The organism is Mesorhizobium sp. M0227 (assembly GCF_040321855.1).
Lineage (GTDB): Bacteria > Pseudomonadota > Alphaproteobacteria > Rhizobiales > Rhizobiaceae > Mesorhizobium.
The window spans coordinates 165,032-220,776 of the sequence record NZ_JAMYSJ010000010.1; the positions used below are offsets into that span (position 1 = coordinate 165,032).

The window sequence follows — 55,745 nt, forward strand, 5'->3', positions numbered from 1 at the left end:
CGCCGAGCTGGCGCGCCGCCGGTTCAACGGCCGGATCGCGCAGGCGGAAGACGAGGTGGCCGCGAACGCGCCGGCCGACGGCAGCGGCCTGCATGAAACCATGTACGGCCAGGTCGACCCGCGCACCGGCGAGGTGGTCAAAACAGGCCTGTTCGACACGCTGTTCGATGATGCCTTGCCCAACATGCCCGAGAGTCAGCGCGCTGGTTTCGCCAGGCAGAAGGAGACGATGCGCGCGATTGGCGCGCGGCGCATGGCGCAGCGGCAGCTCCAGCAGCGCGACGACTATGAGTTGGCCGAGTGGACCAAGATCGACAACATGTCCACGGGTTCCATCGCACAGGGCGACCCGAACGACGCCGAGACATTCGAGGCGATCCGGCAGAGCGGCTTCGACCTGATCGCCAAGATCGGCAACTCGATCATTCGGCAAACAGCCGAGGCCACCTGGCGCACCAACACGGCCAAGGCGCTGGTCCAGGCAATGATTGCCCAGGATCCGAAGCGGGCGGCTGAGATGCTGGGTGCGGGGCGGGCTGGCAGCCGGATCAAAGATGATACGGCCGAGGCGGTTGGTGGCCCGCAGGCAAATACCACAAGTTCTGTGGCGCCAAGGGACGATCGCCTTGGCGAGCCGACGCCATATGAGCGAGCGGTGCAGGTTGTCCGGGACGACATCCCGCCTGAAGACAGGCCAGCGTTGGCCCAGAAAGCGCGGACCGCTGAGATCGCACGGCAGGTCGAAACACGAACCAGCATCGGCCTCGCCGAACAGAATGCGCCAAGCTCCATCAGGGAAACTGGAACCTATTCCGGCCCCGTGCAGACTCCGGAGCAGTTCATCGCTCTCTACGGCGCCACCGAAGGCGTCAGGCGCTTCCAAGCCTTCAGCCAAGCAATGGATGTCAGTCGGCAATTCTACAGCATGCGTGGCATGTCGAATGAGGCCGTTTTGGCCAGAGTCAAAGAGTCCTCGCCCAAGGCCGATAGTGCTACGCCGGAAGAGGACAGCGCGCGTCATGAAGTAATAGCCACGGCCGCCGACCTCACGCTCAAAGAGAGGCAGGGCGATCCGGGTGGCTATGTACGTAAGACGTTCGCGAATCTCGATGCGGCTTGGAACAATCTTTCGACGCCGGAAGACTATCAGGCAGCCATCATCGGCTCGATCGCCGCTCAGCAGCAACTGGGCTTCGAGAAGATTCAACCGCTGCCCAATTCCGTGGCGGGAGGCGTCGTCGACGGACTCAAAAACGGAACAAACCCGCAAGATCCCGCCCTAAACAACCTCTTTGCTGCACTGCCTACCGAAGCTGCCCAAAAGGCAATGCTAGACCACCTAATTCGGACAAGTGCAGCGCAGACAGAGAGAAGCCTAGCTGATCGAACACGTCGCGATTGGATAGTCGACCCCGAAATGCTGCTCGATCTGCGCCAAGCAGCCGAGTTGGGTCTGCGGGACTCGCATGTAGAAGTCACGAATTACATTCCTACGCCCCAAGATAAGCTTGGCTACCTTATCGCCGGCGATAGTAAGCCAAGCAGCGTGCGGCGTAATCTGGCGCGGATGCTGGTTGGCTCCGAGGGAGCCGGCGAGCAGGGCATCTCGCTGCTCGGCATTGCGCCCATGGTCGCGGCCGATAAGGCTGTTGCGTCCGCGATGTCTGGCAACGTCGGCGACACCATTCTCAATGTCTTAGGAACGCTCCCCACCGAGAAATTGGTATCCGTCGGCCTGCAACAAGCCGGCAAGATTGCGGGGCCTTTGGTTAAGGAACTCTCGCAGGTCTTGAGGCGGTCCGACGACCTAGCGGAGGGGGCCGAGGCGCTTGTTCGCAGAAGCAGCGGCAAGCTCGCTGACTCGACGGAGGACGCTCTTTCTGAAGGAGCGGATCTTTACAAAGGCGTAGACGACTTACCTATACCCGGGTCCGAACCGCTGACAGAAGAAGCAGGCGACGGCGCTAGTCGAGGGCCGACCGGTCAATTCTATAGTGTGGTGTTCGAGACAGAGATAGATTCTGCATTATATCCGAACGTTTCGCGCCCACGCCATTTCCAGGCGGCCAACGAAGCCCTGCTGGTGCTAATGGAAAGAGAGCCGGATTTCGCGAAAGCTCTGCAAGATGCGGGAATTAACCTCCAGCGGACAAAGAGGGGGCTCGTTCCCCGAAGAGCGCCCCCCGGCTACACTTGGCACCACGACACAAAAGCCGGTGTGATGCAACTTGTCCCTAGATCGCAGCATGATCCTGGGACTATCTTTCAGAAAGCATTGCACCCGAATCGTCGAGGAGGATTTTCTTTATGGGGAAAATAATCAAGTTGTTGGATATTGTTGGACGGTTGTCGGACTTTGACGAGGATGACACGATTTATGTGGCGGAGCCTTGGACTGAAGATTCCAATGCAATGGTTGCGACCGCACCCGACGATAGCACGGTGCCTCCGAAGGCGGCAGCCAAAGCGGGGCTTACATATTTCATCGAGATATTCATTGCGATTGAATTTACCGAGGCCTGGGTAGCTTCACTGAAGGAAAAGCCCAGCCTGTCGGCTATCTGCCAAAGACTCATCGAATACGCCACCAATGATGCGTGAGGGGAAACATGGCGACTAACCCACGTTACGATGGACAGCCGCTGCTTAGGCTGCTGGAGCTTTATGTGCTCTGGGCCATTGGAGAACTTTCTCAAGAGTCGGAGGATGGCTTGAAAAAGATGGCCCCCAAACTGCAATCTATCTATGGCGGCGACGGACAATGGCATGATGCAATTGCCCAAGCCATGCACATGCCCGAGGGAATGCCGGCAGCAATCCGGGATATGTGGGCAAAGAATCTCAAAATCGCCCGCGACAACAATGTAACGCTTAACCCTCAGCAATTTGCCGAGATGTTCGTGGACAATAACTTCGCAGGTTGAACGCTGTTTTCTGATTGGAATTGCGGTGCGGCTGGCGTTCTACGGCGCCCCCTCGTCCTGCCCGACATCTCCCCGGAGGGGGATTACGGTGACGATGCACTTTTATGAATTCTATCGATACGGATCGGAGTGAAATCTAGACAAAGAAAATAGTGCAAGAGCACGACTCGCCAAATGTAGGCAGCCCCGAAGCAAGAGCCTGGGCGCGAAATTATCTAAAAGATCGATAGTGCGTGCGAAAAGCGCGGCAACTGGGTTGCTGACCGAGGCGAAAAGGCTGATGCCGACCTTGTACTGCAGTTACGGTGACAGCGCACTTTTATCGGTCCCACCCATGTGACGGGGGTTAACCTCCCGACGCGCCCACGCCCCAAAATCAGACCCTTTTCACAGCCTCGCTTGCGCGGGGCTTTTTTCATGGAGCAAGCCTTATGGCCCGACCTGCAACCGCCGCCGTTCGCCTGTTGACCGGCGAGCGCGAACCCGTGCGCCTGGCAACGACGGCGAACCTGGAGACGATCGTCATCGACGGCGTCGCCTGGATCCAGGGCCTCAAAATGATTGACGGCGTCCAGACCGCGACCGGCGACCGGGTGCTGGTCAAGGGCCAGGCAGACGCCAGGCTGAACGGCATCTATACGGCGTCGGAAGGCTACTGGTACCGCGCCGCCGATGCGCGCACAGGGCGCACCATGCAGAAGGGGACGACGGTGCATGTCCAGGAGGGCATGGCTTCGGCCGCTTTCGTCTATGCCTTCCAGACAGTGAGCCCCGTGATCGGTGCCGACGACATTGTGCTGTCGTTTTACCAGTCCGACGACACCGTCGGCGATATCCAGGCAGCCGCGCAAGGCATCATCGACCAGGCCCAGGCCGCGGCGGACGTGGCGACGGGCGCCATGACGACGGTGCTCGATCCGCAATTCGCAACCAAGGCGACGGCAGAGGCATACTCACCGGCGATCGCGCCGGATTATATCAGGACTGCCGGCTATTCGCAGGTCGGCGACGGCCAAGCCCTCTACAGGAAGAATGGCACCATTTCGGCTGGCGGGGGCGGCCTGGCGATCACGCTGCAAGATGGGGCGAAAGCCGGCTTCGACATCATCAACGCACCGAGGGCAAAGGAGATCAACATTCGCGCTGCGGGCGCCGACACGGCAGCCGGCAACAACAGGACCGCGATCGTCAACGCCATTGCTGCCGCCGAGCAGGGCAGGGTGATCATCCCGGCTGGCACATTTTCGCTGGCCGGCAATATCGACATTCCGCAGGGGCTGATGGTCGAGTTTGACGACAAGGCGCTTTTACAGCGCACCGAGGAGGCCACGCACCTATTCAACCTGAAGGGCGACAACCGCATCATCGCTCCAAAGGTCAACGGCGCCTGGAATCATGTCGCGGCTCCGAACGGCTTTGGCGTTTTCAACATCAGCGGCATTTCAGGCGTCACGATCGAGCATGGCACGCTCACCGGTACGCAAGGCGATCACTACCGCATTGCCGATTCCAACTGGGTCTACATTGACGACGCCAGAGGCGACACGGCGCGCAACATCGTCACCATCAACGACGATGTTTCCGGCACAAGTCACGTGTTTGTCCGCCGCGCTCGCGTGAGTGCCTATTTGAACGGTTTCGATGCAGAGAGCGACGACGACTGGCCGGTGAGCGATATCGAGGTGGATATCGACTGGACGCAGCTTGGCGGCGTTCAGCTTGGCGCGGCCGTCGCCTTCACCCGCAGCGCTGTGCCCGTCGGATCGGTGTTGAAGTACAAACGCCTTCGCATCAGTGCCAAATCCAGGGATGGCCTTTATGGTCTGGTGCTGCGAGGGGCCAAGGATATCGAGGTGCGCAGCCTGGTGACGGAAGGCGTGCAGCAAGGCATTCGCGCCGGCACCGGCCATCATATCGAAGATCTTCGCCTGCTGTCCTTCGACATCCAGGCGACACATCAGGGCATCTATATCGAAACCCCGGCTGGGCAACAGATCTCGCGCGGCGTCAGGATTGGCGCCGGCCGCATCTTTGGGTTCACCCAGGCCAATGCCTATGGCGTCTTCAGCGCGGCGGATGAGACCATTGTGTCGGCTGACACGCTTGTCGACATGGGCGGCGCAGCCGCTTCCATCGGCGTTCGATTGAACGGCGACATGTCGCAAACCCATGCAGGCATCGCGGATGCGCGATCGTCCTATGTCGCCCTGTCGACACTATCGAGCGAACGGCAGAGGGCGACGGGTGGCCTTTTCAAGGCGACGACCGGCAGTGTCGTCAACGACGTGAAAGTCAGCGGATCCTCGCCGAACATCGAGGTGCGGGGCAACATCTACTCCGGCACGGCGACGGGCAAGCCAACCGATGACGGATCGCACATAGCGCTGATTGAAGGAAACCGGGGCGGCGATCTTTTCAAGGGCTATAAATCGACGCCGGACGCAACGCCCGTTCTTATGGTCTTCGAAGCCGGAAACAGCTTTGTTCCGATCAGGCCAGGGCAAGGCGCAAAGTTCACCGTCGATGTCGCTGCCCGCCGCACGGATGGTTCATCGTCGACCAGCGCCGGCTATGTGTTCGCCGGGGTGATCCGCAACACGGGCGGAACCCTGGCGATCGAAGGTGCGATCACCAAAACGGTGATCGGCGAATATGCAACCGACGCCGCATCGCTCGACGCGTCGGTCACCGCTGGGGCTTCCGGAATTGAGGTGACCGTTACCGGCGTCGCGGCAAAGACCTATGGCTGGAACGCCGTTGTGCGGCTTCAGGAGGTTTGATTCTGCTGAGAAGTTCGACGCCGCTGCGCCATCACAATCGCCACTGATGTCATCAGCCGGCTGATCGGCAGGCCCGAGGGATGGGCTCGCTGCATTGCAAGACCAAAATCTTTTTTCAGCCTCGCTTTTGCGGGCTTTTTTCATGGAGCAAGCCAGCATGGCCCGATCTTCAGCCGCCGCCGTTCGCGTTCTGACCGGCGAGCGCGAACCCGTTCGTCTGGCAACGACCGCCAGCATTGCGTTTTTCGGCCTTCAGACCATCGACGGGGTGGCGACGGAGGTGGGCGACCGCGTGCTGGTCAAGGACCAGGCCGACCAGACGCAAAACGGTATCTATACGGTAAGCGAAGGCCGATGGTTCCGCGCCGCCGATGCCCGCACCGGGCGCACCATGCAGAAGGGAACGACGGTGCATGTCCAGCAGGGCAACGCCTCGGCCGATTTCGTCTTTGCCTTCCAGACGCTGAACCCTGTGATCGGTGCCGACGACATTGTGCTGTCGTTCTACCAGTCCGACGACACCGTCGGCGATATCCAGGCAGCCGCCCAAGGCATCATCGACCGGGCCCAGGCCGCGGCGGACGTGGCGACGGGCGCCATGACGACGGTGCTCGATCCGCAATTCGCAACCAAGGCGACGGCGGAGGCCTATTCCCCGCCGATAGCACCCACATACATCCGCACCGCCTTCTACGACAGCTCTCAGGTGGCAGGCAGCGGCGCTGTGTACCGCAAGAATGGAACGAATGCCGGGGATTTGGTGATCACGCTGAGCGATGGCATGATGAAGACGGGCTATACTCTCGCCTCAACCCCGGTGACGGCATCAATGCTCGGGGCGCGTGGTGGCGGTGCGAATGCCACGGCTGCAATAGGTGCACTGCTCGCGGGCAGCTATCCGCATGTGCTGATTGACGGCTCCTACCAGACAGACGGCAACCACACGATCTCGACAGCGAAGAAGCGCGTCGAATGCCTGGGCGGCTCTGCCCTGATCCTGCGCACGCCAGTCGGTACCGTTACCGCCCACCATCCCGTCATCGATATCGCCGCCGATGACGTCCTGATAGACGGGGACCTCACGATCGATGGTGGATCACATGCCGGCTACCAGGCTTCTATCGGTATTCGCGTCGGCCTTTCCACTGGTGCACGCCGGAAGCGGCCGACAATTCGCGGCGTGAAAGTCCGCAATCTTGGCCTTGCCGGCGTGATGGCGCTCTGTGTCGACAGCCCGACGATTGAGGACATTGACGGCTATAACATCGTCACGCCAACCGGCGGCGAGTTTGGCGATACGGTTTACGTGGCCGGCGTCCGCAAGCCGATCGTGCGCAACATCCGGTCGGCGAAGTGCAAACGCGACGGCGTCGTGTTGACCTATACGGGGAATCTAAACACCACCGACGTGTTGGTCGACGGGGTTTTCGCGGATGCACATCTCGACAGCCCCTCCGCCGGTGTCTGGGTGGAGATGACCGGTGCGCGAGATCCACGAGGGATCATAACCAACGTGGTGGCGAATGACTGTCTGGTTGGCGTAGCTGCGACTGACGCCAACAGCGAGATCGTCATTTCGAATGTCAAGGCAATCGGCAACCGGCTCTCCGGTAGTTCTGCCGGTAACGTCTTCGGCGTTCAGATTCAGTCGGGCCGGCTCGATAACTGGTACATCGATCGCTACAACACAGCCCTGCAATTGGAGCCAAACGGCGAATATCAGTTCGCCCTCAGCTCGCAAGTTGGATCGTTTGCGACTGGCGAAACGGTCAGCGGCGGCACCTCTGGCTCGACCGGAACCCTGCGGTTCCAACATTTTGAAATCGTCATCACCGGTTCAACCGTCGACTATGAACTCGGTGAGACGGTGACTGGCGGTTCATCCGGCGCGACGGGCATCTTGGTCGACTTCTTTGCCAGCGTGCTGAGGGTCTTGCCGATAAGCGGGACGTTTCAGGCCGCTGAAACAATCACTGGGGGCACCTCTGCGGTTGCCAAAACGGCAAACAGCGCGACCCGGCGCATCTATGTGCGCGGTTCGGCCGGCATCTTTCCGGCTGGCGAGACGATCACGGGCGGAACGTCAGGTGCCACAGCCGTAATCGCCGCGCCCTACCAGACGCCTCTTGCGATCGGCCCGGGCACGTTGATGAACTGCTCGACCGACGCCATTGTCGTTGCGAACGTCGTGACACCGGCGAGCCTTAGCCTTTCTGGCATCAGGGGAAACACCCAGTCGCATGGCATCCGGTTCAACCTTTCCGTGGGCCAGCGGCTGCGCAAAGCCAGTCTCAGGGACATCGCCCTGAAGAACTCGACCTCCATTGGCATTGCCTTTCGGGTAACCACCGGCGGCGCGATAGACGAAATGCTGGTCGATGGTTTCGACATGTCGGAATGGGTTGGCGATGGCACCGGCAGTTCCATCACGGCCGGCATCGTGACCAGGTTTATTGGCGGCAACAATCCCGGCCTGCAGGGGACGTCGAGTGTGCCGATCAATCTGACCGTCAACACAACGCTGTCCGGACTTCATAACCGGGCACTCTGCCACAACAACGGCGCCGGCGCGACGTGGACACATACGCTGCCGCCTGCCGTGCCTGGCCTTCGGATCGGTTTTGCCGGAGTGCACGCAACCCATGTCATGAACATCGAGCCCAACGGGACGGACACGATCAAGGGCGGCGGTGCAGGGAAATATCTCATTCTCGATCCCGGCGAGCGTGTAACCCTGGAGGCATACGCAACGGGCTCATGGGTGGTCAGCGCGACAGTCGGCTGGGCGGGCGATTTCGAGTTGTAGACTTTGTCGTTGTGAATGACCGAATCGCCTAGGTTGCTTTTTTGATCCAAATGGACGAACGAAAGATATGGTCCTCGCTCTGTGGTCAATGGTGGCCGTGACCACCGTTATACTTGTAGCCCGCCACAATCGGGTTTCTGTTGTAGCGATTGGCTATGTCGGCCTTCTTGCTTATTCGGTGCCCGCGCTGATTGGCTTCACGCGGCCTGTGAGCGCGAAAGGATTGGTGCCATATCTCGAGCCGGCATCGTCGGAAGCAATTCTGGTGATGGTCGCTGCTTGGCTAGGGTTCGGGCTGGCGCTGCTGCTGATGCCTTCGTCTGTGGACGGGGGGCGTCCCCCTTGTTACCAGCTGCACCCGATGCGGGTCACCTGGTTCATTCGGTGCACGCTGATCATTTCTTTAGCCTGCTATGCATGGATGGCAAACAGGGCTGGACTTGAGTGGTACGCGATGGAGCGTGCCGACATCTATGACGCTGTTGGTGGGCTCATTTCCATCGTGTGGCGTTGGGTCAGCGGCATCGGCCTTCTGGCATCGATCTATTTCGATAGGTTGTGGGGTCGCGGCGCTCGTATTAATCAAGCCATCTTTGCGTTAATGGTCGCACTTAATGCGATCGCGGGCGATCGGACTGTCCCGGTGATCTTGGCAATGGCGTTTGCCATCGTGTTATTGTGGGAGTGGCCGATAACGAAGGCGGCCCTGCATTGGAAGGCATGGGCGATCGGGCTGGCGACGCTTGCGATCATCTTCTTTATGAAGCCCTTCTATCTGGCCTACAAACGCGACCTGCCGTTTGGCAGGATGCTGACAGGCGGTTCTGATCCGATGGCTATGGTGGCCTCCTGGGAAGCCTTCGGCACTCATGAAAACATCGAAGGGCTGATTAGGAGTAGCACGACCTATCCATGGTGGAACACGGTTCGCGATACCTTGGCGCAACTGCTAATTCAGCCGTCGGCCTTCGGCTTCGACAGCACTGGGTTCAACACGGTGCTCCAGACCCAGATATTTTCGCAGGCGTTGTACGGCTTGGCTGGTACATTCTGGGGGCAGGCGTGGGCGATTGGTGGTATTCCCGTTGTGATCGTATTTGGGTTGATCTATGGCGGAGCGTTGGTGGCGTTGCACCATGCTTCGCTCAAAAGTAAGGGTATGTGGTTCTTCTTCTGGATCATCCTCGGCAGCGTGATTGGGGTCTATGCGCACCGGAATGCCTTGGAGAACGTTCTTGCGCAGGCACGGCAGCCATTCGTCGGTTTCGTGACGATTCAGGTCTTGGTGTGGGTACTGCTCTTCGGGCGCTTCCATACCAGCGTTCCGGCTGTTCCGATTGTGGGTCGAGACTACGGCAAATGAACTGATGTTGAGCAGCGCCTTGGGGAGGCAAATGAATGGTGGAGCAGGTATATCTCGATCGGCAGCATGATCGTCTTGTATTCATCGACCGACCAGCCGACGAAGGATTCTGGGACGATCGTTGGGCGCAATCCCTAACAGCAGCGGACATTCGGAAAAAGAGCGTCTTTGTCCAGCATGTTACCCGAAAGTATTTAAGCCCGTCTGATCGAGTGATTGATGCAGGCTGCGGTGTGGCCAACACAGTCTTTGGGCTCCATCACGCAGGGTTCGAGGCATACGGATTAGACTTTGCCCCCGTAACCATCGCTAGGATCAAAAAGCACGCCCCCGAACTTAATATCGTTCTCGGTGACGTGCGAGAAATGCCATTCGAGGATGCCTTTTTCGAAGGGGTGTGGTCCTTGGGGGTGATCGAACACTTCAAGGATGGTTACGCATCGATCATCGAGGAGGCACGCCGAGTGCTGAAACCCGGCGGACTCCTTTTCCTAACTGTCCCCAGCGTGTCGCCATTGAGGCGTCTAAAGATGCGGCTCGGTCGATACGAAGATGTGAGTGCCGCGGACATGGCCCGATTTTACCAATTTGCCTTCACCCCGAACGACACAATTAGAACGATCAGCGGGATGGGGTTCCGGCTTTTGGAAAGTCGGTCCAGGGGCGGATATCTGGGGTTGATGCGGGAAAGCAACTTGTTAAAGCGCCTGCTTGAACCATTGTATGAGAGCCGGTCGCGACCGATGGTGACCTTACGACGTGCGATCGACCTAGTGATCAGCCCAGTATCCTTTCACACAAAGCTGTTCGTCTTCAAAAAGCACTAGCTGAACTCGCTGAATTTTCGAACTCCGACCTCAGTTACTTGTATCCAGCGAGTTGTCGCGGGATCGTCTTCGTACGGCATGAACGTGGTTCGGCGCTTCGACTGAAGTCCTATTGATCTTTATCCTGACGGAGCTTCTCATCGATGTCTCTCAGGCTTTTGTTGTACGCGCGCGTCTCTCGCCGCACCCCTATCGTGGCAATAACTACCCACGCGATAGAAAAGGCGCCGATGAGTATTCCTAAAACTAAATGTTTTATGTCAGGCATATGTGCTTTTATACGTCCTAGGTGTCAATCACTTACCGAGCGCACGAGTCTCTTGCCGACACTCAGAATTTTAAAGTCTGTATCTGCCAACTTGGCGAATGATATCCAGAATCATAATCGCCCGCGCCAAACCTAACCTCCACCCGGCGAACATACCAAAAATCAAAAACTGAACAACTGCCCGGAAGGGCGGAAAGGAACCACCATGGACCGCAACTTCGCGCGGGCGCTTGCGCTTGTTCTCAAATCGGAAGGCGGGTGGTCGGACAATCCGGCTGACCCCGGCGGCGCCACCATGAAGGGCGTGACGCTTGCCAGCTTCCGCCGCTATGTGAAGGCCGACGCGAGGAAGGCGGATCTGCGTGCGATCAGCGACGCGCAGGTCGCCACCGTTTATCGCCGCTTCTACTGGGACGCTGTGCTCGGCGCCGAATTGCCCGATGGCGTCGACCATGCGGTGTTCGATTTCGCCGTCAACAGCGGGCCTGGCCGGGCGGCCAAATATTTGCAGGCGGCCGTCGGCGTTGCGCAGGACGGGCGGATCGGACCGGTCACCGTCGCGGCGGCCAAGGCAAAGCCGGCCGGCGTCACCATCGATGCGCTTTGCGATGCGCGGCTGGCGTTCCTCAAGCGGTTGCCGACATGGGCAACATTCGGGCGCGGCTGGTCCGATCGTGTCAGGTCGGTGCGGGTTCAGGCCCTGCTGATGTCGGCGCAGGGCCCCGCGGCACCGGTGGCCGCGCCGGCGTCGCCCAGGGTCGAGACATCGGCTGATGTGATGCCGGCGACCCAGCCCGTGCAGCCGGCATCCGGCGGCAAGACGGCTGCCGCGGCCGGCATCCTCGTTCTCATGGCCGGAGCGCTCGCGGCCTTCCGGCATCGGGTCGCCGATTTTTTCGGGGGCCTGTTTCAATGACATGGTTCAACACCAATGCGCTGCACAATCTCCTCAACACGCTGGTCGCCATCATCTGCGGCGGCGCGCTCGCCGGCTTCGACTGGACGCTGCTCGGGGTGAGCGACCGCACCGCGCTTCAGATCAGCGGCGCCATTGCCCTTGCCAAGATCATCATCAACGCGGTGCGTGACGGGCCGCGCGGCATGGTCGCGCCGCCGGCCAAGGAGACATGAGATGGGAACACTCGCCCTCGCGCTGCTTGGCCAGGCCTGGCCGTATCTTCTGGCAATGGGCGCCGCGCTTGCCGGTGTCTGGACCGCCTATGCCAAGGGCAAGGCCAGCCAGAAGGCCAAGCAGGATGCCGCCGACGCAGCGGCGCGCACCGAAGCCCAGAAGATCGACGATGCCGTCGCCGGCCGGGCGCCGGACGACAACAGGGGGAGGCTGGCCAGATGGTCAAAATCATAGCGCTCTCGCTCCTGCTGGCCGGCTGCACCAAATCAGGCGGGTCGTTCTGCGCGGCCGGGCATCCCCTCCGGCCGACAAGGGCAGAGGCGGCGACCCTTTCCGATGCGTCGGTGGCGGCGATCCTGGCTCACAACGAAAAGGGCCAGAAACTTTGCGGCTGGAGGCCATGATGAACGATCTTTTCGACCTGCTCGGCATCAAGGGACCGGTCGTGGCGGCGGGTCTCGCCGGCGGCGTTCTGCGCGCGCTGTCGCGGCATCGCTACAAGCTGCGCGAAATGGTGGCCTCGCCGATCTGCGGCGCACTTGCGGCGGCCTACCTGACGCTGCCGGCGGTTTCCTACGCCAGGATCGCCGGCCTGCCGATGCCCGATCCCGCCGACGACACCACCACGCTGGCGGCTGCCTTCCTGATCGGCGTCTGCGCCATGTGGATTTCGGACGTGCTGTTCGAGTTTGTGGTGCGGAGATTCAAGCCGGGGTTGGAGGAGTAGCTATTGGCACCGCGTCGTCTGTTGGCTACTGCCTCGGAATTACCGAGGCAGGCAACCTGGCGCGGCGCTGCTCTCATTTCCAGAAACGACCGCTGCCCGCTTCGGCTCACGCCGGGGCGGCTTTTTTGTATTTCCGATCGGCCATTGCTGAGCGGCATTCGATCTGAAACTAGATAAAGACTTGAGCGGATGAAGTGTTCATATATTGTTAAACAAGAGGTAGACCACAGAAGACGGAAGCCATCTCCATCATCAAACGGGAGTAGCTTTCATGAACAAGTTCACTGTTATTTTAGCCGCTGTTGCAGTTGCATCGTCCGTTGGAGCCGCCGAGGCAGGTTGTGGGTGCGGAGGTTCGGGCGGCTGGGGAGGCAATTCGGGCAGCCTGATCAATGTTTCGCCATCCATCGACCTTGGCAAGATCACCGCGCTGAACGACGTGCTCAGCGGCAACAACATCCTGAGCGGCAATGTCGTCTCAGGCATTCTGAACGGCAACAAGACCAACATCGTCGGTGGCGTTCTGAGCGGGCTCGGCGTCAACCTGCTGGGCGGCAACAGCTACAGGCTGGGCAAGCGCCACTAGTTCGGCGCTGCATTCCAATCATCGAAGGCAACCCAAAATAGCCCGTTCCGGTTCGCCGGGCGGGCTATTTTCGCGTGTCGGGCCGATCAAGCGAGGATGTTGACCGCGCGTGCCGCGACCAGCGCGATGGTCAGCAGCGAGATCATGGCCTCGGCCATCATCAGCAGCTTGGCGCGCTGGGAGAGTGGCAAGGTATCGGTGGGCGAAAATGCGGTCGCATTGGTGAAGGCGAGGAAGAAATAATCGACGAAGCCGGGCAGCCAGTCTCGAAGCTCACGGTCGTTCAACGTCATCTGCGCGAACAGGAAATCGGCCTGTGCGAGCTTGACGAGGCCGCAGGTCGGCGGACCGCCGCGGTCGGTGCTCCAGAACCACAAGGCAAACACGATGACGTTGGTAACCCAGATGTTGAGTGCGTCGATCAGCAGCGTCGTACCGCTGTTGCCGGCATGGCCCTCCAGCAAGGCACGCACCAGCAGGACCAGCGAACCGCAATTCATGATGCTGATGATGGCGGTCATGGTCAGGGCTGTTCTGCGGATCATGACCCGAAACTGGCCGATCGCATGCCACTCGTGGTCCTCGACCGCCTTTCGGGTAGCGGCCTGTGTCCAGGCGGTGGCCACCGACAAGGGCAGCAGCAGGGCCGCCTCCAGCGCGGGCGCCACCCAGCGCGGCCCGAATGAGAGATTGTTGATGACCAGAAGCTGCAGGCAGATGATGACGAGAACGGCCGCACGGGCCATCCAGAAATCGAGCGCACGGTAATGAATGACGGCATGGTGGTGGCGCATTTTTCAAATCCTGGATGCTTTTTTGGGGACGGGAGCCGGTCAGGCGTAGGCGACACCTGCCGCGATCACGCCCAAGGCGCCATGCCCGGCATGTTCAGGGTGCTGCGGGATGGCGTGTTCCATTGTTGTCTTGCTGGCATGTGATGACGGGAGAGGCGGCATGGTGGCGCGAAACTCTGCCTCAATCTTGGTTTTGCCATGGTCGGCCAAGTATACATTTTCGTAAGCTTCAAGTCTGGGCTGTTCGTAAAACCGTCCGGTGTGATTTATCCACCGCATGACGCGAATCGACGAACCCATGAACGGTTGGCTGCCGGTCGGCAGTTCTGTTCCAGGCGACTGGCGGCAGTCGTCGATCTGGCCGGGTCTGATGCGCTATCCAGAAGCCGGCCTGGCGCTTTTATGCCTGACGCAGATCCTGTGCTGGACCGTGGTTCCGGCGCTTGTCGATGCCGCCCCGCCCGGCGATGTCGTCGAGAGCTTCATGTGGGGCCGCGAATGGGTGCTTTTGACCTACAAGCATCCGCAGCTCCCCGGCTGGCTGCTCGAGATCAGCCATCTTCTGACCGGATCGTTCCGCTGGCCGCAATATCTGCTCGCCCAGCTTGTCGTCTCGGCGACCTTCGTCTTCGTCTACCTGCTGGCCCGCGACATGCTCGGGAGAACCCGCGCGCTGGCCGCCGTGCTTTTGATGCCGTCATTGTATTTCTTCGGCTGGCCGACACCGCAGTTCAATCATGATTACGCGCAGATGCCCTTCTGGGCCGCAATCTGCTGGCTGCTGTGGCGTGCGGGCCGTGGCGGTGGGCCGGGCTGGTGGCTGCCGCTCGGACTGGTGTCGGGCGTCGGGCTCTATGCCAAGTTTTCCACCGGGTTGCTGTTGCTCTTCGGGGCGATCTGGCTGTTGTCGGACACACGGGCACGCAACCGGCTCGCCACGCCCTGGCCCTGGCTTGGGCTCGCGGTTTTCCTCGCCGTCGCCGCGCCGCTGGCCGTCCAGCTCTACCGCATCGATTTCCTGCCGCTGACCTATGTCGCCGGCCGCGATGAATGGGTGTTGGTCCACCGCGCCCGCCTTTACTATATCGGTGTCCAAATGGCGGGGCTCTGCGGCTTATTGCTGGTGCTGTCGATATCGGGGCTGTTGCGGCGTTCGCCCGCGCCGGAACAGCCCATCGAGAGCGGCGCGCTGGCCTATCTCGTGTGGATGGGGCTTGGTCCGGCGGTGCTTGTCATGGTGGCTTCGCTGTTCACCGGCGCCGGCGAGGCGTGGGGCGCGCCGATGTACAATCTGGTCGGCGTTGTGGCGCTCGCCTTGCTGGGTCATCGGCTCGGCGCCGTCGAACTGCGACGGCTGGCGATCTGCGCGTTCGCCTGCATCCTCGGCATGTCCGGTGCCTATGCGGGCATCCGCTGGACGAGTTGCAATTTGCGCGGGCGCATGGATGCCGTCTGCTGGCCAGCGCGGCAGATTTCGGACGAAGCCGAGGCGGTCTGGCACGCGGCGGTGCCCGGTCGGCTCGACATCGTCGGCGGCGATACCCGCATCGCGTTGCTGGCGGGCCTCAACGCCTATGACAAGCCGTCGATCTTCACCGACCTCGACATGCGGCTCGCCCCCTGGATCACCAGCCAGCGGCTGCGCGATCACGGCATGCTCCTGGTCTGGCCCGGGAGCGGCGTGCCACCTCGGCTGCTGGCGTGGCTGGGCAACATCCCCGTCAAGACCGTTCTTTTCGACTGGTCGCTCAGGGCACCACCGGTGGCGATCAGCTTTGCCGCCATTCCGCCTGGCATGAAGCTACCGGGTTTGATCGACAGGCTCGCCCAAACGAGCAACTGAAGTAGATCCACCGCGTCCGCTGGACGAAGCAGGTGACAATGCCCATTTATGGCGAGACCACTTGCTTTTACGCAATTCCAGACGGAAAACCGCTACACACTTTTCCTGGAATTGCTTTTGAGGAGACGTGACATGGCGACTTCGACCGAACGTGCAGTCCTTGCCGGCGGCTGTTTCTGGGGCATGCAGGATTTGATACGGCGCTATCCCGGCGTCATCTCCACCCGTGTCGGCTACAGCGGCGGCGACGTGCTCAACGCCACCTACCGCAACCACGGCACCCACGCAGAAGCCATCGAGATCAATTTCGATCCGGCCATCATAAGCTTTCGCACGCTGCTGGAACGCTTTTTCCAGATCCACGATCCGACGACCCGCAACCGCCAGGGCAACGATGTCGGGACGAGTTATCGCTCGGCGATCTATTACACCAGCGACGAACAGAAGCGCGTCGCCGAGGACACCATCGCCGATGTCGATGCCTCGGGCCTGTGGCCGGGCAAGGTCGTCACCGAAGTCGCACCCGTTGGTCCATTCTGGGAAGCCGAGCCCGAGCATCAGGACTATCTGGAGAAATATCCCGACGGATACACCTGCCACTTCGTCAGGCCAGGCTGGAAGCTGCCGGTTCGCGAGACGGCGGTTTCGTAGATTTGCAACTGCGATTTGCCCTGCATTGCTGCTCGACGGTGTCGTCGAGCAGATCATCGCATCCAAACCCCTTTCGGTCAGCGCGGCTTGTCGCGTCGGTGAAGCCATCGAGCTTTCACCAATGTGCGAAAGCGCCCTTCGAACACCTTCGTCAACGGCGAATGCGGATGCGGTAGGCAAACACGGTCAGGCGGTTGACAGCCTGCCGTATCGCGGTCCAACTGCGCAGGAAGAGTTGATTTCGGGAGACGGGCCGTGAAAAAAGTTTACGAAAAGCCAGTGTTTGTAAAACGCGAGCGTCTTTCGGTTGTCACTGCCTTGGCATCGCCTTCCACTCAGCCGACCTGACAAGCTCGCCCTGACCTGTCGGCCCGTTTGAGCCGCCGAAGATGAGGCCGATCGAATCGACCGATCACTCGGAGCCGATCACAGCCGTTTTTGTCCTCGATATCTCTAACTATACGGGGCCTCTGCTCGCCGGCTGGCTAGAGGCTGGAAATGCAATTGGCGCGATCATCGTGCCCGGGTTCCGGCGTCGTCCCACCGGTTTCAGCATTGGCAATTTCCGGCGAAGGCTTCAACGCAAGCTGCTGCTCAGGCGGTTTATCGGTAACACGCCTGTCAAGTTGATCGAATTTGGCCGCCCTTACGATTGGAATGCGCTTGGTCGGCAATTGTCTGACGTCCGCGCCGATGTGCTGGTCTGCTACACTTTGCCTGTCTTGATCCCTCAAGAGGTTCTTGGCCATTTTTCCAAAGGCGGGGTCAACCTCCACCCGGCGCTGCTCCCCGACTATCGAGGGCCCCACCCGATCCAGCGCTTGGCCGTGGACGGCCGGCATGCGGCTCATGGCGGCGTCACGCTCCACAAGATGTCCGCCGGTTTTGACGAGGGTGACATTCTCGGGCAGGTGCCGTTTTCCGAAGCTGACTGGACATCGAGAGAAGCCCTGGTCGACAGCACGGCAACCGCTATGCGGATTCTGGTGAGCGAGGCGGTGCCGACCTACTGCCGGGGGCTGTTGTCAGGAATGCCGCAACCGAAAGGCGATTTCGTCTGGGCGCGGCTTCAGCCCAGCCACCTGATAATCTCGCCGGCCATGTCGGTCGAGCATGTTGTACGGCTATGGCATGTGCTTGGCCTTCTGCCAGGCATCTATCTTGAAATCGGAACGCGCAAAGTCAGGCTGGGATTCCAGATCAGAAGGCTGGGGCCCTGCACAGGAAAGGCCCCGGTCAGGCGGTGGGGAACAGTGGAATTTGATCTCGCCAACGGTCGGGTCCTGTATTTTACCTACGGTAGAGTGCTCAAACGGCTGCTCAATTCGAAACACCTATTTTCGCGCCCGCCCGCCGGGAGACCCGCTCCAGAAATCCGGCTGTTCGGCAAAGCGAGTGCTGCGGACCAGAAAAACGGATGAAGTCGCTGGGCGATGCCCAGCGGCTTCATCCGTTTGCGACGTGGTTACTTGCCACAATGATTATCGTTTACCGTTGGCGCCGTCGCGTTACCATCGGCGTCCGGCTGCGCGCCTTGCGGGTTGGTCGGGCAATTCTGATCCGCGTTCGAATTCATGTCCCCTACCGTGCCAGTCGTGCTGTTGGTCGTGCCCGGGTCGACAGTGTCCGGCTCGATCGTATTCGGGGAAGCCGGCGTGTTCGGCTCAACCGTCACCGACTTGCCGCTGCCGCTTCCATTTGCGTTGTTGCTGCCGGCGCTTTGCGCCATGGCTGACGTGGCCAGACCAATGGTGAGAACCGAAGCTGCGAGGATTTTCATGAACATGGTTTGTCTCCATTTCTGTGAAGTCGTCGCTTATTTTCTACGAAAGTGATCGCGTTGCGACTGTGGGGACAACCGGTCGCGGCGGCGAAGGTTCCCGACAAAATTCCGCTCAGGCGCACCGTGACTGGCGCAATGCTTTTGGCGCAGTGCTCTGAAAAAACGGCTTTCCCTTGAACTCGAATGATGCTTTAAGGCGCACATCCACAGGGGTGCTCCGTACGGTCGGGGCTGAGACGGGGGCGGCAAGCCCACAGACCCTAGAAGCTGATCTGGGTAATACCAGCGGAGCGAGGCGGGCGATGTTTTCAGGCGCACAGATTTCCCTATACCCCATGACCGACGATTTCGTCGGTGTCATTCTTGGCGCGCTCGGTGCGCTCGATCCCTGGCGCGACAAGCTCAGGATCGAGACCGACGACATCTCGACCTTGCTGGTCGGGTCGCCCGAAGTGCTGTTTCCCGCCATGCGCGACCTCTTCGTGGCGGCGGCACGTAGCGGCAAACATTGCGTGTTGTCGGCCACCATCTCGCGCGGGTGCCCTGGCGAGCCGGATGATCCGATCTGCCGCTCCGATGCACTTGGCGGGCCTGTCGGGCCACTCGGCCCGCGCAAGGATGCGGCCATCGCGGCGGTGCGCAATGCTGCTGCCACCGGCCAGCCGGCGGCGGCGCAGTTCTCGCTCTATGTGATGGGCACCGACGACCACATGGACGAGATCTACGGCTGCATCGATTTTCTCAAGCAGTCCGGCGTCTATGAGCGTTCCAAGCATTTCTGCACGAAACTGCGCGGTGATGCCGGTGCGATCTTTTCGGCGCTGGACGAGGCCTTCTGCCGCTTCGGACCAGGCGCCGGCCACGTAACCCTCGACGTCACGGTCTCGGCCAACAGCCCGTCGGCTGTCTGAAGCTGCCGCCGCCTCCGCGCGGCCGTCAAAGGTTATCTCCCGTGGTCTCATCATCATTCGCTTCGCGCCCGATCGCGGGCCTTCTTGTCAAGGCAATGCCGGCCATGATCTCGGTCGGTTTGCTCCTAGTGGCGTGGGAGCTTTATGCCACCTATTCCGGCATCAGGCCGACGATACTGCCGGCGCCGTCGCGCGTGTTCGAGCAAGCGCTGCTCAATCGCCAGGCGCTGGCCGACAACGCCATTCCGACCATCGGCGCCACGCTGCTCGGCTTTGCCTGTTCGCTCAGCGCCGCCTTCGTGCTGTCGATGCTGGTCGACTTCTTCCAGCCGCTGCGGCGTGCGCTGTTTCCCGTCTTAATCGTCAGCCAGACCTTGCCGCTGGTGGCCATCGCGCCGCTGGTGGTGCTGTGGTTCGGCTTCGGGCTGGCGCCCAAGATCATGCTGGTGGCGCTGGTTACCTTCTTTCCGATGCTGGTTGCATTGGTCGAGGGTTATGAGTCGACCGAGGCCGAGATCGGGCAAATGCTGCGCGCCATGGGGGCAGGGCGCTGGCGCATCTTCGTGCTGGCACGGCTGCCTTCGGCGCTGCCCTATTTCTTCGCTGGCTTGAGGATCTCCATCACCTACGCCGTGGTCGGCGCGATCTTCGCCGAATATGCGGGGGCCGCGAAGGGGCTGGGCATCTACATGCTCAACGTCAAGAACAATTTCCGTCCTGACCTGGTTCTTGCCGCCGTCGGAGTGAGCGCTGCCCTGACCCTTGTCCTGTTCGGGTTGACTGTACTGCTGCAGCGCCTTGCGATGCCCTGGGAGCGGGCCGGCAAGGAAACCGCCGGGAAGGGAGCCTGGCGATGAGCCGGCTGGAACTGCGGTATGTGCGCAAGGCGTTCGGTGGGCTCGACGTGCTGGCCGATATTTCGCTTAGCGTCGGCGCTGGTGAATTCGTCTCGATCCTTGGACCCTCGGGCGCCGGCAAATCGACGCTCTTCCAGCTTCTGACCGGCGCCGAGCATGGCGAGGGCGAGATGTTGTTCGACGGCGCGCCGCTCGACGACCACGGCAGGCATTTCGCCTTCATGCCGCAGCGTGACGCGCTGATGCCGTGGCGGCGCATCCTCGACAACGCGACGCTCGGGCTCGAAGTCCAAGGCATGAGGAGACAGGCGGCGCGGGTGCGCGTTGCGCCGTTGTTTGCCGAATTCGGGCTTGCCGGCTTCGAGCGGCATTTTCCAGCGCAACTGTCCGGCGGTATGCGCCAGCGCGCGGCCTTGCTGCGCACGGTGGTGCAGCAACGCGACATGCTTTTGCTCGACGAGCCGTTCGGCGCGCTCGACGCGCTGACCCGCACGGCCATGCAGCGCTGGCTGGAACAGATGTGGCGGCATCATCGCTGGACGGCGCTCCTGATCACCCATGACGTGCGCGAAGCCGTGTTCCTGTCCGACCGCATCTATGTGCTGTCGGCGCGCCCGGCCCGCATCGTGCGTGAAATCAAGGTGCCGCTGCCGCGCCCGCGCAGCCTTGGCGGCGATGCCGCGCGCCAGGCAAGTGCGCTCGAGGCCGAGATTCTCGACATCATCCTCAACGCCACCCCATCCAAAGGACACGATCATGATTGACTTGACGCGCCGGCAGGCCTTGTTGCTGACCCTTGCCACAGGCCTTCCGCTCATTGCCGGATCGGGGCGAGCCCAAGCACAATCGGCACAAAAGGTCACCGTTGCCCTCGACTGGACGGTCAACACCAACCACATCGGACTGTTCGTCGCCCGCGACAAGGGCTTCTATCGCGAGGCCGGGCTCGAGGTCGACATCCTGCCTTACAGCGATACCGGTGCGGGCACGCTGGTTGCAAATCGCGTCGCCGATTTCGGCATCAACGGCACCATCAGCCTGTTCACCCAGAGAACCGCCGGAGCGGACCTGAAGGGCGTCTATGCGGTGGTGCAATCGGAAACCGGCCGCGTGGTCTTCAATGCGGCCCGCAGCGAGATAGTAAGCCCGAGAAACCTCGACGGCCTGACCTATGGCGGCTTCGGCAGCGCCTGGGAAAACGCCCTGATATCGACCATCATCCGCCATGATGGCGGCAAGGGCAATTTCGAGACGGTGACGCTCGGCACCTCAGCCTATGAGGCGCTGGCCAATGGTTCGGTCGATTTCACGCTCGAAGTCTCGACCTGGGAGGGTGTCGACGCCGAGCTCAAGGGCGTCAAACAACGCAGCTTCGTCTATGCCGATTACGGCGTGCCTGACGAGCACACGACACTGATCTCTTCGAGCGAAGCCTATCTCCAGGCAAACTCCAAGCCTGCGGCCGCCTTTGTCCAGGCGACGCGGCGCGGCTACCAGTTCGCGGTCGATCACCCCGAAGATGCGGCAGCCCTGCTGATCGCGGCCAACAAGGATGCGTTGACCAATCCGGCGCTGATCCACGCCTCGCTGAAGGCGCTGATCGACGGCCATTATCTGCGCAGCCAAAGCGGCGCCATCGGGACGATGGATCCAGCCAAGATGGAAGCGATCGGCGGCTATCTCTTCGCGTCCGGCATTTTGCGTGATGCCGACGGCAAGCTGGTTGCTCAACGCCCGGATTTCGGGAGCTATTTCCGCAACGACTATCTGAGCTAGTCTGGCAAAACCAAATGAAATGGGTCGCCAGTCTATTTCTGGACGACCGCGTGGAGCAGGGTCGTCTGGATGTGGCACCCTGGCTCCCCGACAGCCAGTTTAAACACCGATCTGATCTTGTTGATTAACTGCCCGGCAATGGTTGCGTGCAAAGGTCGCCTCGAGGGATCATCGGGGTGTTTGCATTGCTCATATCAAAAAGCGAGGCGCTTTCGCACGTCAGTGACGGCAGGATTTTGTCCGCAGCCCGAAAGCGCGAAATCCTGGTGGATTTGCGCGAAGGTTTCTTTCGGATCTGCGCGCTGGCCTTCGCGGGCATGTTCGTCTACCGCGGCGTATATCACCTGATGCTCGACCCGACCCGCATCAATGTGGCGCTGGTGGCAATTTCCGAGATCCTGACCTTTACCTGGCTGCTTCTGTCGCGGCGACCGCAGGTACGCGACTGGAACCCGCTGACGGTGGTTGTTTCGGTGGTCGCCAGCTTCGGTGTCGGCTTCATCGACCTGCAACCGGGCGTGGCCATCATCCCGGTCTATGCCGCTGCGCCGCTGCAAGTCCTGGCGTTGGGGTTCGTGATCTGGGGGAAGATATCGCTAGGGCGTTCTTTCGCCATTCTGCCAGGCAATCGCGGCGTGATGACCGACGGTGCCTACCGCCTGGTGCGGCACCCGATCTATGCCGGATACCTTGCCGGTCATGTCCTGTTCCTGCTGTCGGCCTTTTCCTTCTACAATCTTGCTGTCTACGCCGCGATGAAGCGCGCCCACTACAGGCTGTTCTACGGGATCGTCTGACAAGCGGGCCGGCGCAGAATCGTTCGGCCTGCAATCACGCTTGCACTCTCTCACTCCCGCATCCGGCCGCCGATAGACTCTGGCCACTTGCAATCATCGCGGCGGTCTTGCTGATCTTGCGAGAGGCCTATCCATGTCCAGCGCGGTGTGCGGCATGGAGCAGAGTAACGTCCGATCGCCAATGCCTTACGAATTGTTCGTGTAAAGAACAATTATTCAAACTTTAATATCATTTTGTTTCAGAAATTTTGTTGATGTACACCACGCCTCAGGTTCAGTATTCTCTCTCTGAAACTGAAATTCACCACCTCGCGTAGTTGATCTTGCAATCGGCCTCTCGCCAATTGCTTTAGCGCAACGACAACAGGATAGTGTTATGGCTCACACCATCAAGACAGTCGCCAATATGTTGGCGGGTAGTGCGGTAATTTTAGCTCTTTCCCTGCCCGCCAATGCTGCGGGAATCGGCCTTGGCGTTGGTGCCTCGGTGGGTGGTAGCGGCGGCGTCAATGCCGGTGTCGGGGCTTCCGTTGGCGGCAGTGGCGGCATCAGTGCCGGAGTGGGCGCCTCGGTCGGCGGCAGCGGTGGTGTAAATGCCGGTGCCGGTGCCAATGTTGGCGGCTCGAGCGGTGTCAATGCTGGTCTCGGCGCTTCGGTCGGCGGCAGCAACGGCATCAATGCCGGCGCGGGCGCCAACATCGGAGGGTCTGGCGGCATTACGGCCGGCCTTGGCGCCAATGTAGGCGGGACGAGCGGCGTCGGCGTGGGTATTGGTGGCGGCATCAATCCAGGCAATCCGTCGAACCCGAGCAATCCGTCCAATCCGTCAAACCCCAGCAGGCCGAGCCTGCCGGGTGTCGTGGCCCAGATGTCGGATAGCAACGTGGCGCGAATGAAGAAGCGCTGCGTCGACGTGCTCAGCAGCGAAGGCGCCTACGACCGCGATCTACGGCAACTCTGCCTCCTGATCGCTCGTCGCTGATACTGAAGGGGCCGGGGATTGGAAGTGCCGAATCAGCCGTGAGGCTCGACCGCACTCTCCTGGCCTCCGGCCGGTAGGAAAGCCCGCCACGCTGGCGGGCTTTCTGCGTCCACAGGCGTGCCGGAATCAAATTCTGGTTGCCATCATCTGGATGGCCGCTTCTGTTGCCGGCAGACCTCTTCCGCACGCGATGCCCGCCACAATCGCGCGGAACGGTAGAGCCTTTGGAGCGCTCGTCTTTGAACATCGCTATGAGTCTTGGAACCATACCGATCATCATTGCGCTGCTTGGCGGCCTCAGCGGCCTCGGTGGCGGTCCGTTCTACGGCACCGGCTACTATGGCGGCGGCGGCCTTGGGCTCGTGCTGCTCATCGCCATCGTGCTTGTCGTGCTCGGGCGTATCTAGCCGGGTTATCGCAACTGATCGCAATCTCGTGAGCGCCCCCAATATCGGCGTGCACCGGATTGTGATGCAGGCAAGCCGGCTTGTGATCCTGCACTCTGCAAAACTTTCGTATGGTCATTGCGGTCCACACCCCCCCGTGGAAACAAGAGGAGAGGGTCCCACCCCTTGTCCTCCTCCAAGGCCCGCTCCGGTTCACCGTAGCGGGCTTTTGCTTGCTGGCGAGGGGAAACCGGCTCGCATCAAACCCTATGGGCAAGGCATCCAGAAGCTGACGCCAGTCGACTATTCCATGTCAGGTACGTCGCCGCTGACGAAGAGCGTGTTCGGCGGGCCGTATTCGCCCAGCGTCGGATCGGCCTCGCGGCTCCAGGCGATGACGCCGGCATGCTTTGCCGCTAGAGCCCTGGCGGTGCGTATGGCGCGGTCTTCGCTCTGCTGGTCGGCGGGTCCAAAGGCTGGGAACAACTCGCCATCCTCACCGCGATCGAACGCGACCACGACGATCAGCCTGGGATTTTTCTGGCCACTGGAATCGGACATCTTGCACCTTTGTCGCGGAACCTATCACATTGCGCGGGGTTGAAGGCCGCGAATCGATGAATGCCGACTTTGGGGAGTGGCATCGTGCAAGATCAGCGTTTCGATGAGCCGGTCAGGATTGCGCTCGGCCGATCGCGAAACTCGATCTTCAACGTGGAGCGGGTCGCTCAGGCTGCCGACATCCTGCTGAACCGCTGGCCGGTTGCAACCGGGCAAAAGCATATGGTTGCCCGTAAGGTCTGTCTGGCCGTGCTAGAGGGAAAGAAAGAAGTCTCGGCGGCAAGGGCGGCGTTCATCAACGCCGCTATCGAGGCGGACATTCTCGTTGAGCCGCGTGAGGTGTCGATCCCGTAGCCTGCCCGGTGAAATTGAATCAAGGATCGGCTCTATCCTCTTGGTTGATCTCGGTCTTTCACCGGCTTTTCCGGGCCATGGCAACCGGCCAGTTCGGCGCGCTCTGCGGACAATCCGAAATTCGGGGTTCATTGGGCCTGTTTCCGGCATCTGTTGACACGGCATTTCTATCCAGATATTGAACAGGACTATACAGGTTCACTGAACAGGTACCTATATGAAGCGGCGCGCGGTTCAACTGTCTCCCGGTACGGGCAAACCCGAGCAGATCGCCACCGTTCTCGAACATGAAATCCGCTCCGGTGTTCTCGGCTTCGGCGACCGCCTGCAAAGCGAGAATGAACTTGTCCAGCGCTTCTCCGTCAGTCGCAATACGGTCCGCAAGGGCCTCGAAGAACTGTCCAGCCGCGGGCTGATCACGACCAGGGTTGGTATTGGCTCGTTCGTCACCTTCGACGGCAAGCCGGTCGATGACTCCATCGGTTGGTCGCGCGCGCTGGCCGATGCCGGCGCCAATGCCGAGACGCGGACGCTGCGGCTGGAGGTCATCGAAGACCCCGATCTGGCTGCGCTGCTTGGTATCGAAAGCCCGTTCTTCATTGCCGTTGACCGGGTGCGCACCAACGCCAGCGACGGCCATGCGATCTCCATCGAGCGCAGCCGGCTGCCATTGTCCTCCGAGCTTGAGGACGTACCGTTGCGCGGACTGCGCGAGGGCTCGCTGCACCAGACGCTGCGCGCCGCCGGCCTCATTCCCGACCATGGCGAGGAATGGGTCGAGATCGAGATGCTCAATGCCGAGGATGCGGCCATCCTCGGTTGCCCACAAGGCACGCCCTTCCTGCGCGGCCGCCGGCTGACGCGTGCGGCTGACGATCGGCCGATCGAGTATGTCACCAGCCTGCTCAACCCGGCACATTTTGCGCTGCATATGAGGTTCTGAGCGATGTCGGATGCAACCAGCAAGGCCATCGATCGCGCCATGGGCGCGCTTGTCGGCGGAGCGCTGGGAGATGCGCTCGGCATGCCGACGCAGCTTTTGTCGCCGGTTCGCATTGCCGGACTCCACGGCCATGTCGAGGATTTCATCGAGCCTTTCGCCGATCATCCGGTGTCGAAGGGACTGGCTGCCGGCACCATCACCGACGACACCGAACAGGCGCTGCTGCTCGGCCGCATCCTGGTCGAATCCGGCGACCGTTTCGACCACGCGCGCTGGGTCAATGCGCTGCTCGACTGGGAGCGCGAGGTCAAGGCGCGCGGCAGCTATGATCTCTTGGGGCCGTCGACCAAACGGGCCATCGACGCCATCAACAATGGCGTACCGGCCGAGGAAGCGGGACGCAGCGGCGACACCAATGGCGCGGCCATGCGCATCGGGCCTGTCGGCATCATGATGCCGCTCGAACCATTGGAGGCGTTCGTCGCCAAGGTGGCGGAGACCTGCCGGGCGACGCACAACACCTCGATCGCAATCGCTTCCGCTGCTGCCGTTGCCGCTGCCGTCAGCCGCGGCATCGCCGGCGGTGGCTGGCGCGATGCTTCCGCCAGCGCCGTCGCGGCGGCGAGGCGAGGGGCGACGCTTGGTCATTGGGTCACCGGCGGCGACATCGCCGCGCGTATCGTCTGGGCGCAGGACATCGTGCGCGGCAAGGCGATCAGGGATGCCATTCGGCTGATCACCGATCTGGTGGGTACCGGCGTCGCCAGCCAGGAATCCGTCCCGGCGGCCTTCGCCGTGCTGGAAGTCGCCCGTGGCGACCCATGGCAAGCAGCTATCATCAGCGCCAATATCGGCGGCGACACCGATACGATCGGCGCCATCGCCGCCGGCATGGCCGGCGCCTGCAGCGGTTTTTCCCGATTGCCGCAACAGCATATCGCCCGGCTTGTCGGCCTCGACATGTCAGAGGTTCGCGCGCTTGCCGCCGACCTCGTGGCAGCAAGGGTGGCGAAAATCGGTTCCGGCAAGGACGCGGCGGAATGAGCGGCCGTCTCGTCCATGTCGGCAGTGCCGTGGTCGACTATGTCTACCGCATCGACGCCCTGCCGGCGCCCGGCATGGAAAAGACGGCGTCGAGCTTCGCCCAGGTCGCCGGCGGCGGCTTCAACATGATGGTCGCGGCCAGCCGCACCGGCATGCAGGTGGTGTTCGGCGGCCAACTCGGCAGCGGACCCAATGGCGATTTCCTGCGTGCCGCTTTCGCCGCCGAGGGCATCGCGACGCTGACGCCGCCATCGCCATTGACGGACAGCGGCAACTGCGTCGCCATGATTTCGAGCGACGCCGAACGCACCTTCGTGTCGTGGCCAGGGGCGGAGAGCGTGCTCAGCCGCGACCTGATGGCGCCGGTCGCGGTGGCGCCGGGAGACTGGGTGTTCACCTCCGGCTACACGCTAAGCTATCCCAAGAGCCGCGATGCGCTCACCGATTGGATCGAGGCACTTCCGGCAGATATTCCCTTCGTCTTCGATCCGACGCCGGTCATCTCGGACATTCCGCGTCCCATCCTGTCGCGGGTGCTTGCCCGCACCACATGGCTGAGCTGTAACACGACGGAAGCCGCCGAGATTGCCGGCCCAGGCGATGTCGAGGGACTCGCGGCACGACTTCTCGCCGACCACTGCCCCAAGGCTGCTGGCGTGATCATTCGCGCTGGCGCGAAGGGTTGCCATATCAGGCTGGCCGACGGCACAGCGCAGACCATTGCCGGCTTCAACGTCAGCGCCATCGACACCAATGGCGCCGGCGACACCTATATCGGCGGTTTCGTCAGCGCGCTGGCGCACGGCATCCCGCCCTTCGAGGCAGCGCGCTATGCCAATGCTGCAGCGGCCATTTCGGTCACCCGCCATGGCGGCTCGTCGGCGCCGACGAACCGCGAAATCCAGACATTCCTGAGCCATGCCGCCGACCCATCGGGAGCAGGCCGGACACAGAAGGCCAATGCATAACAGCTGGAAAGCCTGACAAGCCCGGGAAGCGGGCAAACCCACAGAGAGGAACCAACCATGCGCATGCCTGACTTGACTGCTCTGCTGACGGCGACCGCCGTCTTTACCTCCGCACTCACGTTCGCCGCCAAGGCCGACGAAGTGCATGTGCTCAACTGGAAGGGCTACGGCGCCGACGAGCCGTGGGCCGTCGAGGCTTTCGAAAAGGCGACCGGCAACAAGGTCGTCAACGATTTCTTCAATTCCGAACAGGAAATGCTGACCAAGATCCGGACCAATCCCGGCCTCTACGACGTCGTCATGATCAACGCCGCCTTCAACGACCAGGCGATGGACGGCAAGCTGATCCAGCCGATCGACGTTTCCAAGCTGCCGAACTACGCCGACATCAGCAAGGACAAGGCGGGATCGCCGATGCTCGTCCACGACGGCAAGGTCTATGGCGTGCCGTGGGTATGGGGCCTGACGGCGCTCGCCATCAACGAAAAATCCTTCGACAAGCCGCCGACGAGCATCGCCGAGATGTGGGATGCCGCGCACAAGGGCCGTGTCGTCATTCGCGACGACGCCGTTGAAGCGGTGCAGTTCGGCGCCATCGCCACTGGCCAGAACATCAACGACATCAAGGATATGGATGCGGTCAAGACGAAGCTGACCTCGCTGATGCCGCAGATCAAGACCTTCTGGAGCTCGGAGAACGACTGGAACCAGATGGTCGCCTCCAACCAGATCGACATCGGCACCTACTGGAGCGGCTCGGCCGATCGCGCCAAGACGCATTTCAAGCTGCCGGTCTCGCTGGTCGTGCCGCAGGAAGGCGCCGTCGCCTGGCTCGACGCGTTTTCCATTCCGGTCGGCGCCAAGAACGTCGCCGGCGCCGAGGCCTTCATCAACTACATGATCGACCCGAAATTCTACGTCGAATGGGTCACCAAGGTCGGTGCTCCCGTCTCCGCCAACACCAAGGCGGTGGAAGCGCTGCCCGAGGATGCCTTCAACCGCAAGGTCATGGGTGATCCCGAAGTGGCCAAGCGCATCCAGTTCCAGGCGCCGATCACCGACGCCCAGCGCGAAGCCTATCTGGCGCTCTGGCAGCAGCTTAAGGTCGACGTGAAGTAAGATCACAGCCAGGCCAGCCGGCGGTTCGCGTCGGCTGGTTCTTCCAATACTGGGAGGAGGGTACCATGGCAGCTGCGACAGCGTCGCGAAGCGGGCTGAGATCGGCATTGCCGCTGCTGGCGCCAGCCTATCTCTGGCTGACGGTGGCGATCTTCCTGCCGCTATCCGCTATGGTCTTCTTCTCGTTCATGACCGAGCTGCCGCTGTCGGGAAAGCCGTGGGCGTTCACGCTTGGCAACTATGCCGCCTTCTTCTCGCAAAGCCTCTATCTGACGCTGCTGCTGGCCTCGCTGCGGCTTGGCCTCGAAGTGACGCTGTGGTGCGTCGTCATCGGCTATCCCGCGGCTTACGTGCTCGCCAAGGTGCTGAAGGGGCGCAGCCGCGAGGCGATCTTCCTGCTCGTCATCCTGCCGTTCTGGTCGAACGGGCTGGTGCGCATCTTTTCCTGGGCGATGGTTTTGCGCGAGGGCGGCATTCTCGACACCGCGCTCAACGCGGTGCTGCCGTTCAAGATCAACATCGACCTGATGTATTCCTATCCAGCCGTCATCATCGGGCTGGTGCACTCCTATGTGCCCTACATGGTGCTGACCTGTTATCTGACGCTGCAGGCGATCGACGACTCGCTGATCGAGGCCGGGCGCTCGCTTGGCGCATCGCGGTTGCAGGTGCTGAAGCGGGTGATCATCCCGCTGTCGATGCCCGGATTGGTCGCGGGTGCGGCGCTGATCTTCGTGCCGGTCGTCGGCTCGTTCATGGAACCGCGCATCCTCGGCGGCCGCACCGGCACCTTCTACGGCACGGTCATCGAGGACCAGTTCGTCGCCGTGTTCAACTGGCCGCTCGGTGCAGCGCTCTCCTTCATCCTGCTGGCGGTGGTGCTGGTCATCCTGGCGGTGGCGTCGCCGGTGCTGCGGAGGGCCGCGTGATGGTGACGACCCGCATCCTCGAATGGCTCGGCCGTCTCTACATCTTTATGCTGCTCGCCTTTCTTTATCTGCCGATCATCATCATGGCGCTGATGTCGTTCAATGTCTCGCCCTTCTACCAACTGCCGTTCGAATGGACGACCGAATGGTACGCCTCGCTGTGGCAGAACGACCAGCTGATCGCGGCCACCTGGAACAGCGTCGAGATCGCGGTCATCACCACGATCATCTGCGTGGTGCTCGGCTCGGCTGCATCATTGGCGCTCTATCGCTACGAATTTCGCGGCAAGAAGTTCCTGCAGGCGATGCTGTTTCCGCCGATCGCCATACCGTGGCTGATCACCGGCACGGCGATGCTGATTTTCTTCTTCGGTGTCGGCATCGGCCGCGGCCTGCATGCGATCCTGCTCGGCCATGTCGCGCTGGCGCTGCCCTATGTCATCGTCGTCGTCTCGGCCCGGCTGCAGACCTTCGCGCCGGAGCTGGAAGAGGCGGCGCGCTCGCTCGGCGCCAACCAGTGGCAGGTGACGAGGCGCGTTACGCTGCCCTGGATCATGCCCGGCGTCATCGCCGGCGGGCTGTTTGCGTTTGCCGTTTCGTTCGATCAGTTCGTCGTGTCCTATTTCCTGGCGACGCCGGGCCAGACGACGCTGCCGGTCGAAATCTACGCCGCGATCCGCAAGGGTTTTACGCCCGAGATCAACGCGGTCTCGACCATCATCATTGTCGTGTCGATGGCGCTGATGCTGCTGACAGCGCGGTTCTTCAAATTCGGCGGAGAGAAATAATGGCCGGCGTGCAGGTATCTGATGTCTCGCGCAGTTTCGGCGCGCACAAGGCACTGGACGATGTCTCTATCGATTTCGCCGATGGCGGCTTCTATGCGCTGCTCGGGCCATCGGGCAGCGGCAAGACCACGCTGCTCAGGCAGATCGCGGGGTTCGATTTTCCCGATTCCGGCCGCATCACCATCGGCGGCGAAAGCGTTGAGCGGGTGCCGGTCGAAAAGCGGCGCATCGGCATGGTGTTTCAGAACTATGCGCTGTTTCCCAATATGAGCGTCGCCGACAATGTCGCCTTCGGCCTGTCGGTGCGCGGCGAGGCCAGGGCGATCATCGCTACCGAGGTGCAGCGCGCGCTCGATCTGGTGCAACTCGGCAAGCTCGGTGGGCGGCGGCCGCATCAGCTGTCGGGCGGCCAGCGCCAGCGCGTGGCGCTCGCCCGCGCCATCGTCACCAAGCCGCGCGTGCTGCTGCTCGACGAGCCGCTCGGCGCGCTCGACAAGGCGCTGCGCGTCGATATGCAGATCGAGCTCAAGCGCATCCAGCGCGAGATCGGCATCACCACCATTTTCGTTACCCATGACCAGGAAGAAGCGCTGACGATGAGCGACCGCATCGGCATATTGCGCGACGGCAGGCTGGTGCAGGAAGGACCACCGGAGGAGATCTACGACCGGCCGAAGAGCGAATTCGCCGCCACCTTCCTCGGCGACGCCAACATTTTTCGCGGCGATACGACGGGCGATGGCATCCGGCTGCCGGACGGCACGGCGATTGCCGCCGGCGCGGGTGCTCGCCTTGCTGCTGGTGCCAAGGCGAGTTGTGCGGTGCGGCCCGAACGCATCCGTATTGCTATTGATGGCGGGGCTTCGGATGGCAACGCCAACATGCTCAAGGGGCAGGTCTCCAAGCGCATTTTCGCCGGCAACAACAGCACATACTTTGTCGAGCACGCTGGTCAGACGTTGAAGGTCATCGTGCAGAACACCGGTGCCGAAAGACTGGCCGAGGGTCAGGAGGTAATGCTCAGTTGGTCGCCGAAAAGCACCGTGCTGATTGCGGCAAACTAGTCGACGCGGTTCGATAGCAGGGACTGTTGGCGTTCCTTCGCACCCCCCTCTGTCCTGCCGGACATCTCCCCCGCAAGGGGGGAGATTGGCGGTTTGAGCGTCACTGCCCTTTTTGCAACGTCGAAAATTTGCGAAAGCAGGTATGACGGCTAATCTCCCCCCTTGCGGGGGAGATGCCCGGCAGGGCAGAGGGGGGTGCTGTCCCTCCATCGGGCTAGATAGGGCCGGGAGCACATCTATGACGCTGGAATTGACGGCTAAGGACCGATCCATGCTCGACGGCGAGCAGGGCCCGTCCGCCGCCGCTGCCATGAAAATCCTCGTCGCATTTTCCAATGCGGTTGGGGCGCGCGGTCTGCTCGACATCACTGGCGCCCATATCGATGGCTGTCTCTACCACGGCAAGGCAGGGCTCGATTTCGTCGAGCGGCTGGTCGAAGGCGGTGGCCGGGTCCAGGTGCCGACGACATTGAATGTCGGCTCATTCGACCTCATCCATCCCGGCATGGTGAAGATGCCGGCAGCGGAAGAGGTGCCGGCGCGGCGGCTGATGAAGGCGCATCTGGAGCTCGGCTGCCAGGCGACCTTCACTTGCGCACCTTACCAGACGCGGTTCAGGCCGGAGTTCGGCGAGCAGATCGCCTGGGGCGAATCCAACGCCATCGTCTTTGCCAATTCGGTGATCGGCGCGCGCACCAACCGCTATGGCGATTTCATCGATCTGTGCTGCGCCATGACCGGCCGCGCGCCGGCCTGGGGTCTGCATCTGAGCGAGAACCGGCGCGGCCGGATCCTATTTGAGCTGGATGTTCCGGACGGCGAGCCGAGCGACAGCCTTTTCGTCGGCGTCGGGCTATTCATCGGGCAAGCGAGCGGCGACCGCGTTCCGGTGATTGCCGGTCTGCCGCAGCCGCGCGATGAGGACCAGCTAAAGGCGCTGGGCGCGGCGGCTGCAACGACGGGTGCTGTGGCGCTGTTCCATGCGGTCGGCATCACGCCGGAAGCGATGACGCTCGATGAGGCGTTCCAGGGTCATGCGCCTGACGAAACGATCCGCATCACCCGCGCCGATATCGACCATGCGCTGGCCAGGCTATCGAGCGTACGGGATGGCGCGCCGGTGGCGGCCGTGTCGCTCGGCACGCCGCATTTTTCGTATGAGGAGTGGATGCGACTGTTGCCGTTGCTGCGCGAGGCAGCACCCGGAAGGCGCATCCCGATCTACGTCAACACGGGCCGTGCGACCTTGGCGCGACTGCAGGAGGAGGGCGCGCTGGCGGGGATGGAGGCGTTTGGTCTGGTCCCGGTCGCCGACACCTGCACCTATGTCACATCGATCCTGGAACGCCTCGACGGCGTCGTGATGACCAATTCCGGCAAATGGGCGCATTATGCACCGGGCAATATCGGCGTGTCCGTCGCCTTTGCCGAGATGGAGGATTGCATCCGCTCCGCTGCCGTCGGGCATGTCGTGCGGAGCGCCTCATGACGCGACCGGTGGCACGAACCGGCACCTTCCAGTTGGCCGGCGAAGCCAAGGGCCAGGCGCTGGTGTTCTCGCAACCCCTCAGCTTCTGGGGCGGTATCGATGCCGAGACCGGCGACATAACAGACCATTCGCATCCCGGCCTCGGCCAAAATGTCGCCGGCAGGATTTTGGTCATGCCGAGCGGGCGCGGCTCATCGTCTTCATCCTCGGTGCTGGCCGAGGCGATCCGCAGAGGCACGGCGCCGGCCGGTCTTCTTCTGGAGCGGCCGGACCCGATCCTGGCGGTGGGCGCCATCGTTGCCGAGTTTCTTTATGACATCCGCATGCCGCTGGTGGTGTGCGATATTTCGAACCTTGTCTCCGGTGATCAAATTGATATCGGCATCGGCAAAGACGGCGGGCCGATCATCAGAGTTCACCCCGCCATCAATCCGGCAGAGCCACGCCGCCAATAGGCAGCCGCCAGCGTCTGATCGCGACCAAGTCCCAGCGTGTCGCGCCAATATTCGCGCACGATCTTGGCGGCAGCGGCTTCCGCCGCGAACCAGCCGAAGGCCGAACCGTCCTGCGGCCACGCCACCGAGCGGACAGCCTCGGCCAGCCGTCTGTCCTCGCCCGCCGCCACGCCATCCCGTGTCAGCCAATGCACTTCGATGCGGGTGGGGTTGGCGATCTTCTGCCGTTCACCGTCATTGGCGATCTCGACGAAGGCAACGCCTTTTGTCTCGGCCGGCAGCGTCTCCAGCAGCCGCGCCAGCGCCGGCAGGCCGGTTTCATCGGCACCCAAGACATACCATTCTGCCTGCCGCACCGGACGGCCGACCGGTCCCATGATGCCGACCTTCATGCCGGGCGCTGCCTGCATGGCCCAGGTGGAGCCGACGCTCTCGCCGGTATGAATCAGGAAGTCGACATCGATGATGCCCTTTTCCACGTCGAGCGCGCGGATGGTGTAGACGCGCGCCACCGGGCGCTGGTCATCGGCGGGCCAGACCGGCAAGCCATTGCCGCCGAGCACCGGCCACAGCGGATCGGGCACCTCCCTGGTCGGAAACAGCATGCGGATATGCATGCCGCCGAATTTGGCGAAACGGCTGAGATCCTCGCCGGCCAGCCGGATGCGGCGCATATGCGGGGTGAGGTCGCGAATATCCGTCACCACCATCTCGCGGAACTGAGCGAGGCTGGTTTCGCCTGAGAGATCGCCGGTCCAGACGATCTCGGGATTTTCCTCCTTGGCGTAGACCTGTACGGCCGTGGCCAGCAGGTCCTTGATACGGGCCAGCCCGTCGCGGTCGGCGGCATTGGCCCGCATCACCAGCCGTTCCATGTCGAAAGAGGCGCCACCGAAGGCAAAGCGGAAATCGATGCGCTGTCCCTGATGCGAAGCATCGGCCTCGAAGCTCTGCAGTCTGTCGCTGATGCTGTCCATGTAATCGGGCAGATGTCGCAGGTTGAGCTGTGCCTCACAGGCCAGTTCACGCACCGATGCTTGGCTCATTGTCAGCCTCCGATCCTGCCGGTGAGCGCCACCTTGAAGGTGCGGCCCTTGCCCTGTTCGGTTGCCGCCGAGGTCGACCATGCGCTTTGCGGGTCGGTGTAGGCGGTGTTGAAGATGTTATCGACGCCGAAGCCGAGCTTGAGGTTGTCATTGACGCGCCAGTTGGCGAAGACGTTGACCAGATCGAAACCGTCATCGACGACCGGCACGGCGTTGGGATTGGTGCGGCTGGTGCGGGTGATCTTGCCGACGCTGAGATATTGCGCGCCGACGGTGAGCTGGTCCTCCAGCATGCGGAAGCCGATGGTGGCCGAGAAGCGGTCGAGCGGCGTGTTGTTCAGCGCCTGGCCGGAATAGACGCCGCTGACGACCTTGGCGTCGATCAACGCGCCGGCAAGGTTCACAAAACCCCAGTTGTAGTCATAAACCATCTCGGCCTCGATGCCCTTCAGCCGGGCGTCGCCGATGTTGATCGCGGTGCGCGGCAGGACGGTCAGGTCGACGTCGATGTAATCCTCGACGGCAGTGTGGAAGACGTTGAGCTTGGCGCGCAACCGGTCGCCCGCCGTCAGAACATCGTCATACTTGACGTTGATGCCGGCCTCCCAGTTCTTCGCCGTCTCGGGCTGCAGCAGAAGATTGGGCCGGTATGTATCGCCGCCGCCATGCGCGCCGCCGCCGCGGAAGACATCCTGCAGGCCCGGCGCCCGATAGCCTTCGGAATAGGTGCCATAGAGCTGGAAGCCATCGAATGGCGTGACGCCGACGGTGAGGCGCGGCGACCAACGATCGCCGGAGATCGAGGCTTCCTGCGGCGACGGGATGCGCGTTTCGCCATCGAGCTGGTAGCCGTCATACCGCATCGCAGTGATGACCTGCAGCCAGTCCTCGTAATCGCCCTGCCACTGCAGGAAGCCGCCATAGCCCTGCTGTTCGCCAGCGCCGAAATGCGCCGCTTCCGAGGAGGCCTCGAGATAGTAGTAATCGAGTCCGTAGGTCAGCGTATGTGCTAGTCCCCAGGCGTCGAAACGTGAGGAGTTCTTCACGTTGAAGCCGGATGTGGCGACATCGTAAAAACGGAAATTGCCGATCCCTGAGGCAGGCGCGACCTGCGTCTGCTCGGTGCGGGTGCGGTTGTGGTAGGCATTGGCGCTGAAGTCGATCAGCTCGTTGTCGTCTGGCTTCCAGGTGTAGGCGGCGGTGTAGGTCTGGTTGGTGGTGTTGGTGTCGTAGCGGCTCAGCGTCGGCGAGGTCGAGCCGCTGGATCCGGTGATCTGGTCGTTGTAGCGCTGCAGGATGGCGCCGAGCTTCAGCTCATGGTCATCGGCCGGCCGCAGCGTCGTCTTCAGATAGCCGCTGGTCACCCGCTCGCCGGTCCATGGCACGGTCTCGCCATTGCCGTCGGTGTAGCTGTCGCGGTCGCGGTAGATGAGGTTGCCGATGATGTCGGCATCGTCGCTGAAGCGGTAGGCACCGGTGGTGCTGGTGGTGAAGCCGTCGCCATTGTCCTCGTAGCCGAGCTTCTCGCTCAGCGCCCAGCGCTCGTCCTTCTTGAGGAAATCGCCGGCGTCCTTGGTCTCGAAGGAGACGACGCCGCCGATGCCGCCTGACCCATAGGCATTCGACACCGGGCCACGAATGACGGTGGCTTCCTTGATCAGGTCCGGTTCGACATAGAACGAGCCAGAGCCATGACCGACGCGCCAATAGTCCTGACGGGCGCCGTCGAGCGTCACGACGACGCGGCCATATTGCTCCAGGCCGCGAATGTTGATGGCGGTTGCGGGATCGTCGCCATTCATCGAGGCAGCGACGCCGGGCGTGGTGCGGAAGATGTCGGCCGCTGTGTCGGGCTGAATGCGGTCGAGTTCGTCCTGATCGACGGCGCTGATGGCGGCCATCGATTCGATCACCGCCGTTTTGATCATCGTCGCCGAGATGGTGATCACGTCGAGCATCGTCGCCGGCTGATTCTGCGCGGCACTGGCCGGCGCCAGGCGGCCGGCCTTGGCGGCGGCCTTTTTCTCCTGGTCCTGTTCCTGCGCGCTGGCAAGAGGCACGGCGCAGAGGCCGAGCACGAAGGCGAGCGCGGTGCTCGCCATCAAGGTCGTGTTTGTTGTCGTTGTCATCGTCATGCAGCCCCCAAGCAAAAGCAAAACTGCTGGCGGTGGCTGAAGGGCCTTGGCTGGCATGATCGAGAATCCCTCGACCAGGCGGGCCGGGGCAGGGGTCACATATTAAAACATGATGACACAAGTCAACTTTAAATTTATAGCCGACCATCATCGAGAAGCATCTGGCACGGGAACAGCGGCATGGTCGGCAGTTTAGGCGAAGGCAAGACGACCCACTGGTCGCAACCTGGCAGGATCGCGGCGGTGCTGCTTCTGGCGCTGTCGGTGCTGGCGCCTTCCTGTGGTTTCCAGGCGCTGGCCGCCGAGGGCGTTGTCGACGCGCTGGGGCGAACCGTCGTGCCGGGCGCGGCGACCCGAATCGTGACGCTCGGCTCCGACGTCACCGAGATCGTCCACGCGCTGGGCGCCGGCGAGCGGATCATCTCCGTCGATCGCGGCAGCAAATATCCGCCTGAAGTCGCGCAAAAACCCAATGTCGGCTACCGCCGCCAGCTTTCGGTCGAGGGGCTGGCCAGCCTGCGTCCCGACCTGATCCTGGCGGCCGAGGACAGCGGACCGCCGGAGGCGGTCGAGGTGCTAAAATCACTGGCGATCCCGATCGTCTTCGTCCCGCAGGACAACAGCCCGCAAGGCATCGAGCGGAAGATCACCCTGATCGCCGCCAGCCTTAGGCTCGAGGACAAGGGCAAGGTGGTTTCCGCCGAGGTGCTCACCGCCTTTCAGACGGCAGCCGATCTGGCAGCAAAAATCCCGCCGGAGCGGCGCAAGAAGGTGGTGTTCTTCCATGGCCTCGTGAAGCTGAGCGCTGCCGGCGCCGGCACCTCTGCCGACGCCATCATTCGCTATGCCGGCGGCCTCAACCCGATGGATGTCGTGCATGGCTACAGGGCGGCATCGGAGGAAAAGCTGATCGAGATGGCGCCTGACGTCATCCTGATGATGAGCGACGGCAAGAGCGGGCCGACGCCCGAGCAGGTGTTCGGCAACCGCGCGCTGGCGGCAACGCCGGCGGCGGCCAACAAGGCGCTGGTCGTGCTTGACGGCGCCTACATGATCGGCTTCGGGCCGCGCACATCAGATGCGATCCGCGATCTGGCGAAGGCGCTTTATCCGGAAGGGGAATGACGCCGTAAAATCGCAAGGCGGTTCGGCTGGGCAGTACCAATTCGTCGGCGAACCAGTTGAGCTTGATAAATCCTGTCCGTCCGGATTTCTCCGGATCGGCTTCCGCCCGAACAAACTTGGCGGCTCGGCCTGAAACATTGGCACGATATTCTAAGCCGCGCGGTTGACCGCGAATGCGCTATCCAGCCTAAAATTATACTAAATTCATAGACTAACTGCGGACGTTCAGGGCGCTCGCACCTTGGCCTGTGAAAATGGTTGCACAAGGGAGCGCATCGATGCCGAAGACAGAGTCCAATCCGATCGACCTCGGCACCAGGGCGGCCGATTTCCTGTTGCCCGACGCGCAAGGCGTGCTGCACCGCCTCGCCGATTTCGACGCCAAGCCGGCCCTGCTCGTCGCCTTCATTTCCAACCGTTGCCCGTTCGTCGTGCTGATCCGCGAGCAGCTTGCCGCTTTCGCCAGGGATTATGCGGGCAAGGGGCTGCAAGTGGTGGCGATCAACGCCAACGACCACGAAGCGCATCCGGAAGAAACGCTTGCCCGTATCGGCGAAGAGGCCGAAAAATTTGGCTATTCCTTCCCCTATCTCAAGGATGCGTCGCAGCAGACGGCGAAAGCCTATGGCGCGGCCTGCACGCCCGACTTCTTCCTGTTTGATACCGACCGGCGGCTCGCCTATCACGGCCAGTTCGACGAGGCGCGGCCGGGCAACGGCAAGCCGGTGACGGGTGCCGATCTGCGAGCGGCGGTCGACACGGTGTTGGAGGGCGGCAGGCCCATTGCCAGCCAAGTGCCGTCGATCGGCTGCAACATCAAATGGAGTGCCGGCAACGAGCCGGTCTGGTCTTCCAGCGCGGCGCGCGCGGCCTAGCGCCGGCCTCGACGCATTCGCCAGGTGTCCATGCACAAGCCGCAAAAATCCGCTTCCGACAGCTTGCTGCTCCAGGCAGACGTGCTGGTGCTGGGCGGCGGCCCGTCGGCCGCCTGGGCGGCAGTCGCGGCGGCCGAGGGCGGCGCCAAGGTGGTGCTGGCCGACAAGGGCTATCTCGGCACCAGCGGCGCCACCGCGCCGTCCAACACCGGCACCTGGTGCGTGCCGCCGGGTGACAACAGGCACGCCGTGGTCGAACGACGCTGGCAGCGCACCGGCGAACTCGCCGACCCGCGCTGGATGCTGCGCTGCGTCGACACCGCCTACCGCAACCTGCTCAGGCTGTCCGAATGGGGCTATCCCTTTCCGAGCGAGGATGACGGACGGCTCTACATCGCCAATCTGCGCGGCCCGGACTACATGCGCTTCATGCGCCGCCGGGTGCTTTTGGCCGGCGTCACCGTGCTCGACCATCATCCGGCGCTCGAACTTCTGTCCGACGGCGATGCCATTGTCGGCGCCGCCGGTGTTGCGAGACAGATCGGCCAGGACTGGCGCGTCGACGCCAACGCCGTGGTGCTGGCGACCGGCGGCTGCGCCTTTCGCGAACGCATCCTCGGCGCCACCGGGCTGACTGGCGACGGCTATCTGATGGCGGCCGAAGCCGGCGCCAGCCTGTCGGGCATGGAGTTCACCGGCAAATACACGCTGGCGCCCTATGGCTCATCGCTGAACAAGGGCCTGCCGTTCCGCTGGGCCTCGTTCCATCGCGAAGATGGCTCGCCGATCGTCGGACCGACCGGCGAGCCGTTGCGTAACGGCATCGGCGACCGCGAGGAGGAAGTGGCGCGCGCGCTGATCGACGGCCCGGTCTATGCGCGGCTCGATCAGGCCGAACCGGCGCTGCAAGGCTGGCTGCGCCAGGGCCAGCCGAATTGCTTCGTGCCCTATGACCGCGTCGGCATCGACCCGTTCAGCGAGTTGTTCCGCATCACCTTGCGCGCCGAAGGCACGGTGCGCGGCACCGGCGGCATCGACATCGTCTCCGACGATTGCGCCACCGGCGTGCCCGGCCTCTACGTCGCCGGTGATGCCGCCAGCCGCGAGATGATGACCGGGGCCGTGTCGGGCGGCGGCGCCGTCAATTCATCCTGGGCGCTGGCCAGCGGCTGGTGGGCCGGCAAGGGCGCCTCGACCCATGCCAAGCGCCGCACCGGCAAGGCCTTCCGCAGCGCGGTGCAATCGCTCGGCCAGGCTGGATTGCGTCCTGCATCTTCGCCGCGTGCCGACACCTCGGCAGGCGAAGTCATCGAGGCGGTGCGCAACGAGGTGACGCCGCTCGACAAGAATTTCTTCCGCACCGGCGAGGGCCTGGAGAAAAGCGGCGAGCGGCTGGAGAGTGTCTGGCGCGACGTGCGCGACCATCTGCAAGGCGAGGGGCTGGATCGGGTCCGTACCCGCGAGGCGGCATCGATCGCCGCTGCCGGGCGCTGGTCCGTGGCCGCAGCGCTGCACCGCACCGAGAGCCGCGGCATGCACCGCCGCACCGATCTGCCGGGCAAGAGCCCGGCCTTCGCGCACCGGCTGGTCATCACCGGTGTGGATGAGTTCCGCATCGCAGGTGCGCCTGAGCGGCTGGCGGAGCTGGCGTCATGATCGAGATCGTCTCGGCCACGCGCTGCGTCGAATGCGACATCTGCGTCAAGGTGTGCCCGGCCAACGTCTTCGACGCGACCGACAATGGCGTGCCGGTGATCGCTCGCCAGGAGGACTGCCAGACCTGCTTTCTCTGCGAGATCTATTGCCCGACCGACGCGCTTTATGTGGCCGAGTTCGCCGAAGGGCCGACCGGCATCACGGAAGCTCAGGCCGACGCCCGACGGCTGTTCGGCTCCTATGCCCGCGCGCTTGGCTGGAAGCGCGGCAAGGCGGGCGGCTCGGAATTCGACCCGACGCACCGCATCCGCGTGGCGCAGTGAACCGATCGGAGACAGATATGGACCGCCCGAACATGGACCGGATCGTCGTCAGCGACATCAGCAAGACGTTCCAGCTCAAGCCGGGGCAGTTCGTCACCGTGGATGGCGAGGCGACCGACCGCGTCACCGTGCTCGACGGCGTTGATCTCTCGATCCGCAAAGGCGAATTCATCACGCTGGTTGGCCCGAGCGGCTCGGGCAAGTCGGTGCTGCTCGACATTATCGGCGGGCTGACGCAGGCGACCGGTGGCGACGTCCAGCTCGACGGCAGGCGCATCACCAGGCCAGATCCCAAGACCGGCTATGTCTTCCAGCAATATGCGCTGTTTCCCTGGCGTACGGCGCTCGCCAACATCGAATATGCGCTGGAAGTGCGCGGCGTGGCCAAGGCCGAGCGTACCGCCACAGCCCGCCATCTGTTGGCGCTGTTCGGCCTTGCTGGTTTCGAGGACCGTTTTCCCAACCAGCTGTCCGGCGGCATGCAGCAGCGTGTGGCAATCGCGCGTGCGCTGGCCAGCAACCCGGAAGTGCTGCTGATGGATGAGCCGTTCGCGGCGCTCGACCAGCAGACGCGTGAACTGCTGCAAGGCCAGCTGCTGCGGATCTGGGGCAAGATCAACACGACTGTCATTTTTGTCACCCACTCGATCGACGAGGCGATCTTCCTCGCCGATCGCGTGGTGGTGATGACGGCGCGGCCGGGCGCGGTGAAGGAGATCATCGATATCGACCTGCCACGGCCGCGCGACGGCGACATCCGCGCCAGCGCCGAATTCAACGCCTATCGCGCCCGCGTCTGGGACGTGCTGCGCGACGAGGTCAACAAGGCGCAGAAGGACTGGACCCTGTCGCCAGCCTTCAGTCACTGAGGAGCTGGACCCATGGCCTATCTGACCGAGAAGTTTGGCTCCGCTGGAGCGCTCCACCTGTTTGCCGGCGCTGGCGAAACGGTCGCTGCCGCCAGGGTCCCCGCCATCAAGGCCAGCGCCAAGAACCGGAGCAAGAAAGCGAGCCACGGCACGTTCCTCTATGGCTTGCCGCTGCTCGGCCTGTTCTTCCTGCTGTGGGAGATCGCGCCCCGGCTCGGCTGGCTGAACCGGATCTTCTTTCCGCCGCTGAGCGAGGTGCTGGTCGCCTGGTGGGCGCTGCTCGCCTCGGGCGTGCTGATCGAGCATATTGGCATAAGCCTGCAGCGCGCTGCCATTGGCTTCGCACTCGGCGTGGTGGTGGCCATCCCGCTCGGTCTGTTGATGGGGCGCTATTCGCTGTTTGAGAAGGTTTCCGACCTTTTGGTGCAGACGCTGCGCAACACTTCGCAATTCGCGCTGCTGCCGGTGTTCATCCTGTTGCTCGGCATCGGTGAGGAATCGAAGGTGGCGATCACCTTCTACTCCTCGGTTTTCTTTCTCCTCGTCAACACGATCAGCGGCGTCAAGTCGGTGGATCCGCTGCTGATCAAGGCGGCGCGCTCGATGGGTACGTCCGATTTCGATCTGTTCCGGAAAGTCATCCTGCCGGCCAGCATTCCCTCGATCGTCGCCGGCGCCCGGCTGGCGGTGAAATCCTCGCTGTTCGCGGTCATCGGCGCCGAGATGCTGGCTGCCAAATCCGGCCTCGGTTTCCTCATCCAGAACTCGCAGCTGATGATGGAAACGGCCGACATGTATGCCGGCATCCTGACGCTGACCGTCATCGGCCTGACCGTCAATTACCTGCTCGTCTGGTTCGAGCGCTGGGCGACAGCCTGGAAAGGCCAGTCCGAGACCTCGCTCATCTGAGCCGTCCATTCATTCCAATCAGGAAGGATTTTTCCCATGCCCAGCATTCCATTCGATGCACTTCGCCGACTGCTCCTGAAGGGCGCCATTGCCGTCGCCATCGGCCTTGGCGGCATGCCTGCCTTCGCCCAGGACAAGCCAGAAATCATCCGCATCGGCAGTACCGCGCCGGGGCATCTCAAATTCATCCTCGCCCAGAAGGACGGCTGGTGGGAGAAGGAGTTCGCCAAGGACGGCATCAAGGTCGAACTGGTGACTTTCAATGGCGGTTCGGAGGCGACGACAGCGTTGGCCACCGGCGCGATCGAATTCACCTATACCGGCAACAATCCAGCGCTGCGCGTTGCTGCGTCCGGCGCCGACGTCAGGCTGATCGGCCTGTCGAGCTATGTGAAGGCCGGCGGTTCCTACATCGTCGTCAAGACCGACTCGCCGCTGAAGACGCTGCAGGATCTCAAGGGTAAGAAGGTCGCCTATTTGACCGGCACGGTGCGGCATTCGAATTTCAGCAAGGCGCTGAACAGCGTCGGCCTGACCACCAATGATGTCGAAGGTCTGAACCTGCCTTTCGAGGCATCCGGCCCGGCGCTGCTGCGCGGCGATATCGACGCCATTGTCGAGACCGATTCGACGGCGGCCAAGCTGGTCGACACCGGCGAGGCGCGCGTCCTGTTCGACACCAGCACCCATCCGGAATGGAACGTGCCCAACGTCATCTCGGTCAACGGCGCCTTCGCGGCGAAATATCCCGATCTGGTCAAGCGGCTGCTGAAGGTCGATATCGAGATTTCGCGCTGGGCCGACGCCCATCCGGACCAGACGATCAAGACCTTTGTCGAGGCGACCAAGTCGTCGGAAAAATCCGTCCGCAAGACCTATGCCGACGGGGTGTTCCATCAGGATCCGAAACTCACGGACGACGCGATCGCCGCCTTGCAGGGCGAGGAGAAATTCATGGCCAGCGCCGGGCTCCTGAAGGGCTCGATCGACTATGGCAAATGGGTCGACAAGAGCTTTGTCGATGGCGCCGCGGCTGAAGTCGCTGCCGTCCAATAGGCCCGGAAAGATCGAGCGGGCGGCGCTTTGCGGCGCCGCCTCGTACAGGTCAAATCTCCGGAATGTTCTCCTTGAAGATCACCTGCAGCCTTGGCTGGTGCAATTCGTAGGGCAGCCCCCGGACCGCATGGATCAGGGTGTTGAGCGCTTCGCGGGCCTCGACGCGCGGGTTCTGGTCGATCACCGCGTCGAGCGTGCCGTCGAGCAGAAGGTCCTTGGTGCCGTCCGTCACTTCGTGGCCGAGGAAGACCATGGATTGGGCGCGGCCGCGCTCCTTGAGCGCGCGGGCGATGCCGGTGTTGCCGGCGCCGACATTGTAGATCGCGGCAAGGTCGGGGTGCCGCTCCAGCAGGGCCGATGCCTCCGAATAGGCCTTCTCGCGGTCGTCGAGCATTTCGCGCATCTCGACGATCTGCAGATTGGGTGATTCCTCGGTCAATACGTGGCGGAACCCCATCTCGCGTTCCTCGTGGCCGCGATAAGACAGCGAGCCGGCGAACAGCGCCACCTTGCCCGGACGCCCCGATCCCATGAAGCGGTTGAGCAGATAGCCGGCCAGCCGCCCGGCGGCGCGGTTGTCGATGCCGATATAGGCGACCCTGGGTACATGCAGGATGTCGGAGGCGATGGTCACCACCTTGATGTCGTTGGCCGACAGGGAGCGGATTGCTTCGCGCACCGTCGGATGGTCGAGCGCGATGACGCCGACGCCTTGCGTCTGTCCGCGCAGATCCTGCAACAGGCGAGCAAGCCGGTCAGGATTGAAGCCCTCGATGGTGGCGATATGGACATCGAGGTCGGGCCGCGCCAGAGCCTGTGCCTCGATCTGGCGGTGCAGCATCTTGATGAAGGAATTGGTGCCGGCCGGCAGGGCGAAGTCGAGCCGGATGACCTCGCCGGGCGAGGGTCGTGGCGGCGCGCCGTTCGGGCCTTCGGCGATGTAGCCGAGGCGCTGCGCCATTTCGAGCACGATTTCCCGTGTGCGCGCCCGTACGCCGGGTCGGTTGTTGAGCACGCGGTCGACGGTGGCGGCCGAGACGCCGGCCTCCCGGGCTATGTCAGTCAGGGTGGAACGCACCGTCTTTCATCTCCTGCATGCGTCGGATCGGCTGGTGACGGCTTCCCCGCCATCCGCGATTCTGATGGGAAATGATGTATCCGCCCTTGGCCGATGTGCAAGCCGCCGCGCTAAATCAAATGGTCCGGCAGGGCTGCGCAGGGCCAGGAAGGGTCGGGTACCCTCAAATTGAGGCATCCGGCTTGACGGATGGATCCCGTTTTTGTGCATTTCCTTGCCCCATTGCAATGTTATGATGTGTTTTGATTATTTATGATGTTGACAGCCTTGCCGGGCTGCAGTCAATATCCCTCATAAGGGTCGTGGAGGAAACGTGGCCCTGAGGGAGGAGTTTCAATGTCTGACTTGATCCGCATCTCGCGGCGCCGGCTGCTGGCATCCGGAGGAAAGGCGGCTGTGATCATGACCGCCGCTGGTATCGCACCCCAATTCATTCGTCCCGGTCGCGCCTATGCGGCCGACGCGCTGGCGCCCGGCATGATCGGCGGCCCGACGGGCTTCGAAGGGGCCGAGCGCTACCAGTATGGCGCCGACACGCCGGAAGGCCGTGCCATCGAGGCAGCCAAGGCGCTGAAGGGCGCCGGCAAGGCGCCGGCCAAGATCGTGCTCGGCCTGTCCGACGGCTCGATCGGCCAGCTCACGCAGCCTTTCCCGGCCGGTGCGCCGTCGATCAAGGATCTGTGGGAAAAGGAAACCGGCATCGCGATCGAAATCGTCGGTTTGCCAAACGGCCAGGAATTCACCAAGACGATGCAGGACATCTCCACCAAGGGTGGGGCCTACGACATCTACTCGACCGAATGGAACCGTCTTGGCGACCTCGCCGAAACCGGCGGCATCGCCAAGCTCGATGACTTTGTCGCGCAGCATAAGCCCGAATGGGACGATCCCGTCAGCGGCTATGTCAACGGCGCCAAGGGCGTGTCGCTGCTCAACAAATACCGCGGCTCCAACTATGGCGTGTCGCTGGACGGCGACTTCCAGACCTGGGTCTACCGCACCGACCTGTTCGGCGACGAAGCCGAGAAGAAGGCCTTCAAGGACAAATACGGCTACGATCTGGCGCCGCCGAAGACCTGGAAGCAGCATGGCGACATCGCCGCCTTTTTCCAGCGCCCGGACAAGGGCCTGTTCGGCTCGACCGACCTGCGCAACCAGGGCTGGGGCTATACCAACTGGTACCAGCGCTATGTCTCGATGGCTTCGCCCAACCAGTTCCTGTTTGGCGATGACGGCAAGCCGATGATCAATTCCGAGCAAGGCATTGCCGCCACCAACGAATATGTCGCTTCGCTCGCGCATCATTCGCCGGATGCGATCTCGTGGGGCTGGCCGGAGCAATACGGCAACTTCGCCAAGGGTGGTGCGGCGATGACCTGCGCCTTCTCCAACTTGCCGAAATTCCTCGACAATGCCGGCAACAAGGATTCAGCCGTCACCGGCAAGATCGGCTCGATGCTGCCGCCCGGCTGCGAGATCGGCGGCAAGCTGATCAGCCGTTCCGTGCTGTGGTTCTCGCTGACCGGCATGGTCTCGTCGCAGTCGAAAAACCAGGAGGTCGCCTATCTCCTGCTGCAATGGCTGGGCTCGGCCCGTATCTACGCATGGATGAGCGCCAACCCCGGCGGTTATCTGGACCCGTTCCGGCTTTCGGACTTCTCCGATCCGCTGGTGCGCCAGACCTATCATGCCTACCACATGGACGTCGTGCGCGAGACGGTCGCCCGCACCGTGCCAACCATCAACTATCCCGGCGCGACAGCCTTCCACAATGCGCTCGACGAGAACCTGATGGCGGCGCTGACCAAGGCCAAGACATCGGAGCAGGCGATGGCCGATACCGAGGCAGAGTGGAAAAAGATCGCCCGGCGCACCGGCGAGGACAAACTGCTCGAAGCCATCAAGACGAACAAGGAGGCCTGGCCGACAGTCCTCGATCCAATCGTCTGATCCTTCTCCCTGGATCATATCGAAGGAGGGGAGGAGCTTGCTTCTCCCCTCCGCCCACAACGCCACCAGCAAAGCCGCCAGATGAAGCGTTCCGTTCCTTTCCTGATATTCCGCTATGTCGCGATCTTCGCGGCCATAGCGGTGACGCTGGTGCCGATCCTGTGGATGGTATCGATGGCGTTCAAGCCGATCGCCGAATGGTCGGCGACCGGCGCCGAACTGACCTGGTGGCCGAAGAACCCGACGCTCAGCAATTTCCGTTTCGTCTTCGGCGAGTCGACCAACAATTTGATCGTCGCGCTCGACCGTAACGCGCTAAAGCCGATCCTCGCATCGCTGCTGTCGGCGGTTTTCGGCACGGTGATCGCCATGTCGGCGGGCACTACCGCGGCCTACGGGCTGTCGCGTTTCGGCTCCGGCCAGAACCTGCCGCTGGCGCTGATCCAGCTCAGGATCTTTCCGCCGATGGCGGTCATGATCCCGGTGATGATCATGTGGGCTTTCCTCAACTTCACCGACAGCTGGTGGGGCCTGGCGCTGATCTACGGCATCGTCACCTTGCCGTTCGCCTTCTGGCTGATGAAGACCTTCTTCGACGACATGCCGCGCGAGATCGAGGAGGCGGCGCTTGTCGAGGGCTGTTCGCGGCTGCGCGTCTTCACCCGCATCACGTTGCCGATGATGCGCGCGCCGCTGGCCAGTGCCGCGCTCTTCGTCTTCATCCTCAACTGGTCGGACTATTTGATCGCGCTGCTTCTGACGACGCGCGAATGGGTGACCATCCCGGTCTACATGGCCTCTTTGTCCTCCTCGATGACCGGGCAGCTCTATGGCGCCAAGGCGGCGCTTGGGCTGATCGCGGCCGTGCCGCCGGTCATCATGGGCATCGCCATCCAACGCCACCTGGTGCGCGGGTTGACGTTCGGGGCGCTCAAGCAATGAGCGCGGTGACTGTCATGACTTCCAAGGATGAGATGAAAGCGGTCGGAGCAAAGCCGGTTTCGCGCGATGAGGGCGCAAGGCTGGGTTTCCGGCTCACGCTGCCTGCGCAGATCCTGGTGCTGTTCATCTCGGCCTTCCCGCTGTTGATGCAGCTCTACATCAGCGTCACCGACTGGTCGCCCCTGTCGGGCACCGGCTGGTGGAACGCCTGGTCGATGTGGAACAGCTTTGCCAACTACACCGATCTCGCCGTCGACACGCGCTTCTGGAGTGCGCTGAAGCGTACGGCCATCGTCATGATCGTCTGCGTGCCGGTTGAGTTCCTGCTCGGGCTGGCGCTGGCGACGCTGTTTGCCGACGATTTCCCGGGCAAGCGCGTCTTCTATTCGATCCTACTGATGCCGATGATGGTGGTGCCGGCGGTGGCCGGCTACATGTTCTTCATGCTGTTCCAGTCGGGGGGGCCGGTGAACGACATCTTGTCGGCGCTCACCGGATCTCCCGTCACCATCGCCTGGCTGTCGGATCCGACTCTGGCGCTGATCGCGGTGATGGTCGCCGACATCTGGCAATGGACGCCGCTGATGTTCCTTATCCTGCTTGCCGGCCTGGTCGGCGTGCCGGAGGACCAGATCAAGGCGGCGACGCTGCTCGGCGCCAATCCGTGGCAGCGCTTCGTCACCATCGTGCTGCCGAAGATGAAGACGATCATCATCATCGCGCTGGCGATCCGGGTGATCGAGAACTTCAAGATCTTCGATACGCTCTACATCATGACCGGCGGTGGCCCCGGCGTCGCTACCGAGACCATCTCGGTCTACATCTACAAGCTCACCACGCAGGACCTGATCTGGGGCTATGTGGCGGCGATCGCGCTGGCCATATTGGTCGTGCTGTCGATCGTCGCGGTGTTTGCCATGAAGCGCATGGCGCGGGCACGCGAGGTACCGACATGAGCGCCATTCACCTGCAAAACCTAGTCAAGAAATTCGGCGACTTCACCGCGCTGAAGACCATGGATTTGGCAATATCAGACGGCGAGTTCATGGCGCTGCTCGGCCCGTCGGGCTGCGGCAAGTCGACGACGATGAACATGATCGCCGGCATGGAAGAGCCGACCGGCGGCAAGATCCTGTTTGGCGAGCGCGACATGGCCGGCGTGCCGATGGGCCGGCGCGGCGTCGGCTTCGTCTTCCAGAACTACGCCATCTTCACGCATATGACGGTGCGCCAGAACCTTGCCTATGGACCAAAAATGCGAGGGGCTGCCAAAGCCGAGATCGATCGCCGTGTCGGCGCCATCGCTGAGATGCTGCAGCTGACGCCGCTGCTCGACCGCAAGGCCGACAGGCTGTCGGTCAACATATTGCAGCGGGTGGCGATCGGCCGCTCGGCGATCATGGAGCCGGCGATCTTCCTGCTCGACGAGCCGCTCTCCAATGTCGACGCCGCTTTCCGGGCCGTCATGCGCACCGAACTGAAGCAGCTGCAGCGGCAGTTCCGCCAGACCATGGTCTATGTCACCCACGACCAGCTCGAGGCGATGACCATGGCCGACCGCATCGCGGTCATGGACCATGGCGTGCTGCAGCAGGTCGGCACGCCGCTCGAGGTCTACAACGATCCGGCCAATGTCTTCGTCGCCCGCTTCATCGGCGCGCCAGGCATGAACCTGCTCAGGGGCAGGCCGGTGGAGAGCGACCGCGGGCTGGTCGTCGACCTCGGACCGTTGGGCATCACGCCGCCGCTGCCCGGAGAACTCGCGGCGGCCATGCGCAGCGCACGCGGCGAGGTACTTTACGGATTTAGGCCGGAGCAAGTGACGCTGGTGCAAGATGGGCAAGGCCTTGCCATGCAGGTTACCTTCGTCGAACGGATCGGCGCGCGCACCATCGTTCATCTCGGCCACGGCGAGGCTGCTGTGAAAACGGTGTTCGACAATGATGTCGGGCTGGCGATCGGCGACACCGCCATCGTCGCCCCCGCCGCGTCGTCGGTGCGTGTCTTCGACGCCGCTAGCGGTCTTGCGATGAAGGCAGGTTGAGATGGCTGATATCGTCTTTCGCAATGTGACCAAGCGCTACGGCAGCACGCTCGCCGTCGACGACGCCTCGTTCACGGTCAACGACAACGAGTTCTTCTGTTTCTTCGGGCCGCCCCTGTCGGGCAAGTCGACGATCCTGCGCCTGGTGTTGGGGTTGGAGACGCCTGATACCGGAGAGATTTTGATCGGCGGCAGGCCGGTCAATACGGTGTCGCCAGCCGAGCGCAACGTGGCGATGGTGTTCCAGAATCTGGCGCTGTTTCCGCATATGAGCGCGCTCGACAATGTCCGCTTTCCTCTGGTCGAACGCCGGGTCGCCGAGGTCGAGATCAAAAGGCGGGTCGCCGACGTCGCGGCGAAGCTGCATATCGGCCATATCCTGCACAAGCCGCCGGGACAGCTTTCGGGCGGGGAGCGGCAGCGCGTGGCGATCGCGCGGGCTCTGGTGCGCGATCCCAATGCCTATCTGATGGACGATCCGATCTCGGCGCTAGACGCCAGGCTGCGCGAGGAAACGCGCGTCGAGCTGAAGCGCATCCAGCGCGAGCTCGGCAAGACGCTGATCTACGTCACGCATGACCAGGAAGAGGCGATGTCGGTCGCTGACCGCATTGCCATCCTGCAGGACGGCAAGATCAGGCAGATCGGTACGCCGGCGGAGATTTACGACCGCCCGTCCAGCACCTATGTGGCAAGGCTGCTTGGCTCGCCGATGATGAACATCCTCAGATCGGCGCGCGGCGAGGGCGGTGTCGAAGCGGCTGAAGGCACGATCCGCATCGAAGACAAGACAGCGCCCGCCGACGCCGTGGAGATCGGCCTGAGGCCGGAAGACATCAAGGTCAGACCGTGGGCGGACGGGGGCCCGGGCCGCCCGGCGCGAGTGTTCGAGGTCGAGCCGCTTGGCGGCTACACCGTGGTGACGCTCGCTGCCGGGCAGGCGCGCCTGAAGGCATTGCTGCGCGGTCAGCCCGACATCCGGCCGGATGCCATGGTGGCGATATCCTGCGAGCCGGCCAGAGTGCATTATTTCGAACAGAGCGGCGGGGCGTTGGCACGATGACGGCCGCCGCAAGGAAAGACTTTCGGGAGGAAGAGATGGCAAACAAGGGCTTCGAGCCGGACGTGAAGGTCCGCACGAAGGAATACAGGATCGGCTGCGTCGGCGCCGGCATGATCATGGCCGAGTGCCATCTCGCCGCCTACAAGGAAGCTGGATTCCCGGTGGTGGCGATCGCCTCGCGCACCAGGGCCAGCGCCGAGAAGGTGGCGACGCGCTGGAGCATCCCCACGGTCCACGACACGCCTGAAAAACTGATCGAGGACGAGAATGTCGAGATCATCGATCTTGCTTTCCCGCCCGACCTGCAGCCGGCGCTGATTCGTCACGCGCTGAAGCAGAAGCACATCAAGGCGATCCTGGCGCAGAAGCCGTTGGCCTTGTCGGTCGAGGAAGCGGTCAAGCTGCGCGACGAGGCGGCCAAGGCCGGCAAGATCCTCTCGGTCAATCAGAACATGCGCTACGACCAGTCGATGCGCGTCTTGAAGCAGATCATCGACAGCGGCGCGCTGGGCGACATCGTCTTCGCGCAGATCGACATGCATGCCATCCCGCACTGGCAGAGCTTCCTTGAGGACTACGACCGCCTGACGCTTGCCAATATGAGTGTGCATCATCTCGACGTGCTGCGCTTCCTGTTCGGCGACCCCGACGAAATCACCACGCTGACACGCAAGGATCCGCGCACGACATTCGACCACTCGGACGGCATCACGGTGTCGACGCTGCGCTTCCCGTCCGGTGTGCTCGCCGTGTCGCTGGAGGATGTCTGGTCGGGTCCGCGCCAGGATGGCTACAAGGACGACCAGCACATCAACTGGCGCGTCGACGGCAGCAAGGGGGTCGCGAAGGGCACCATTGGCTGGCCGACGGGCGCTGCCTCGACGCTGACTTACGCTTCGACCGAGACGACCGGCGGCGAATGGGTCAGCCCGAGCTGGGACACGATGTGGTTCCCGCATGCCTTTATCGGCGTGATGGAGCAGCTCCAGCATGCGGTGAGGACCGGCACGCCGCCGGCGCTGTCGGTCGCCGACAACGTCAAGACCATGGCGCTGGTCGAGGCGGGTTATCGCTCGATCGACGAGGGCCGCACGGTCAAGCTTTCCGAAATCGCTACCTGATCACCGCAACTGAAACACCAGACAACTGAATCGCTTACAGGGAGGAATTCACACCATGATGCAGGCAGGTATTTTCACGGGGTATTTCCCCTACGGCCTCGAAGAGACAGCGAAGAAAATTCGCGGCCACGGTTTCAACACCGTGCAGCTCGACCTTCATTTCAAGGATATCGATCTGTCGGCCGGCCAGATCACCAAGGATAAGGCCAAGAAGGTTCGCGACACGTTCCGTGCCCACGACCTGCCGATCTGCTGCATCTCGGGCTACACCAATGTCATTCATCCCGACCTCGCGCACCGCAAGGCGAATGTCGATCGGCTGAAGGAAATCATCCGTAACGCCCGCCAGCTCGGCAGTCCTTACGTGATCTCGGAGACCGGTACCTACAACACCGAGAGCGAGTGGATGAGCGATCCCAAGAACAAGTCCGAAGAGGGTTTTGAGATGTGCCGCAAGGTGATCTCCGAACTGGCGCAGGAAGCCTATGACCACGGCGCAATGTTCCTGCTCGAAACCTACGTCAACAATGTCGTCGGCTCGGTCGAGGAAACGGTGAGGATGTTCGCGCAGGTCGACCATCCGGGCCTCGGCCTGCTGATGGATCCGACCAACTACTTCGAAAGCCACAACATCGACCAGATGGACAAGGTGCTGAACCAGGTGTTCGACACGCTGGCCGACAAGGTCAAAATCGCGCATGCCAAGGATGTCGCACGAGCCGGCGACGACAAGAGTGAGAAGCATGCGGACATCGGCGATGACGACGCGCTGGCCTCGCACACCTTCCGCGGCGTTGGCGAGATGGTCCTCAACGCGCCGGGCACCGGCTCGCTGAACTACGACCTCTATCTGCAGCGCCTGTCGCAGAAGAACCCGAACATCCCGGTGATCATCGAACACCTTTCGGAAGACGACGTGCCGAGGGCCAAGAAATTTCTCGACGACAAGTTCCGCGCCAACGGTCTCTGACCGGCTGTGCGCCGCCCTTTGCCGGCGGTGCATCCGGCTTGGAAGCAACAACAAGGGAGGAATTGCAGTGTTGAAATTCGGATTGAAACTGGCGGCGTCCGCGACTGTGTTCGCGGGCATCGCATTCGCCTCGCCGGCAATGGCGCAGGATGGCCAGAAGACTTTCTACCTGCTGTCGCATGGCGGTCCCTCAGATGCATTCTGGCTCGACTGGAATGCCGGCGCGACCAAAGCCTGCGACCAGCTCAAGGTGACCTGCAAGATCTCCTTCAGCGGCGGCGACATGGCGGCGCAGAAGGAGGCCTTCAATTCCGCGCTTGCGGCCAAGCCCGACGGCATCGCCACCACCTCGGCCCAGCCGGGCTTGTGGACCGAGGAAGTGAAGGCTGCCAAGGCGGCCGGGATCCCGATCGTGTTCTTCAACACAGACGATCCGGCGACCGGACGGCAGGCCTATGTCGGCGCCGATCTCAAGGAGGCGGGCGTCATCTGGGCCAAGTATCTCGTCGACCACAAGATGGTGAAGCAGGGCGACAAGGTGTTCCTGCCGGTGGAAGTGCCTGGCGCCAGCTATCAGCAGCTGGAGACCGAAGGCATCGCCAGCGTCTTCGATCCGTTGGGGATCAAATATGATGTGGTCGACTGCGGCACCGACCCGGCCGGCATCATTGCCAAGATGACCGACTATATGGTGGCCAACAATCCGCCGGCGATCATCGCGCTTGGCGATTCCGTCGCGGCCAGCGTCAAGCGGGTGTTCGACGGCGCGGGTGTGCCGGCCGGCAAGATCCCGGTTGTCGGCTGGGGCAATTCGAAGGAAACCGCGGAGGCCGTCAAATCCGGCTTCGTCAACGCGGCCGCCTGGCAGTTCCCGTCTGCACAGGGCTTCATGCCGGTGGCATTGCTCGGGCTCGCCGCGTCGGGCGAACCGATCGGCTACGACATCCATACTTTCAGCCTTTACGACGCCTCAAGCGTCGAACCGATCCTGAAACTCTACGACACGAAGTGAAAACCGGTCCCCGCGGCGCAGGCCGCGGGCACCACTTCAAAGCATGGTTCAAGCAGTCATGATGATCGCCGCAGAAGACGAAATGCCTGTCGGGAAACGCAGATCGAGCCTTATACGCTCGCCGCAATTCTCCTCGCTCGTCATCCTCATTGTCCTGCTCGCGATTTTCGCCATCGCCGATGCCAATTTCCTGTCGCCGCTCAACATCTCCAACATGATGGCGTTCCTCCCCGAGCTCGGCATCATCGCGCTCGGCATGACACTGCTTCTGACGGCGGGCGAATTCGACCTGTCGGTTGGTGCCGTGTTCGGGCTGGCGCCGGTCGTCGTCATGCTTCTGGTGCAGAACGGAGGCGTCGATATCGGCATCGCGCTTCTGGCCGGGCTTCTGCTGTGCGTCGCCATCGGCGCGATCAACGGGTTGATCGTCACCAAGATCGGCATTTCGTCCTTCCTGGTCACGCTGTCCATGCTGCTCGTGGTGCGCGGGGCGGCGCTCTACATCACGCAGGGCTTTCCGCTGAAATCCTGGGACCAGCCAGGCTTCTTCGTCACCCTGCTGGCCGGCAGCTTCAATGTCGGTTCGTTCAGGTTCTACACCTCGCTGTGGTGGTTCATCGGTCTCTCGCTGCTGGCGATCTACGTGCTGCGCTATGCCAAGCTCGGCAACTGGATCAGCGCCATCGGCTCCAATCGGAACGCGGCGGTGGCGCGCGGCGTGCCGGCGGACGCCGTCAAGGTGTGGCTGTTCATCCTGACTTCGGTCCTGGCGGGACTGGCCGGCATGATCAGCGCCTTCCGCATCTCGGCCGCCTCACCGGTGGCCGGCACCGGCTACGAGCTCGAAGTGATCGCCATGGTGGTGGTCGGCGGCACGGCGCTGACCGGCGGACGCGGCACGATCCTCGGCACCATCGTCGGCGCGCTGATGCTGCGCGCGATCCGCAACGGCATCGTGCTGATCGGCGTGCCGGGCCTCGCCTACAACATCTTCGTCGGCCTCATCATCCTCGCCATGCTCATCCTGCACGCTTTGCTGCAGAAGAACGCTGCAAGGGGCTGATCATGGAAGTTCTCCGGCTGCAGAATCTGCAAAAATCCTTCGGCAGCGTTCGGGCGCTGAAGAATGCGTCCTTTGCTCTCAAGGAGGGCGAGGTGGTGGCCTTGCTCGGCGACAATGGCGCCGGCAAATCGACATTGATCAAGGCTATTTCCGGCGTGTTTCCGATCGACCGTGGCGACATCTATGTGCGCGGCGAGAAGGTCTCGATCCGCTCGACGCGCGATGCGATGGACCTCGGCATCGAGACCATCCACCAGGATACGTCTCTGGCGCCGGATCTCAGCATCGCGCGCAATCTTTTCCTTGGGCGCGAACCGGTCAAGCTGAAATGGCTGGGCGTGTTCGCGCCGCTCGATTTCGCCAAATTGCGCGACGCGGCGTCGGCGCTGTTGAAGCGCGTCGGCATCTCGAAAAAACTCGACGCCGATGCGCTGGTCTCTACGCTGTCGGGTGGCGAGCGGCAGTCGATTGCGATTTCTCGCGCCATGCAGTTCGCCGCCAAGGTCATCATCCTCGACGAACCGACCAACAATCTCGGTGTCGAGGAAACCCATGGTGTGCTGCGCTTCGTCAAGGAGGTGCGTGAGGCCGGTCATTCCGT

Annotated in this window: 58 protein-coding genes and 1 riboswitch (2 of these 59 running past the window's edge); of the genes, 51 read left to right on the top strand and 7 right to left on the bottom strand. The window is 62.4% G+C overall.

All coding sequences use genetic code 11. The features are described from left to right. The 13 genes from NKJ00_RS16505 to NKJ00_RS16565 form a co-directional block, all read left to right on the top strand. Positions 1-2,320, top strand: the 3' portion of a protein-coding gene (locus NKJ00_RS16505; protein ID WP_352612652.1) for an HNH endonuclease. 167 nt of this gene lie to the left of the window's left edge; only the last 2,320 of its 2,487 coding nucleotides appear in the window; the start codon falls outside the window, past its left edge; its stop codon occupies positions 2,318-2,320. Further along, complete coding sequence (locus NKJ00_RS16510) at positions 2,308-2,601, top strand: hypothetical protein (RefSeq protein ID WP_023814084.1); 294 nt, start codon at positions 2,308-2,310, stop codon at positions 2,599-2,601. Before NKJ00_RS16505 ends, NKJ00_RS16510 begins: the two co-directional genes overlap by 13 nt. An 8-nt stretch (positions 2,602-2,609) precedes the next feature. After that, positions 2,610-2,924, top strand: a complete 315-nt coding sequence (locus NKJ00_RS16515; RefSeq protein WP_352612650.1) for a hypothetical protein — start codon at positions 2,610-2,612, stop codon at positions 2,922-2,924. Between the two features lie 431 nt (positions 2,925-3,355). After that, a complete protein-coding gene (locus tag NKJ00_RS16520) occupies positions 3,356-5,704 on the top strand; it encodes a glycoside hydrolase family protein (protein WP_352612648.1) in 2,349 nt (782 codons plus the stop codon). Between the two features lie 94 nt (positions 5,705-5,798). Further along, on the top strand, positions 5,799-8,510 hold the full coding sequence (locus tag NKJ00_RS16525; protein WP_352612646.1) for a right-handed parallel beta-helix repeat-containing protein: 2,712 nt from the start codon (positions 5,799-5,801) through the stop codon (positions 8,508-8,510). A gap of 67 nt (positions 8,511-8,577) precedes the next feature. Beyond that, positions 8,578-9,873, top strand: coding sequence for a hypothetical protein (locus tag NKJ00_RS16530; RefSeq protein ID WP_023814080.1), 1,296 nt, complete (start codon positions 8,578-8,580; stop codon positions 9,871-9,873). A gap of 35 nt (positions 9,874-9,908) precedes the next feature. Further along, positions 9,909-10,700, top strand: coding sequence for a class I SAM-dependent methyltransferase (locus NKJ00_RS16535; protein ID WP_023814079.1), 792 nt, complete (start codon positions 9,909-9,911; stop codon positions 10,698-10,700). A 473-nt stretch (positions 10,701-11,173) separates the two neighbouring features. Further along, entirely contained in the window at positions 11,174-11,884 is a 711-nt protein-coding gene (locus tag NKJ00_RS16540) for a glycoside hydrolase family 108 protein (protein WP_352612645.1), read from the top strand. Further along, positions 11,881-12,099, top strand: coding sequence for a hypothetical protein (locus tag NKJ00_RS16545; RefSeq protein WP_352612643.1), 219 nt, complete (start codon positions 11,881-11,883; stop codon positions 12,097-12,099). The genes NKJ00_RS16540 and NKJ00_RS16545 overlap by 4 nt, the downstream gene beginning before the upstream one ends. Position 12,100: 1 nt before the next feature. After that, positions 12,101-12,334: a hypothetical protein gene (locus NKJ00_RS16550; RefSeq protein WP_352612641.1), complete on the top strand. Its 234-nt coding sequence runs from the start codon at positions 12,101-12,103 to the stop codon at positions 12,332-12,334. Further along, on the top strand, positions 12,319-12,504 hold the full coding sequence (locus NKJ00_RS16555) for a hypothetical protein (RefSeq protein ID WP_032909564.1): 186 nt from the start codon (positions 12,319-12,321) through the stop codon (positions 12,502-12,504). The genes NKJ00_RS16550 and NKJ00_RS16555 overlap by 16 nt, the downstream gene beginning before the upstream one ends. Then, complete coding sequence (locus tag NKJ00_RS16560) at positions 12,504-12,827, top strand: hypothetical protein (protein WP_352612639.1); 324 nt, start codon at positions 12,504-12,506, stop codon at positions 12,825-12,827. Before NKJ00_RS16555 ends, NKJ00_RS16560 begins: the two co-directional genes overlap by 1 nt. A 271-nt stretch (positions 12,828-13,098) precedes the next feature. Further along, a complete protein-coding gene (locus tag NKJ00_RS16565) occupies positions 13,099-13,413 on the top strand; it encodes a hypothetical protein (protein ID WP_127297818.1) in 315 nt (104 codons plus the stop codon). An 86-nt stretch (positions 13,414-13,499) separates the two neighbouring features. Here the strand turns inward: NKJ00_RS16565 and NKJ00_RS16570 are convergent, their stop codons facing one another. Beyond that, complete coding sequence (locus NKJ00_RS16570) at positions 13,500-14,207, bottom strand: hypothetical protein (protein WP_023814072.1); 708 nt, start codon at positions 14,205-14,207, stop codon at positions 13,500-13,502. A 39-nt stretch (positions 14,208-14,246) separates the two neighbouring features. Beyond that, entirely contained in the window at positions 14,247-14,417 is a 171-nt protein-coding gene (locus NKJ00_RS16575) for a hypothetical protein (RefSeq protein WP_164762750.1), read from the bottom strand. Positions 14,418-14,505: 88 nt separating this feature from the next. Here NKJ00_RS16575 and NKJ00_RS16580 point away from each other — a divergent pair, with 88 nt between their 5' ends. The 4 genes from NKJ00_RS16580 (at position 14,506) to NKJ00_RS16595 (ending at position 18,122) form a co-directional block, all read left to right on the top strand. Then, positions 14,506-16,050 (top strand): glycosyltransferase family 39 protein, encoded by a 1,545-nt coding sequence (locus NKJ00_RS16580; protein ID WP_352441207.1) that lies wholly within the window; start codon positions 14,506-14,508, stop codon positions 16,048-16,050. A gap of 132 nt (positions 16,051-16,182) precedes the next feature. After that, a complete protein-coding gene (gene msrA / locus NKJ00_RS16585; protein WP_023814070.1) occupies positions 16,183-16,701 on the top strand; it encodes a peptide-methionine (S)-S-oxide reductase MsrA in 519 nt (172 codons plus the stop codon). A 25-nt stretch (positions 16,702-16,726) separates the two neighbouring features. Next, positions 16,727-16,960 (top strand): hypothetical protein, encoded by a 234-nt coding sequence (locus tag NKJ00_RS16590; RefSeq protein WP_155930624.1) that lies wholly within the window; start codon positions 16,727-16,729, stop codon positions 16,958-16,960. Between the two features lie 130 nt (positions 16,961-17,090). After that, entirely contained in the window at positions 17,091-18,122 is a 1,032-nt protein-coding gene (locus NKJ00_RS16595) for a formyltransferase family protein (protein WP_023814069.1), read from the top strand. A gap of 44 nt (positions 18,123-18,166) precedes the next feature. Here NKJ00_RS16595 and NKJ00_RS16600 read toward each other — a convergent pair whose 3' ends face one another. Beyond that, positions 18,167-18,487: a RodZ family helix-turn-helix domain-containing protein gene (locus NKJ00_RS16600; protein WP_023814068.1), complete on the bottom strand. Its 321-nt coding sequence runs from the start codon at positions 18,485-18,487 to the stop codon at positions 18,167-18,169. Between the two features lie 195 nt (positions 18,488-18,682). Further along, positions 18,683-18,796: riboswitch (TPP riboswitch) on the top strand. On the opposite strand from NKJ00_RS16600, the gene NKJ00_RS16605 reads away from it, so the two are divergent. From NKJ00_RS16605 to NKJ00_RS16635, 7 genes are all read left to right on the top strand, one after another. After that, a complete protein-coding gene (locus NKJ00_RS16605) occupies positions 18,787-19,395 on the top strand; it encodes a YkoF family thiamine/hydroxymethylpyrimidine-binding protein (protein WP_352441205.1) in 609 nt (202 codons plus the stop codon). It overlaps the preceding riboswitch by 10 nt. A gap of 95 nt (positions 19,396-19,490) precedes the next feature. After that, a complete protein-coding gene (locus tag NKJ00_RS16610; RefSeq protein ID WP_023814066.1) occupies positions 19,491-20,252 on the top strand; it encodes an ABC transporter permease in 762 nt (253 codons plus the stop codon). Continuing rightward, complete coding sequence (locus NKJ00_RS16615) at positions 20,249-21,016, top strand: ABC transporter ATP-binding protein (protein ID WP_023814065.1); 768 nt, start codon at positions 20,249-20,251, stop codon at positions 21,014-21,016. The genes NKJ00_RS16610 and NKJ00_RS16615 overlap by 4 nt, the downstream gene beginning before the upstream one ends. Continuing rightward, positions 21,009-22,028, top strand: a complete 1,020-nt coding sequence (locus NKJ00_RS16620) for an ABC transporter substrate-binding protein (protein WP_352441204.1) — start codon at positions 21,009-21,011, stop codon at positions 22,026-22,028. Before NKJ00_RS16615 ends, NKJ00_RS16620 begins: the two co-directional genes overlap by 8 nt. 176 nt (positions 22,029-22,204) lie before the next feature. After that, positions 22,205-22,825, top strand: a complete 621-nt coding sequence (locus tag NKJ00_RS16625; protein ID WP_352630446.1) for a methyltransferase family protein — start codon at positions 22,205-22,207, stop codon at positions 22,823-22,825. Between the two features lie 376 nt (positions 22,826-23,201). Next, positions 23,202-23,807, top strand: coding sequence for a hypothetical protein (locus NKJ00_RS16630; RefSeq protein WP_031213861.1), 606 nt, complete (start codon positions 23,202-23,204; stop codon positions 23,805-23,807). A gap of 251 nt (positions 23,808-24,058) precedes the next feature. After that, the gene (locus NKJ00_RS16635; protein ID WP_023814061.1) at positions 24,059-24,214 is read left to right on the top strand and encodes a DUF3309 family protein; all 156 of its coding nucleotides are present in this window, start codon (positions 24,059-24,061) and stop codon (positions 24,212-24,214) included. A 282-nt stretch (positions 24,215-24,496) separates the two neighbouring features. Here NKJ00_RS16635 and NKJ00_RS16640 read toward each other — a convergent pair whose 3' ends face one another. Further along, positions 24,497-24,754, bottom strand: a complete 258-nt coding sequence (locus NKJ00_RS16640; RefSeq protein ID WP_023814060.1) for a hypothetical protein — start codon at positions 24,752-24,754, stop codon at positions 24,497-24,499. 84 nt (positions 24,755-24,838) lie between these two features. Here NKJ00_RS16640 and NKJ00_RS16645 point away from each other — a divergent pair, with 84 nt between their 5' ends. The 10 genes from NKJ00_RS16645 to NKJ00_RS16690 all read left to right on the top strand — a co-directional run bounded on the left by NKJ00_RS16645 (position 24,839) and on the right by NKJ00_RS16690 (position 33,907). Then, entirely contained in the window at positions 24,839-25,108 is a 270-nt protein-coding gene (locus tag NKJ00_RS16645; protein WP_027035091.1) for a DUF982 domain-containing protein, read from the top strand. Between the two features lie 217 nt (positions 25,109-25,325). Then, positions 25,326-26,051: a GntR family transcriptional regulator gene (locus NKJ00_RS16650; protein WP_023814058.1), complete on the top strand. Its 726-nt coding sequence runs from the start codon at positions 25,326-25,328 to the stop codon at positions 26,049-26,051. A gap of 3 nt (positions 26,052-26,054) precedes the next feature. Further along, on the top strand, positions 26,055-27,095 hold the full coding sequence (locus NKJ00_RS16655) for an ADP-ribosylglycohydrolase family protein (RefSeq protein ID WP_352630449.1): 1,041 nt from the start codon (positions 26,055-26,057) through the stop codon (positions 27,093-27,095). Then, on the top strand, positions 27,092-28,063 hold the full coding sequence (locus NKJ00_RS16660) for a PfkB family carbohydrate kinase (protein ID WP_352630451.1): 972 nt from the start codon (positions 27,092-27,094) through the stop codon (positions 28,061-28,063). The genes NKJ00_RS16655 and NKJ00_RS16660 overlap by 4 nt, the downstream gene beginning before the upstream one ends. Positions 28,064-28,120: 57 nt before the next feature. Continuing rightward, complete coding sequence (locus tag NKJ00_RS16665) at positions 28,121-29,182, top strand: ABC transporter substrate-binding protein (protein WP_128304631.1); 1,062 nt, start codon at positions 28,121-28,123, stop codon at positions 29,180-29,182. 65 nt (positions 29,183-29,247) lie between these two features. Then, positions 29,248-30,111: an ABC transporter permease gene (locus NKJ00_RS16670; protein WP_127317861.1), complete on the top strand. Its 864-nt coding sequence runs from the start codon at positions 29,248-29,250 to the stop codon at positions 30,109-30,111. Next, positions 30,111-30,899: an ABC transporter permease gene (locus NKJ00_RS16675; RefSeq protein WP_352630498.1), complete on the top strand. Its 789-nt coding sequence runs from the start codon at positions 30,111-30,113 to the stop codon at positions 30,897-30,899. Before NKJ00_RS16670 ends, NKJ00_RS16675 begins: the two co-directional genes overlap by 1 nt. After that, positions 30,899-31,963 (top strand): ABC transporter ATP-binding protein, encoded by a 1,065-nt coding sequence (locus tag NKJ00_RS16680; protein ID WP_352630452.1) that lies wholly within the window; start codon positions 30,899-30,901, stop codon positions 31,961-31,963. The genes NKJ00_RS16675 and NKJ00_RS16680 overlap by 1 nt, the downstream gene beginning before the upstream one ends. A 238-nt stretch (positions 31,964-32,201) precedes the next feature. After that, positions 32,202-33,452 carry an aconitase X gene (locus tag NKJ00_RS16685; RefSeq protein ID WP_352630454.1) on the top strand — a complete coding sequence of 417 codons (1,251 nt, stop codon included), beginning with the start codon at positions 32,202-32,204 and terminating at the stop codon, positions 33,450-33,452. Further along, positions 33,449-33,907, top strand: a complete 459-nt coding sequence (locus tag NKJ00_RS16690; protein ID WP_352441197.1) for an aconitase X swivel domain-containing protein — start codon at positions 33,449-33,451, stop codon at positions 33,905-33,907. The genes NKJ00_RS16685 and NKJ00_RS16690 overlap by 4 nt, the downstream gene beginning before the upstream one ends. On the opposite strand, the gene NKJ00_RS16695 is transcribed toward NKJ00_RS16690, so the two are convergent. Continuing rightward, the gene (locus tag NKJ00_RS16695; protein WP_352630456.1) at positions 33,868-34,953 is read right to left on the bottom strand and encodes an SIP domain-containing protein; all 1,086 of its coding nucleotides are present in this window, start codon (positions 34,951-34,953) and stop codon (positions 33,868-33,870) included. The two genes, NKJ00_RS16690 and NKJ00_RS16695, sit on opposite strands and share 40 nt — an antisense overlap. 2 nt (positions 34,954-34,955) lie before the next feature. Further along, on the bottom strand, positions 34,956-37,082 hold the full coding sequence (locus NKJ00_RS16700) for a TonB-dependent hemoglobin/transferrin/lactoferrin family receptor (protein WP_352612621.1): 2,127 nt from the start codon (positions 37,080-37,082) through the stop codon (positions 34,956-34,958). Between the two features lie 186 nt (positions 37,083-37,268). On the opposite strand from NKJ00_RS16700, the gene NKJ00_RS16705 reads away from it, so the two are divergent. From NKJ00_RS16705 to NKJ00_RS16735, 7 genes are all read left to right on the top strand, one after another. Further along, the gene (locus NKJ00_RS16705) at positions 37,269-38,213 is read left to right on the top strand and encodes a heme/hemin ABC transporter substrate-binding protein (RefSeq protein WP_352554747.1); all 945 of its coding nucleotides are present in this window, start codon (positions 37,269-37,271) and stop codon (positions 38,211-38,213) included. A gap of 278 nt (positions 38,214-38,491) precedes the next feature. After that, positions 38,492-39,088 (top strand): thioredoxin family protein, encoded by a 597-nt coding sequence (locus NKJ00_RS16710; RefSeq protein WP_023814046.1) that lies wholly within the window; start codon positions 38,492-38,494, stop codon positions 39,086-39,088. Positions 39,089-39,118: 30 nt separating this feature from the next. Further along, positions 39,119-40,744 carry an FAD-binding protein gene (locus NKJ00_RS16715; RefSeq protein WP_352630458.1) on the top strand — a complete coding sequence of 542 codons (1,626 nt, stop codon included), beginning with the start codon at positions 39,119-39,121 and terminating at the stop codon, positions 40,742-40,744. Further along, complete coding sequence (locus tag NKJ00_RS16720; protein WP_023814043.1) at positions 40,741-41,067, top strand: 4Fe-4S dicluster domain-containing protein; 327 nt, start codon at positions 40,741-40,743, stop codon at positions 41,065-41,067. The genes NKJ00_RS16715 and NKJ00_RS16720 overlap by 4 nt, the downstream gene beginning before the upstream one ends. A 32-nt stretch (positions 41,068-41,099) precedes the next feature. Next, the gene (locus NKJ00_RS16725) at positions 41,100-41,936 is read left to right on the top strand and encodes an ABC transporter ATP-binding protein (protein ID WP_352630500.1); all 837 of its coding nucleotides are present in this window, start codon (positions 41,100-41,102) and stop codon (positions 41,934-41,936) included. 12 nt (positions 41,937-41,948) lie between these two features. After that, positions 41,949-42,845 (top strand): ABC transporter permease, encoded by an 897-nt coding sequence (locus NKJ00_RS16730; RefSeq protein WP_352441191.1) that lies wholly within the window; start codon positions 41,949-41,951, stop codon positions 42,843-42,845. A gap of 36 nt (positions 42,846-42,881) precedes the next feature. Beyond that, a complete protein-coding gene (locus tag NKJ00_RS16735) occupies positions 42,882-43,901 on the top strand; it encodes an aliphatic sulfonate ABC transporter substrate-binding protein (protein WP_352630460.1) in 1,020 nt (339 codons plus the stop codon). A 49-nt stretch (positions 43,902-43,950) separates the two neighbouring features. Here the strand turns inward: NKJ00_RS16735 and NKJ00_RS16740 are convergent, their stop codons facing one another. After that, positions 43,951-44,979 carry a LacI family DNA-binding transcriptional regulator gene (locus tag NKJ00_RS16740; RefSeq protein WP_023814039.1) on the bottom strand — a complete coding sequence of 343 codons (1,029 nt, stop codon included), beginning with the start codon at positions 44,977-44,979 and terminating at the stop codon, positions 43,951-43,953. 336 nt (positions 44,980-45,315) lie between these two features. Between NKJ00_RS16740 and NKJ00_RS16745 the strand changes: the two genes are divergently transcribed. From NKJ00_RS16745 to NKJ00_RS16790, 10 genes are all read left to right on the top strand, one after another. After that, positions 45,316-46,929: an extracellular solute-binding protein gene (locus NKJ00_RS16745; protein WP_352630462.1), complete on the top strand. Its 1,614-nt coding sequence runs from the start codon at positions 45,316-45,318 to the stop codon at positions 46,927-46,929. Positions 46,930-47,010: 81 nt separating this feature from the next. Then, positions 47,011-47,871: a carbohydrate ABC transporter permease gene (locus NKJ00_RS16750; RefSeq protein WP_128303407.1), complete on the top strand. Its 861-nt coding sequence runs from the start codon at positions 47,011-47,013 to the stop codon at positions 47,869-47,871. Beyond that, the gene (locus tag NKJ00_RS16755) at positions 47,868-48,827 is read left to right on the top strand and encodes a carbohydrate ABC transporter permease (RefSeq protein WP_128303408.1); all 960 of its coding nucleotides are present in this window, start codon (positions 47,868-47,870) and stop codon (positions 48,825-48,827) included. Before NKJ00_RS16750 ends, NKJ00_RS16755 begins: the two co-directional genes overlap by 4 nt. Next, complete coding sequence (locus NKJ00_RS16760; RefSeq protein ID WP_128303409.1) at positions 48,824-49,915, top strand: ABC transporter ATP-binding protein; 1,092 nt, start codon at positions 48,824-48,826, stop codon at positions 49,913-49,915. Before NKJ00_RS16755 ends, NKJ00_RS16760 begins: the two co-directional genes overlap by 4 nt. 1 nt (position 49,916) lies before the next feature. Next, positions 49,917-50,978 carry an ABC transporter ATP-binding protein gene (locus NKJ00_RS16765; protein ID WP_352630466.1) on the top strand — a complete coding sequence of 354 codons (1,062 nt, stop codon included), beginning with the start codon at positions 49,917-49,919 and terminating at the stop codon, positions 50,976-50,978. 35 nt (positions 50,979-51,013) lie between these two features. After that, positions 51,014-52,099, top strand: a complete 1,086-nt coding sequence (locus NKJ00_RS16770; RefSeq protein WP_127382087.1) for a Gfo/Idh/MocA family protein — start codon at positions 51,014-51,016, stop codon at positions 52,097-52,099. A gap of 55 nt (positions 52,100-52,154) precedes the next feature. Beyond that, positions 52,155-53,069 carry a sugar phosphate isomerase/epimerase family protein gene (locus tag NKJ00_RS16775; RefSeq protein WP_128303411.1) on the top strand — a complete coding sequence of 305 codons (915 nt, stop codon included), beginning with the start codon at positions 52,155-52,157 and terminating at the stop codon, positions 53,067-53,069. Positions 53,070-53,136: 67 nt separating this feature from the next. Further along, positions 53,137-54,081: a sugar ABC transporter substrate-binding protein gene (locus NKJ00_RS16780; RefSeq protein ID WP_352630469.1), complete on the top strand. Its 945-nt coding sequence runs from the start codon at positions 53,137-53,139 to the stop codon at positions 54,079-54,081. A gap of 82 nt (positions 54,082-54,163) precedes the next feature. Beyond that, the gene (locus NKJ00_RS16785; RefSeq protein WP_352630471.1) at positions 54,164-55,144 is read left to right on the top strand and encodes an ABC transporter permease; all 981 of its coding nucleotides are present in this window, start codon (positions 54,164-54,166) and stop codon (positions 55,142-55,144) included. Continuing rightward, positions 55,141-55,745 carry the 5' portion of an ATP-binding cassette domain-containing protein gene (locus tag NKJ00_RS16790; protein WP_502906408.1) on the top strand. It continues 178 nt past the right edge of the window, so 605 of the gene's 783 nt are visible here — the first part of the coding sequence; its start codon is at positions 55,141-55,143; the stop codon falls past the right edge of the window. Before NKJ00_RS16785 ends, NKJ00_RS16790 begins: the two co-directional genes overlap by 4 nt.

Bases quoted from the DNA above. Each gene is read 5' to 3' on its own strand.
- NKJ00_RS16775 (WP_128303411.1), top strand. From the start codon at position 52,155: ATGATGCAGGCAGGTATTTTCACGGGGTATTTCCCCTACGGCCTCGAA.
- NKJ00_RS16605 (WP_352441205.1), top strand. From the start codon at position 18,787: ATGTTTTCAGGCGCACAGATTTCCCTATACCCCATGACCGACGATTTC.
- NKJ00_RS16765 (WP_352630466.1), top strand. From the start codon at position 49,917: ATGGCTGATATCGTCTTTCGCAATGTGACCAAGCGCTACGGCAGCACG.
- NKJ00_RS16695 (WP_352630456.1), bottom strand. From the start codon at position 34,953: ATGAGCCAAGCATCGGTGCGTGAACTGGCCTGTGAGGCACAGCTCAAC.
- NKJ00_RS16745 (WP_352630462.1), top strand. From the start codon at position 45,316: ATGTCTGACTTGATCCGCATCTCGCGGCGCCGGCTGCTGGCATCCGGA.
- NKJ00_RS16560 (WP_352612639.1), top strand. From the start codon at position 12,504: ATGAACGATCTTTTCGACCTGCTCGGCATCAAGGGACCGGTCGTGGCG.
- NKJ00_RS16540 (WP_352612645.1), top strand. From the start codon at position 11,174: ATGGACCGCAACTTCGCGCGGGCGCTTGCGCTTGTTCTCAAATCGGAA.
- NKJ00_RS16725 (WP_352630500.1), top strand. From the start codon at position 41,100: ATGGACCGGATCGTCGTCAGCGACATCAGCAAGACGTTCCAGCTCAAG.
- NKJ00_RS16650 (WP_023814058.1), top strand. From the start codon at position 25,326: ATGAAGCGGCGCGCGGTTCAACTGTCTCCCGGTACGGGCAAACCCGAG.
- NKJ00_RS16755 (WP_128303408.1), top strand. From the start codon at position 47,868: ATGAGCGCGGTGACTGTCATGACTTCCAAGGATGAGATGAAAGCGGTC.
- NKJ00_RS16735 (WP_352630460.1), top strand. From the start codon at position 42,882: ATGCCCAGCATTCCATTCGATGCACTTCGCCGACTGCTCCTGAAGGGC.
- NKJ00_RS16545 (WP_352612643.1), top strand. From the start codon at position 11,881: ATGACATGGTTCAACACCAATGCGCTGCACAATCTCCTCAACACGCTG.
- NKJ00_RS16690 (WP_352441197.1), top strand. From the start codon at position 33,449: ATGACGCGACCGGTGGCACGAACCGGCACCTTCCAGTTGGCCGGCGAA.
- NKJ00_RS16655 (WP_352630449.1), top strand. From the start codon at position 26,055: ATGTCGGATGCAACCAGCAAGGCCATCGATCGCGCCATGGGCGCGCTT.
- NKJ00_RS16675 (WP_352630498.1), top strand. From the start codon at position 30,111: ATGGTGACGACCCGCATCCTCGAATGGCTCGGCCGTCTCTACATCTTT.
- NKJ00_RS16580 (WP_352441207.1), top strand. From the start codon at position 14,506: ATGAACGGTTGGCTGCCGGTCGGCAGTTCTGTTCCAGGCGACTGGCGG.
- NKJ00_RS16705 (WP_352554747.1), top strand. From the start codon at position 37,269: ATGGTCGGCAGTTTAGGCGAAGGCAAGACGACCCACTGGTCGCAACCT.
- NKJ00_RS16680 (WP_352630452.1), top strand. From the start codon at position 30,899: ATGGCCGGCGTGCAGGTATCTGATGTCTCGCGCAGTTTCGGCGCGCAC.
- NKJ00_RS16615 (WP_023814065.1), top strand. From the start codon at position 20,249: ATGAGCCGGCTGGAACTGCGGTATGTGCGCAAGGCGTTCGGTGGGCTC.
- NKJ00_RS16550 (WP_352612641.1), top strand. From the start codon at position 12,101: ATGGGAACACTCGCCCTCGCGCTGCTTGGCCAGGCCTGGCCGTATCTT.
- NKJ00_RS16530 (WP_023814080.1), top strand. From the start codon at position 8,578: ATGGTCCTCGCTCTGTGGTCAATGGTGGCCGTGACCACCGTTATACTT.
- NKJ00_RS16510 (WP_023814084.1), top strand. From the start codon at position 2,308: ATGGGGAAAATAATCAAGTTGTTGGATATTGTTGGACGGTTGTCGGAC.
- NKJ00_RS16610 (WP_023814066.1), top strand. From the start codon at position 19,491: ATGCCGGCCATGATCTCGGTCGGTTTGCTCCTAGTGGCGTGGGAGCTT.
- NKJ00_RS16565 (WP_127297818.1), top strand. From the start codon at position 13,099: ATGAACAAGTTCACTGTTATTTTAGCCGCTGTTGCAGTTGCATCGTCC.
- NKJ00_RS16750 (WP_128303407.1), top strand. From the start codon at position 47,011: ATGAAGCGTTCCGTTCCTTTCCTGATATTCCGCTATGTCGCGATCTTC.
- NKJ00_RS16720 (WP_023814043.1), top strand. From the start codon at position 40,741: ATGATCGAGATCGTCTCGGCCACGCGCTGCGTCGAATGCGACATCTGC.
- NKJ00_RS16760 (WP_128303409.1), top strand. From the start codon at position 48,824: ATGAGCGCCATTCACCTGCAAAACCTAGTCAAGAAATTCGGCGACTTC.
- NKJ00_RS16620 (WP_352441204.1), top strand. From the start codon at position 21,009: ATGATTGACTTGACGCGCCGGCAGGCCTTGTTGCTGACCCTTGCCACA.
- NKJ00_RS16700 (WP_352612621.1), bottom strand. From the start codon at position 37,082: ATGACAACGACAACAAACACGACCTTGATGGCGAGCACCGCGCTCGCC.
- NKJ00_RS16660 (WP_352630451.1), top strand. From the start codon at position 27,092: ATGAGCGGCCGTCTCGTCCATGTCGGCAGTGCCGTGGTCGACTATGTC.
- NKJ00_RS16520 (WP_352612648.1), top strand. From the start codon at position 3,356: ATGGCCCGACCTGCAACCGCCGCCGTTCGCCTGTTGACCGGCGAGCGC.
- NKJ00_RS16635 (WP_023814061.1), top strand. From the start codon at position 24,059: ATGAGTCTTGGAACCATACCGATCATCATTGCGCTGCTTGGCGGCCTC.
- NKJ00_RS16685 (WP_352630454.1), top strand. From the start codon at position 32,202: ATGACGCTGGAATTGACGGCTAAGGACCGATCCATGCTCGACGGCGAG.
- NKJ00_RS16730 (WP_352441191.1), top strand. From the start codon at position 41,949: ATGGCCTATCTGACCGAGAAGTTTGGCTCCGCTGGAGCGCTCCACCTG.
- NKJ00_RS16715 (WP_352630458.1), top strand. From the start codon at position 39,119: ATGCACAAGCCGCAAAAATCCGCTTCCGACAGCTTGCTGCTCCAGGCA.
- NKJ00_RS16670 (WP_127317861.1), top strand. From the start codon at position 29,248: ATGGCAGCTGCGACAGCGTCGCGAAGCGGGCTGAGATCGGCATTGCCG.
- NKJ00_RS16570 (WP_023814072.1), bottom strand. From the start codon at position 14,207: ATGCGCCACCACCATGCCGTCATTCATTACCGTGCGCTCGATTTCTGG.
- NKJ00_RS16630 (WP_031213861.1), top strand. From the start codon at position 23,202: ATGGCTCACACCATCAAGACAGTCGCCAATATGTTGGCGGGTAGTGCG.
- NKJ00_RS16555 (WP_032909564.1), top strand. From the start codon at position 12,319: ATGGTCAAAATCATAGCGCTCTCGCTCCTGCTGGCCGGCTGCACCAAA.
- msrA (WP_023814070.1), top strand. From the start codon at position 16,183: ATGGCGACTTCGACCGAACGTGCAGTCCTTGCCGGCGGCTGTTTCTGG.
- NKJ00_RS16535 (WP_023814079.1), top strand. From the start codon at position 9,909: ATGGTGGAGCAGGTATATCTCGATCGGCAGCATGATCGTCTTGTATTC.
- NKJ00_RS16515 (WP_352612650.1), top strand. From the start codon at position 2,610: ATGGCGACTAACCCACGTTACGATGGACAGCCGCTGCTTAGGCTGCTG.
- NKJ00_RS16710 (WP_023814046.1), top strand. From the start codon at position 38,492: ATGCCGAAGACAGAGTCCAATCCGATCGACCTCGGCACCAGGGCGGCC.
- NKJ00_RS16770 (WP_127382087.1), top strand. From the start codon at position 51,014: ATGGCAAACAAGGGCTTCGAGCCGGACGTGAAGGTCCGCACGAAGGAA.
- NKJ00_RS16595 (WP_023814069.1), top strand. From the start codon at position 17,091: ATGAGGCCGATCGAATCGACCGATCACTCGGAGCCGATCACAGCCGTT.
- NKJ00_RS16785 (WP_352630471.1), top strand. From the start codon at position 54,164: ATGCCTGTCGGGAAACGCAGATCGAGCCTTATACGCTCGCCGCAATTC.
- NKJ00_RS16640 (WP_023814060.1), bottom strand. From the start codon at position 24,754: ATGTCCGATTCCAGTGGCCAGAAAAATCCCAGGCTGATCGTCGTGGTC.
- NKJ00_RS16665 (WP_128304631.1), top strand. From the start codon at position 28,121: ATGCGCATGCCTGACTTGACTGCTCTGCTGACGGCGACCGCCGTCTTT.
- NKJ00_RS16600 (WP_023814068.1), bottom strand. From the start codon at position 18,487: ATGTTCATGAAAATCCTCGCAGCTTCGGTTCTCACCATTGGTCTGGCC.